Source organism: Stenotrophomonas sp. FBCC-B152 (genome assembly GCF_059134105.1).
Map to the genome: position 1 here is coordinate 3066588 of NZ_CP101442.1, position 55329 is coordinate 3121916.

The 55329-nt window shown below is 67.9% G+C and carries 55 protein-coding genes and 1 other RNA gene (2 of these 56 running past the window's edge); 27 read left to right on the forward strand and 29 right to left on the reverse strand.

The annotated features are described in order from the left end of the window. The 4 genes from NMB40_RS14115 to NMB40_RS14130 form a co-directional block, all read right to left on the reverse strand. Positions 1-1122 carry the 5' portion of a RelA/SpoT family protein gene (locus tag NMB40_RS14115; protein WP_494358818.1) on the reverse strand. 1038 nt of this gene lie to the left of the window's left edge, so only the first 1122 of its 2160 coding nucleotides appear in the window; its start codon is at positions 1120-1122; its stop codon lies off the left edge, out of view. Between the two features lie 112 nt (positions 1123-1234). Continuing rightward, the gene (rpoZ, locus tag NMB40_RS14120) at positions 1235-1534 is read right to left on the reverse strand and encodes a DNA-directed RNA polymerase subunit omega (RefSeq protein WP_068853884.1); all 300 of its coding nucleotides are present in this window, start codon (positions 1532-1534) and stop codon (positions 1235-1237) included. Between the two features lie 111 nt (positions 1535-1645). Beyond that, positions 1646-2311, reverse strand: coding sequence for a guanylate kinase (gene gmk, locus NMB40_RS14125; protein WP_282247466.1), 666 nt, complete (start codon positions 2309-2311; stop codon positions 1646-1648). Beyond that, positions 2308-3168 carry a YicC/YloC family endoribonuclease gene (locus NMB40_RS14130; protein ID WP_184127156.1) on the reverse strand — a complete coding sequence of 287 codons (861 nt, stop codon included), beginning with the start codon at positions 3166-3168 and terminating at the stop codon, positions 2308-2310. The genes gmk and NMB40_RS14130 overlap by 4 nt, the downstream gene beginning before the upstream one ends. A gap of 120 nt (positions 3169-3288) precedes the next feature. On the opposite strand from NMB40_RS14130, the gene rph reads away from it, so the two are divergent. From rph to pepQ, 7 genes are all read left to right on the forward strand, one after another. After that, positions 3289-4017, forward strand: a complete 729-nt coding sequence (gene rph, locus NMB40_RS14135) for a ribonuclease PH (protein ID WP_494358819.1) — start codon at positions 3289-3291, stop codon at positions 4015-4017. Next, the gene (locus NMB40_RS14140; protein ID WP_282247464.1) at positions 4014-4403 is read left to right on the forward strand and encodes a VOC family protein; all 390 of its coding nucleotides are present in this window, start codon (positions 4014-4016) and stop codon (positions 4401-4403) included. Before rph ends, NMB40_RS14140 begins: the two co-directional genes overlap by 4 nt. After that, positions 4400-4993, forward strand: a complete 594-nt coding sequence (gene rdgB, locus NMB40_RS14145; protein WP_494358820.1) for an RdgB/HAM1 family non-canonical purine NTP pyrophosphatase — start codon at positions 4400-4402, stop codon at positions 4991-4993. Before NMB40_RS14140 ends, rdgB begins: the two co-directional genes overlap by 4 nt. A 58-nt stretch (positions 4994-5051) precedes the next feature. After that, complete coding sequence (gene hemW / locus NMB40_RS14150) at positions 5052-6263, forward strand: radical SAM family heme chaperone HemW (protein WP_494361082.1); 1212 nt, start codon at positions 5052-5054, stop codon at positions 6261-6263. An 82-nt stretch (positions 6264-6345) separates the two neighbouring features. Continuing rightward, a complete protein-coding gene (locus tag NMB40_RS14155; RefSeq protein WP_494358821.1) occupies positions 6346-8835 on the forward strand; it encodes a DUF1631 domain-containing protein in 2490 nt (829 codons plus the stop codon). After that, a complete protein-coding gene (locus tag NMB40_RS14160) occupies positions 8832-9179 on the forward strand; it encodes a PilZ domain-containing protein (protein ID WP_282247461.1) in 348 nt (115 codons plus the stop codon). Before NMB40_RS14155 ends, NMB40_RS14160 begins: the two co-directional genes overlap by 4 nt. Positions 9180-9261: 82 nt before the next feature. Further along, entirely contained in the window at positions 9262-10587 is a 1326-nt protein-coding gene (gene pepQ, locus NMB40_RS14165; RefSeq protein ID WP_494358822.1) for a Xaa-Pro dipeptidase, read from the forward strand. A gap of 517 nt (positions 10588-11104) precedes the next feature. On the opposite strand, the gene NMB40_RS14170 is transcribed toward pepQ, so the two are convergent. Then, complete coding sequence (locus NMB40_RS14170; RefSeq protein ID WP_494361083.1) at positions 11105-12433, reverse strand: aminopeptidase P N-terminal domain-containing protein; 1329 nt, start codon at positions 12431-12433, stop codon at positions 11105-11107. 7 nt (positions 12434-12440) lie between these two features. Further along, positions 12441-12989: a UPF0149 family protein gene (locus tag NMB40_RS14175; protein WP_494358823.1), complete on the reverse strand. Its 549-nt coding sequence runs from the start codon at positions 12987-12989 to the stop codon at positions 12441-12443. A 129-nt stretch (positions 12990-13118) separates the two neighbouring features. On the opposite strand from NMB40_RS14175, the gene NMB40_RS14180 reads away from it, so the two are divergent. The 8 genes from NMB40_RS14180 (at position 13119) to NMB40_RS14215 (ending at position 17150) form a co-directional block, all read left to right on the forward strand. Further along, complete coding sequence (locus NMB40_RS14180) at positions 13119-13340, forward strand: TIGR02449 family protein (protein WP_282247322.1); 222 nt, start codon at positions 13119-13121, stop codon at positions 13338-13340. Beyond that, on the forward strand, positions 13337-13633 hold the full coding sequence (locus NMB40_RS14185) for a cell division protein ZapA (protein ID WP_068853895.1): 297 nt from the start codon (positions 13337-13339) through the stop codon (positions 13631-13633). The genes NMB40_RS14180 and NMB40_RS14185 overlap by 4 nt, the downstream gene beginning before the upstream one ends. 90 nt (positions 13634-13723) lie before the next feature. Next, positions 13724-13908, forward strand: a non-coding RNA gene (ssrS, locus tag NMB40_RS14190) — 6S RNA. A gap of 70 nt (positions 13909-13978) precedes the next feature. Then, positions 13979-14554: a 5-formyltetrahydrofolate cyclo-ligase gene (locus NMB40_RS14195; RefSeq protein ID WP_494358824.1), complete on the forward strand. Its 576-nt coding sequence runs from the start codon at positions 13979-13981 to the stop codon at positions 14552-14554. 8 nt (positions 14555-14562) lie between these two features. Beyond that, on the forward strand, positions 14563-15042 hold the full coding sequence (locus NMB40_RS14200; protein WP_494358825.1) for an EVE domain-containing protein: 480 nt from the start codon (positions 14563-14565) through the stop codon (positions 15040-15042). Positions 15043-15067: 25 nt separating this feature from the next. Further along, entirely contained in the window at positions 15068-15715 is a 648-nt protein-coding gene (gene rpiA / locus NMB40_RS14205; RefSeq protein WP_494358826.1) for a ribose-5-phosphate isomerase RpiA, read from the forward strand. Between the two features lie 56 nt (positions 15716-15771). Further along, positions 15772-16218 (forward strand): DUF192 domain-containing protein, encoded by a 447-nt coding sequence (locus tag NMB40_RS14210; protein ID WP_448144012.1) that lies wholly within the window; start codon positions 15772-15774, stop codon positions 16216-16218. Between the two features lie 86 nt (positions 16219-16304). Then, complete coding sequence (locus NMB40_RS14215) at positions 16305-17150, forward strand: SirB1 family protein (RefSeq protein WP_494358827.1); 846 nt, start codon at positions 16305-16307, stop codon at positions 17148-17150. A gap of 46 nt (positions 17151-17196) precedes the next feature. Here the strand turns inward: NMB40_RS14215 and NMB40_RS14220 are convergent, their stop codons facing one another. Beyond that, a complete protein-coding gene (locus NMB40_RS14220; protein ID WP_494358828.1) occupies positions 17197-17388 on the reverse strand; it encodes a rubredoxin in 192 nt (63 codons plus the stop codon). A gap of 72 nt (positions 17389-17460) precedes the next feature. On the opposite strand from NMB40_RS14220, the gene thiE reads away from it, so the two are divergent. Both thiE and hemL read left to right on the forward strand, forming a co-directional pair. After that, complete coding sequence (gene thiE / locus NMB40_RS14225; protein WP_494358829.1) at positions 17461-18108, forward strand: thiamine phosphate synthase; 648 nt, start codon at positions 17461-17463, stop codon at positions 18106-18108. After that, positions 18105-19394 (forward strand): glutamate-1-semialdehyde 2,1-aminomutase, encoded by a 1290-nt coding sequence (gene hemL / locus NMB40_RS14230; RefSeq protein ID WP_494358830.1) that lies wholly within the window; start codon positions 18105-18107, stop codon positions 19392-19394. Before thiE ends, hemL begins: the two co-directional genes overlap by 4 nt. A gap of 25 nt (positions 19395-19419) precedes the next feature. On the opposite strand, the gene azu is transcribed toward hemL, so the two are convergent. Further along, positions 19420-19866, reverse strand: a complete 447-nt coding sequence (azu, locus tag NMB40_RS14235; RefSeq protein ID WP_494358831.1) for an azurin — start codon at positions 19864-19866, stop codon at positions 19420-19422. Positions 19867-19991: 125 nt separating this feature from the next. Between azu and NMB40_RS14240 the strand changes: the two genes are divergently transcribed. Beyond that, the gene (locus NMB40_RS14240) at positions 19992-20606 is read left to right on the forward strand and encodes an HAD-IA family hydrolase (protein ID WP_494358832.1); all 615 of its coding nucleotides are present in this window, start codon (positions 19992-19994) and stop codon (positions 20604-20606) included. Between the two features lie 34 nt (positions 20607-20640). Here NMB40_RS14240 and NMB40_RS14245 read toward each other — a convergent pair whose 3' ends face one another. Next, positions 20641-21870 (reverse strand): acetylornithine transaminase, encoded by a 1230-nt coding sequence (locus NMB40_RS14245; RefSeq protein WP_494358833.1) that lies wholly within the window; start codon positions 21868-21870, stop codon positions 20641-20643. A gap of 64 nt (positions 21871-21934) precedes the next feature. On the opposite strand from NMB40_RS14245, the gene NMB40_RS14250 reads away from it, so the two are divergent. Continuing rightward, positions 21935-22807 (forward strand): ion transporter, encoded by an 873-nt coding sequence (locus NMB40_RS14250; protein WP_494358834.1) that lies wholly within the window; start codon positions 21935-21937, stop codon positions 22805-22807. Positions 22808-23065: 258 nt separating this feature from the next. On the opposite strand, the gene NMB40_RS14255 is transcribed toward NMB40_RS14250, so the two are convergent. Beyond that, a complete protein-coding gene (locus NMB40_RS14255) occupies positions 23066-23908 on the reverse strand; it encodes an SDR family oxidoreductase (RefSeq protein WP_494358835.1) in 843 nt (280 codons plus the stop codon). 86 nt (positions 23909-23994) lie between these two features. Between NMB40_RS14255 and NMB40_RS14260 the strand changes: the two genes are divergently transcribed. Then, positions 23995-24687: a hypothetical protein gene (locus tag NMB40_RS14260; protein ID WP_494358836.1), complete on the forward strand. Its 693-nt coding sequence runs from the start codon at positions 23995-23997 to the stop codon at positions 24685-24687. A gap of 13 nt (positions 24688-24700) precedes the next feature. Here NMB40_RS14260 and NMB40_RS14265 read toward each other — a convergent pair whose 3' ends face one another. Together NMB40_RS14265 and NMB40_RS14270 are read right to left on the reverse strand one after the other, a co-directional pair. Beyond that, a complete protein-coding gene (locus NMB40_RS14265; RefSeq protein ID WP_494358837.1) occupies positions 24701-24916 on the reverse strand; it encodes a hypothetical protein in 216 nt (71 codons plus the stop codon). A 61-nt stretch (positions 24917-24977) separates the two neighbouring features. Beyond that, the gene (locus NMB40_RS14270; RefSeq protein ID WP_494358838.1) at positions 24978-25640 is read right to left on the reverse strand and encodes a protein kinase family protein; all 663 of its coding nucleotides are present in this window, start codon (positions 25638-25640) and stop codon (positions 24978-24980) included. A 56-nt stretch (positions 25641-25696) separates the two neighbouring features. Here NMB40_RS14270 and NMB40_RS14275 point away from each other — a divergent pair, with 56 nt between their 5' ends. Continuing rightward, positions 25697-27685: a bifunctional DedA family/phosphatase PAP2 family protein gene (locus NMB40_RS14275; RefSeq protein WP_282247340.1), complete on the forward strand. Its 1989-nt coding sequence runs from the start codon at positions 25697-25699 to the stop codon at positions 27683-27685. Between the two features lie 98 nt (positions 27686-27783). Here the strand turns inward: NMB40_RS14275 and NMB40_RS14280 are convergent, their stop codons facing one another. From NMB40_RS14280 to NMB40_RS14290, 3 genes are all read right to left on the reverse strand, one after another. Continuing rightward, a complete protein-coding gene (locus NMB40_RS14280; RefSeq protein WP_494358839.1) occupies positions 27784-28395 on the reverse strand; it encodes an LON peptidase substrate-binding domain-containing protein in 612 nt (203 codons plus the stop codon). Positions 28396-28405: 10 nt separating this feature from the next. Further along, entirely contained in the window at positions 28406-29770 is a 1365-nt protein-coding gene (gene mpl / locus NMB40_RS14285; RefSeq protein ID WP_494358840.1) for a UDP-N-acetylmuramate:L-alanyl-gamma-D-glutamyl-meso-diaminopimelate ligase, read from the reverse strand. A gap of 285 nt (positions 29771-30055) precedes the next feature. Continuing rightward, positions 30056-30619 carry an adenylate kinase gene (locus tag NMB40_RS14290; RefSeq protein WP_068853913.1) on the reverse strand — a complete coding sequence of 188 codons (564 nt, stop codon included), beginning with the start codon at positions 30617-30619 and terminating at the stop codon, positions 30056-30058. Positions 30620-30758: 139 nt separating this feature from the next. Between NMB40_RS14290 and NMB40_RS14295 the strand changes: the two genes are divergently transcribed. Further along, a complete protein-coding gene (locus NMB40_RS14295; RefSeq protein WP_494358841.1) occupies positions 30759-32015 on the forward strand; it encodes a 6-phosphofructokinase in 1257 nt (418 codons plus the stop codon). Between the two features lie 171 nt (positions 32016-32186). Then, positions 32187-32987, forward strand: coding sequence for a hypothetical protein (locus tag NMB40_RS14300; RefSeq protein WP_282247491.1), 801 nt, complete (start codon positions 32187-32189; stop codon positions 32985-32987). Between the two features lie 72 nt (positions 32988-33059). Here the strand turns inward: NMB40_RS14300 and NMB40_RS14305 are convergent, their stop codons facing one another. Beyond that, positions 33060-33563, reverse strand: coding sequence for a hypothetical protein (locus NMB40_RS14305; RefSeq protein WP_494358842.1), 504 nt, complete (start codon positions 33561-33563; stop codon positions 33060-33062). A 337-nt stretch (positions 33564-33900) separates the two neighbouring features. Here NMB40_RS14305 and NMB40_RS14310 point away from each other — a divergent pair, with 337 nt between their 5' ends. Further along, positions 33901-35928, forward strand: a complete 2028-nt coding sequence (locus NMB40_RS14310) for a sodium-translocating pyrophosphatase (RefSeq protein ID WP_282247489.1) — start codon at positions 33901-33903, stop codon at positions 35926-35928. Between the two features lie 122 nt (positions 35929-36050). Here NMB40_RS14310 and NMB40_RS14315 read toward each other — a convergent pair whose 3' ends face one another. After that, the gene (locus NMB40_RS14315) at positions 36051-36413 is read right to left on the reverse strand and encodes a YbaN family protein (RefSeq protein ID WP_494358843.1); all 363 of its coding nucleotides are present in this window, start codon (positions 36411-36413) and stop codon (positions 36051-36053) included. Positions 36414-36441: 28 nt separating this feature from the next. Next, positions 36442-37029: a biliverdin-producing heme oxygenase gene (locus tag NMB40_RS14320; protein ID WP_494358844.1), complete on the reverse strand. Its 588-nt coding sequence runs from the start codon at positions 37027-37029 to the stop codon at positions 36442-36444. Between the two features lie 182 nt (positions 37030-37211). On the opposite strand from NMB40_RS14320, the gene NMB40_RS14325 reads away from it, so the two are divergent. Further along, positions 37212-37457, forward strand: coding sequence for a DUF2789 domain-containing protein (locus tag NMB40_RS14325; RefSeq protein WP_494358845.1), 246 nt, complete (start codon positions 37212-37214; stop codon positions 37455-37457). Between the two features lie 80 nt (positions 37458-37537). On the opposite strand, the gene NMB40_RS14330 is transcribed toward NMB40_RS14325, so the two are convergent. From NMB40_RS14330 to NMB40_RS14355, 6 genes are all read right to left on the reverse strand, one after another. Continuing rightward, positions 37538-40462: a TonB-dependent receptor domain-containing protein gene (locus NMB40_RS14330; protein WP_494358846.1), complete on the reverse strand. Its 2925-nt coding sequence runs from the start codon at positions 40460-40462 to the stop codon at positions 37538-37540. Positions 40463-40596: 134 nt separating this feature from the next. Beyond that, positions 40597-41559: a FecR family protein gene (locus tag NMB40_RS14335; protein WP_494358847.1), complete on the reverse strand. Its 963-nt coding sequence runs from the start codon at positions 41557-41559 to the stop codon at positions 40597-40599. A gap of 76 nt (positions 41560-41635) precedes the next feature. Further along, a complete protein-coding gene (locus tag NMB40_RS14340; protein ID WP_282247483.1) occupies positions 41636-42136 on the reverse strand; it encodes an RNA polymerase sigma factor in 501 nt (166 codons plus the stop codon). A gap of 54 nt (positions 42137-42190) precedes the next feature. After that, positions 42191-42859: an NHL repeat-containing protein gene (locus NMB40_RS14345; protein ID WP_494358848.1), complete on the reverse strand. Its 669-nt coding sequence runs from the start codon at positions 42857-42859 to the stop codon at positions 42191-42193. 44 nt (positions 42860-42903) lie between these two features. Further along, on the reverse strand, positions 42904-44127 hold the full coding sequence (locus NMB40_RS14350) for a helix-turn-helix domain-containing protein (protein WP_494358849.1): 1224 nt from the start codon (positions 44125-44127) through the stop codon (positions 42904-42906). A 9-nt stretch (positions 44128-44136) separates the two neighbouring features. After that, a complete protein-coding gene (locus NMB40_RS14355; RefSeq protein WP_494358850.1) occupies positions 44137-44652 on the reverse strand; it encodes a hypothetical protein in 516 nt (171 codons plus the stop codon). Positions 44653-44837: 185 nt separating this feature from the next. Here NMB40_RS14355 and ppa point away from each other — a divergent pair, with 185 nt between their 5' ends. Both ppa and NMB40_RS14365 read left to right on the forward strand, forming a co-directional pair. Then, positions 44838-45374, forward strand: coding sequence for an inorganic diphosphatase (ppa, locus tag NMB40_RS14360; protein WP_068853925.1), 537 nt, complete (start codon positions 44838-44840; stop codon positions 45372-45374). 152 nt (positions 45375-45526) lie between these two features. After that, the gene (locus NMB40_RS14365) at positions 45527-46648 is read left to right on the forward strand and encodes an HDOD domain-containing protein (protein ID WP_093533618.1); all 1122 of its coding nucleotides are present in this window, start codon (positions 45527-45529) and stop codon (positions 46646-46648) included. Positions 46649-46827: 179 nt separating this feature from the next. Here NMB40_RS14365 and NMB40_RS14370 read toward each other — a convergent pair whose 3' ends face one another. The 5 genes from NMB40_RS14370 to thiC all read right to left on the reverse strand — a co-directional run. Continuing rightward, on the reverse strand, positions 46828-49671 hold the full coding sequence (locus NMB40_RS14370) for a TonB-dependent receptor (RefSeq protein WP_282247894.1): 2844 nt from the start codon (positions 49669-49671) through the stop codon (positions 46828-46830). Between the two features lie 68 nt (positions 49672-49739). Continuing rightward, positions 49740-50621, reverse strand: coding sequence for a helix-turn-helix transcriptional regulator (locus NMB40_RS14375; protein WP_282247896.1), 882 nt, complete (start codon positions 50619-50621; stop codon positions 49740-49742). Between the two features lie 123 nt (positions 50622-50744). Further along, positions 50745-53057, reverse strand: coding sequence for a winged helix-turn-helix domain-containing protein (locus tag NMB40_RS14380; protein WP_494358851.1), 2313 nt, complete (start codon positions 53055-53057; stop codon positions 50745-50747). Positions 53058-53350: 293 nt separating this feature from the next. Continuing rightward, on the reverse strand, positions 53351-54028 hold the full coding sequence (locus tag NMB40_RS14385) for an ion channel (RefSeq protein WP_282247899.1): 678 nt from the start codon (positions 54026-54028) through the stop codon (positions 53351-53353). Between the two features lie 114 nt (positions 54029-54142). Beyond that, positions 54143-55329, reverse strand: partial view of a phosphomethylpyrimidine synthase ThiC gene (gene thiC / locus NMB40_RS14390; protein WP_494358852.1) — the 3' portion only. The gene runs 583 nt beyond the window's last position; only the last 1187 of its 1770 coding nucleotides appear in the window; its start codon lies beyond the right edge, outside the window; it ends in the stop codon at positions 54143-54145.

The window sequence follows — 55329 nt, forward strand, 5'->3', positions numbered from 1 at the left end:
CCAGGCATGTGCACGGCTCTGCGCGCTGTTGGGGGTGTCGCCACCGAACTTGTAGGTCCAGTGCGCGGCCACGCCGCGCTCGGCGATGAGGTCCATTTCCTCGGTGCGGATCTGCACTTCGATCGGCGAGCCGTACGGGCCGAACAGCACCGTGTGCAGCGACTGGTAACCGTTGGCCTTGGGAATGGCGATGAAATCGCGGAAGCGGCCATCCAGCGGCTTGAAGGTGGCATGCACCGAGCCCAGCGCGTGGTAACAGTTGGGCACGCTGCGCACCACCAGGCGGAACCCGAACACATCCATGACCTGGTCGAAGGATTTGTTCTCGTCGCGCATCTTGTTGTAGATGCTCCACGGGGTCTTGATCCGGCTGACCAGGCGGTGTTCCAGCCCTTCCTTGGCCAGCCGCTGCGACAGCTGCACTTCCACCTGTGCCATCGCCTCGCGGCGTACCACCGGCTGGCTGCGGATATGCTTTTCCAGGATCGCGTGGCGCCACGGGTACAGCGCCTTGAAGCCCAGGTTCTGCAGCTCGCTCTTGACCAGGCTCATGCCCAGCCGCTGCGCGATCGGGGCGTAGATCTCCAGGGTTTCGCGGGCGATGCGGCCACGCGCCTCGGTGCTCTGCGCGCCGAGCGTGCGCATGTTGTGCAGGCGGTCGGCCAGTTTGATCATGATCACGCGCAGGTCGCGCGACATCGCCAGCAGCATCTTGCGGAAGCTCTCGGCGGCCGCTTCCTGGCGGTCGCGGAACTTCAGCTTGTCCAGCTTGGTGACCCCATCGACCAGCTCAGCCACGGCTTCGCCGAATTCGGCGGCCAGCGCTTCGCGGGTCAGCGGGGTGTCTTCGATGGTGTCGTGCAGGATCGCGGCGATCAGCGCTTCCACGTCCAGGCCCAGCTCGGCCAGCACCTGCGCCACCGCCACCGGATGGGTGATGTACGGCTCGCCCGACTTGCGGGTCTGCCCGGCATGCGCGGAGGCCCCTACCTCCCAGGCACGGCGCAGCAGCGGCAACTGCTCGGGCGGCAGGTAATGGGCTGCGCGTTCAAGCTGGAGGACATAGTCGGGTACGGCCGCGCCGGGAGACGTGGCGACCTTGGCAGAGGGGCCTGGGTTCATGGCTGGAAGACTATTCCAGCGACGGGATAACGGCAAACTATTGCTGGCGCAAAAATGCAGACAGCCCGCACTTGGCGGGCTGTCTGTGGCAACAACGAATGATCGGGTGCGATCAGTCGTCGTTCTTGGACATGTCTTCGTCGGCGACGACTTCGGCAGCGGCCCATTCCAGTGCTTCACGCTCGGCACGCTCGCGCTCGGCCTTCTCGACTTCGTCGATCAGGGCGTTGTCGATCTTGCGGGCGGCAATTTCGCGCAGCGCCAGCACGGTCGGCTTGTCTTCGGTTTCGCTGTTGTCCAGGGTGGCCTGGACGCCATTGGCCAGCTGACGGGCGCGCTTGGACGCCATCATGACCAGCTCGAAACGGTTATCGACGACTTCCAGGCAATCTTCTACGGTGATGCGGGCCATGCGGGCTCCCGGCAGCCGGCAAGGGCTGCTCATCGAATGAGGGAAAGGGGACGGATTGTACCGGCCAGGGCTGGACAAAATCAAGCCGACCGGCTACCCGCCCCTTGTGAATCAGTCAGTTGCCGTTGCGTCCTGGGTCAGCAGGGCCTGGATCAGGCCCGCGTGGCGGACCTTCTGGGACTCCCGGCGCAGGCGGCTGGCCGTGAAGATGGCGCACAGCTCGTCCACGGCGGTCTCGAACACCTCGTTGACGATGACGTAGTCGAAGTCGTTGAAGTGCAGCATTTCCTCGCGGGCGGCGGCCAGGCGCTGGGCGATCACCGCCTCGCTGTCCTGCCCGCGCTTGCGCATGCGGTCCTGCAGGGCCTGCTTCGACGGCGGCAGGATGAACACCGTGACCGTGCCGGGGACCAGCTGGCGCACCTGCTGGGCGCCCTGCCAGTCGATCTCCAGCAGCACGTCCTGGCCGGCCGACAGCTGCGGCTCGACCGACTGGCGGGCGGTGCCCTTCCAGTCGCCGTGCACCCAGGCATGTTCGAAGAAGTCGCCGGCGGCGATCATCCGCTCGAACTCGGCGGCGCTGACGAAGTGGTAGTGCTCGCCGTTCACCTCGCCCGGGCGCATGGCGCGGGAGGTGAACGAGATCGACAGGGCAATCTGCGGGTCGCGCGCAAGGGTGGCGTTGACGATGCTGCTTTTGCCGGCCCCGGACGGGGCGGCCACGATGTACAGCGTGCCGCGGGCCGGTTCCGGGCTCTGGAGGGGCTGGCTGCTCATTCGATGTTCTGCACCTGTTCGCGGATCTGGTCGATCAGCACCTTCAGCTCGACGGCGGCATTGGAGGTGCGGCTGTCCACCGACTTGGAGCCCAGCGTGTTGGCCTCGCGGTTGAACTCCTGCAGCAGGAAGTCCAGGCGGCGGCCGACCGGCTCGCGCTGCTTGAGCACGCGGCGGATTTCCACGATATGGCTGCGCAGGCGGTCCAGTTCCTCGTCCACGTCCAGCTTCTGCAGCCACAGCACCAGCTCCTGCTCGGCACGGCCGGGATCGACCGGATGCGGCAGGTCGGCCAGCCGGGCCGACAGCTTGGCGCGCTGGCCATCGCGGATCAGCGGAATCAGGGTGGTGACCTCGGCGGCGATGCGCTCCACGCCATCCACCCTCTCCTGGATCGCCGTGGCCAGCTTGTCGCCCTCACGCTCGCGCGCGGCAACGAACCCATCCAGGCTCTCGTCCAGCAGGGCCAGCGCTTCGGCCTGCAGCGCGGCGGCGTCGACCGCCTCGCCCTGCATCACGCCCGGCACCTGCAGCAGTTCGGTGAAGCTCACCTGCAGGCTGGGGAAGCCCGGCGCCAGCCGGCTGGCGAGTTCGCCGAGCTGGGCCAGCAGCGCATCGTTGACCACCAATGCCCCGGTGACCTCCGGCGCGCGCAGGCGCATGACCAGGTCGATCTTGCCGCGGCTGCAGCGGTTCGCGACACGCTCCCGCAGTTGCGGCTCAAGCGCACGCAGCTCCTCGGGCAGGCGCACGCCCACCTCCAGGAACCGGTGGTTGACCGAGCGCAGCTCACAGGCCAGCGTGCCCCAGGGCGTGGCGCGCTCGCCGCCGGCATAGGCGGTCATGCTTCGAATCATGCGGGTTTCCGGTGCTCTCAAAGTGCAAATGGTACCCTAGCGGTTCCTTTGGAGCCTCCTCGCCTGCCGGTCCCCGGTCCGGGCGCGGTCCCGCATCCCTCGTCTTACCGGAAGCCATCCATGTCCGATCCCCGTCCCAGCGGCCGCCAGGCCGACCAGTTGCGCGAAGTGCGCATCGAACGCGCCTTCACCCGCCATGCCGAAGGCTCGGTGCTGGTCAGCTTCGGTGAAACCCGCGTGCTGTGCACCGCCAGCGTGGAGAACCGCGTGCCGGGCTTCCTGCGCGGCAAGGGCGAAGGCTGGGTCACGGCCGAATACGGCATGCTGCCGCGCTCCACCCACACCCGCAACGACCGCGAAGCGGCGCGCGGCAAGCAGGGCGGCCGCACCCTGGAAATCCAGCGCCTGCTCGGCCGCACCCTGCGCGCCTGCATTGATCGGGGCGCGCTGGGCGAGCGCACCATCACCCTGGACTGCGACGTACTGCAGGCCGATGGCGGCACCCGCACCGCCGCCATCACCGGTGCCTACGTGGCGCTGGTGGACGCGGTGAACTTCCTGATCAAGCGCGGCGACATCAAGCGCAACCCGATCTTCGGCGCCGTTGCCGCGGTGTCGGTCGGCATCTACCGCGGCACCCCGGTGCTGGACCTGGACTACGCCGAAGACAGCGACTGCGACACCGACATGAACGTGGTGATGAACGACGGCGGCGGCTTCATCGAGCTGCAGGGCACCGCCGAAGGCCACGCGTTCCGCCGCGATGAGCTGGACGCGCTGCTGGCCCTGGCCGAAAAGGGCATCACCGACCTGTTCGCGGCCCAGCAGGCCGCGCTGGCGCAGCCGTGAGCCGGCGCCTCGCCCTGGTCACCCTCGTGGTGGCCGATTACGACGAGGCGATCGCCTGGTACACGGGCAAGCTCGGCTTCCACCTGATCGACGATATCGACCAGGGCAGCAAGCGCTGGGTGGTGGTCGGCCCGACCGATGGCAGCGCCGCGGCGCTGCTGCTGGCCCGCGCCAGTAACGAAGAGCAGCAGAGCCGGGTCGGCAACCAGACCGGTGGCCGGGTCGGCTTCTTCCTCAACACCGACGATTTCCACCGCGACCATGCCGCGATGACCGCGCGCGGCGTGGAATTCCTTGAAGCCCCGCGCGAAGAGCCCTATGCGACCGTCGCGGTGTTCCGCGACCTGTACGGCAACACGTGGGACCTGCTGGAGCCCAAGCAATGAAACTGGTACTGGCCAGCGGCAACGCCGGCAAGCTGAAGGAACTGCAGGCCATGCTGGCCGGCCTGCCACTGGAGATCGTGGCGCAGGGCGCGCTGGGCGTGAGCGATGTGCCGGAAACCGGCCTGACCTTCGTCGAGAACGCACTGATCAAGGCGCGGCATGCCTGCGCCAGCACCGGCCTGCCGGCGCTGGCCGACGACTCGGGCCTGATCGTGGATGCGCTGGACGGCGCACCGGGCCTGTACAGCGCGCGCTATGCCGGCAGCCCGACCGATGACGCGGCCAACAACGCCAAGCTGCTCCATGACATGCGCGACGTGCCGGCCGAGCGCCGCACCGCGCGCTTCTACGCGGTGATCGTGCTGCTGCGCCACGCCAACGACCCGCAGCCGCTGATCTGCGAAGGCAGCTGGGAAGGCGAGATCCTGGACGAACTGCGCGGCAGCCATGGCTTCGGCTACAACCCGCTGTTCCTGGACACGGTGCTGGGCCAGACCGCCGCGGAAATGGCGCCGGACGTGAAGAATGCGATGAGCCATCGCGGCAAGGCATTGCAGGTGTTGAAGCAGAAGCTGTCGGCGTTGATCTGAATCGACTGTTGATGATTTCCCGAGGGCCGGCCAACGGCCGGCGCTACCGATGAGCACGATGTCCGACCACGATTGCCACCACCTTCCCGGCGAACGCTGCGACCACGACCACGCGGTGTCGCTGGTGCCGCCGCCGCTGTCGCTCTACGTGCACCTGCCGTGGTGCGTGCGCAAGTGCCCGTACTGCGATTTCAACTCGCACCAGGCCAAGGGCGAGCTGCCGTTCGAGGCCTATATCGATGCGCTGGTCCGCGACCTCGACCAGGACCTGCCGCTGGTCTGGGGCCGGGTGGTGAACAGCGTGTTCTTCGGTGGCGGCACGCCCAGCCTGTTCCCGCCGGAGGCGATCGACCGCTTCCTGCAGGCCGCCTCGGCACGGCTGCGCTTCGCCCCGAACCTGGAGGTGACCCTGGAAACCAACCCGGGCACGGCCGAGCACGGCCGCTTCGACCGCTACCGCGCGGCCGGGGTGAACCGGATCAGCTTCGGCATCCAGACCTTCAACGATGAGGCGCTGCAGCGGCTGGGCCGCATCCACGACAGCGGCGAAGCCGAGCGCGCGGTGAAGCTGGCCCAGGATGCCGGCTACGACAACTTCAACATCGACCTGATGTACGCGCTGCCGCAGCAGACCCTGGCCCAGGCCGAGCACGACCTGGATCGCGCGTTCGCGCTGCAGCCCACCCACCTGTCGCACTACCAGCTCACCCTGGAGCCGAACACCGTGTTCTTCGCGCGGCCGCCGCAGGGCATTCCCGACGATGATTCGGCCTGGGACATGCAGGAACACTGCCAGCGCCTGCTGGCCGAGGCCGGCTATGCCCAGTACGAGGTGAGCGCCTACGCGCGGCCCGGGCGGCAGAGCCAGCACAACCTGAACTACTGGCGCTTCGGCGATTACCTGGGCATCGGTGCCGGCGCCCACGGCAAGATCAGCTCCGGCGCCGAACAGCACGTGCTGCGCCGCTGGAAGCACAAGCACCCGCAGACGTTCATGGACACCGCCGGCACGGCCGCGTCGATCGGCGGCGACGAGGTGATCGGCGCCGACCGCCTGCCCTTCGAATACATGCTCAACCTGCTGCGCCTGCACGAGGGCTTCCGGTTCAAGGACTTCGAGTCGCGCACCGGGCTGGACCGGGCGACGATCGCCGCGCCGCTGCAGACCGCCCTCGCCAACGGCTGGATGACCGTGCAGGGCGACCACGTGCAGCCGACCGAGCTGGGCCGGCGCTTCACCAACGACGTGGTGGAGCTGTTCCTGGGCTGAGGGTGTCGGGAGATCCCTTCTGGCGGGGACCCCGGGAAAACGTTAGATTCTGTGCTCTCAGGGGAGCCGGAACCTACAACGGATGTCTGCGTCCGCACCTTCATCGCCACCCGATCTGACCCGGTTCGCCAGCGTCAATGCGCCGCCGCGCGTGCGCCGCCTGCTGGCGGTGCTGCATGCACTGGCCGTGCAGACCCTGAGCACCCCGCTCAAGCTGACCATCGTGGAGCTGGAGCGCGAGCTGTTCCGCGATGCCGAGCGCGCGCGCAACAGCCAGATCCAGGCCGACATCTACGCCCAGGCCCGGCGCCTGCACGACATCAATGCGCAGTTCGCGCCGCGCTTCCTGGACGCGCTGGCCACGGCCCTGGCCAACCTGCGCGAACCGCGGGTGCGGCACGTACCGGCCCCCAGCGCGCCGGTGACGGCCACCACGCTGACCCTGGTGACCGACACCGATATCGACCGCGACATCGTGCTGGCCGACATCACCCGCCGCGAGGCGCAGCGCTCGGCCAGTGCGCTGCAACTGCTGGGGCAGCGCTTCGGCGTGCTTGCCGCCGGCCCGGCGTTCGACGCCGAGGACCTGCCGTTCGGGCCCTACGTGCTGTGCCGGATCACCCGTGAGCTGGGCGAGGAATTCGCGCTGGGCCTGGAAACCCAGCTGGCGCTGTTCCGCGTGTTCGACCGCCAGCTGCTGGAACGCCTGGGCGAGCTGCTGGAACGCGCCAACGTACTGCTGACCCATGAGGGCGTGCTGCCCGGCCTGGTCTACACCCCGTACCTGGCGCGTTCGGCCACCACCCGGCGGATCGTCACCGGGTCCGAGCGCGGCACCGGCACGGCGCCCGCGCGCGAACCCGGCGGTACGGCCGGGCGCCCGCTCACCGGCTGGAGCGGTTCTGCCAGCAGCGGCAACTGGGCGGCGATGACCAGCGAAGCGATCGGCCAGATGGCGCCGCCGGCGCCGGCCGCTGGCCAGCCGGCCGCCGCCGCTGCAGCAGCAGCGCCCGCCGATGCCGCTCCGGTCGACATGAACGCCCCGGCGTTGTCGGCCCTGCACCACCTGCTGGACGCCGCCCGCCATACCCAGGGCCCGGCAGGCCTCGGCCACGGCATTCCAGTGGCGCCGGGCCAGCCGGGCACCACTGCCGGCGCTGGCGCTGCGGCTCCTGCTGCGGGTGCTGATGGTGGACAGGGTGCTGCCGGGGCGTCGCCCCAGGCAGAGGCTGCGGGAGCAGGCGAGCGGCCGGAACCGGTCGCGATCTCCAGCGGCAACCTGCACGCCACGCTGGCCAAGCTGCAGGCGCAGTCGGCCGGCGTGCGCCGCACCATGGCCGACCTGCACAACGCCCTGCTCGCCCAGATGCGCGCCGACCACGGCCCGCAGGCCGCGCTGACGGTCAAGGACACCGACACCTTCGACCTGCTGGACATGCTGTACGGGCAGATCCACCGCGAGGTCCGCCCCGACGCGGCCGCCGTGGACCTGCTCACCCGCCTGCAGGTGCCGGTGGCGCGCGCGGCGCTGTCCGACCCGGCGTTCTTCGTGCGCGACCAGCACCCGGCCCGCGAGCTGCTCAACGCGGTGGCCGAAGCCGGCGCCAACTGGCTGGGCGAGGAGGATGTCGACCCGCAGCTGGTGCAGAAGCTGGACCGTGCCGTCGACAAGGTGGTCACCGACTACGAGGGCGATGCGGCGGTCTTCGAAGCGGCCAACGACGAGATCCAGCAGCATTTCCGCGCGCTGGCGCACAAGGCCGAGCTGGCCGAGCGCCGCCACGTGGAAGCGGCGCGCGGCAAGGAACGCCTGGAATCAGCCAAGCAGCAGGCCGGCGCCAGCATCGAACAGCTGTGCGCGCAGGCCGCGCCGCCACGGTTCGTGCAGGCCCTGCTCAAGCAGGCCTGGTCGGACGTACTGACCCTGACCCTGCTGCGCAGCGGCGAAGGCTCCGAACAATGGCAGGCGCGCGAGCAGGAAACCGCACGCATCGCCGAGGTCACCTGCCAGCCGCCCGGCAGCGCCGAGAGTGATACCCAGCTCGGCGAGCAGGTCGAAGCGGCGCTGCTGCAGGTGGGCTACCACCAGGACGAAGCGGCGGCGATCGCGCGCCGGCTGTCCACCCCGGGCGGCGAAGACGACAGCAGCTCGCGCACCGAACTGACCGCGCGCATCCGTGCGCGCACCCGGCTGGGCGAGCAGGCCGAAGGCAGCGAAGCACGGCGCGAGGCGCCCTTGGCGCGCAGCCCGGCCGAGGAAGACTGGTACCGCCAGCTGCGCACCCTGCCGTTCGGCACGTGGTTCGAATTCACCACCAACCAGCAGGGCGACATGCGCCGCCAGCGGCTGTCCTGGTACAGCCTGATCACCGACAACGCGCTGTTCGTCAATCCGCGCGGGCAGAAGGTGGCCGAGCATTCGCTGGACAGCCTGGCGCGGCTGATGGCGCACGGCCAGGCGCGCCTGGTCAGCGAAGGCAAGAGCCGCCTGATCGATCGTGCCTGGCAGGCCACCCTGCGCACCCTGCGTTCGCTGGCCGGCACCCCGGCCGCTGCGGAGACCGAGCAATGAACGACGACACCCGCCGTGCACCCCGCCGCGAGGTGGCCGACCAGGTGCCGGTGACCGACATGATGGCCGAGGCGGTGATCGGCCGGCTGGGCAATGTGTCTGAAACCGGCATGCTGATGATCTGTTCGGTGCCGATGACGCCGGAGGCGCTGTATCAGTTCCGCTTCGCCATCCAGGGTCCCCAGGGCCAACCGGTGCAGGTGGACGTGGGCGCGCACCTGTTGTGGAACGAGCACAGCAATGCGCCGGGCCAGTCGTGGGCGGGCTTCCGCTTCCTGACCCTGAGCCGCGAGCACCGCGAACAGCTGCGCGCCTGGATCGCCGAGGAATCTTCGGCGGTGTGAGTGCCGGTTCCGGCACAGCGCGCACGGGCTGATTGCGGCAGAATCAGGGGCTGCATTCCGCACTGCCCTGTGAGCCTCCGCGATGAACCAGCCCGACCTCGCCGCCCTGTATTCCCATCATGTCCGCGTGCTGTGCCAACGCGCCGACGAGGCGCTGGCGCGCGGCGGCTTCGACCACCTGGTGATTCCCAGCGGCACGCTGCACTACCAGGCGTTCGACGACCGCGATTACCCGTATGCGGTGAACCCGAACTTCAAGGCCTGGCTGCCGCTGACCAAGGTGCCCAACAGCTGGGTGGTGTACACGCCGGGCCAGCGCCCGAAGGTGATCTTCCACCAGCCGTTCGATTACTGGCACGTGGTGCCGGATGCGCCGAACGGCTGGTGGGTGGACCATTTCGACATCGAGATCATCCGCACGCCGGACGAGGCGCTGGCGCTGCTGCCGCGCGATGCGGCGCGCTGCGCGATCCTGGGCGAGCCGCAGAGCGCGCTGGGCGCATTCGCGCCGAACAATCCCGAGCCGGTCATCCACTACCTGGACTGGCACCGGGCGTACAAGACGGCGTATGAAATCGCGCTGATGCGCCAGGCCCAGCAGCTGGGCGTGCGCGGCCACCGCGCGGCGGAGGCTGCGTTCCGCGCCGGTGCGAGCGAGTTCGAGATCCACATGGCCTACTGCCGCGCGGTCGGCCAGGATGCCAATGAACTGCCCTACGGCAACATCATCGGGCTGAACGAACACGCTGCGGTGCTGCATTACACCGACCTGGGCCGCAGCGCGCCGCAGCCGCTGCGCAGCTTCCTGATCGACGCCGGCGCGAGCGCGTACGGCTATGCCAGCGATATCACGCGCACGTATGCGGCCGCGGGCCACGACGAGTTCCAGGCGATGATCGATGCAGTAGACGCGGCCCAGCAGATGATGGGTGCCGGCGTGCGCGCGGGCGTGGACTACAAGCAGCTGCACATCGATGCGCATCTATCGCTGATGAGCATCCTGAACGACTTCGGCGTGCTGAAGGTCTCGCCGGAAGCGGCGCTGGCCACCGGCGTCAGCGCGGCCTTCTTCCCGCACGGGCTGGGCCACCTGATCGGCCTGCAGGTCCACGACGTGGCCGGCTTCGCTGCCAGCGACCGCGGCGGCCGCGTGGAGCGCCCGCAGGGCCACCCGTACCTGCGCCTGACCCGCGCACTGGAACCGGGCATGGTGGTCACCATCGAACCGGGCGTGTACTTCATCGACATGCTGCTGGACGAAGTGAAGCAGCGCGGCCAGGGCGACAGCATCGACTGGGCCCGCGTGGACTTCTTCCGGCCTTATGGTGGCATCCGCATTGAAGATGAAGTGCTGTGCACCGACGGCGATGCGGACAACCTGACCCGGCCGGAGTTTGCGAAGGCGTAACGTTGATCGACGCCTTCCCATGCATCCGGGCAGTTGCCCGGCTGCTTCATGTATTTATGCGAACAGCCGGTGGTTCCTGCATGGTCTGAGCTGGGCCGGCGGGTGCGGGGGTACGGGGGGCGCCGTGAACCCATCCTTGGGGGCTCTTGCGAAACATCCATGTTTCGCAAAGCCCCCGTACCCCCGCCCCCGCCGACCCTCGACGGTGTGTTGGTGGCCATGGAAGATCAACGGCGGTGCCGATCATTTTCATGCGTTGCCGGACGCGGTGGCGTTCCGTGCCGTCGTTCGGGAACCGACGCTACCGTGCCAGGTTCGTTCGACGTACCGGCCGCGTAACCGGCCCCCAGCCCAATCGCGTAACCGCCGCGTAACCGGCCTAAACCCCATTCGCGCACCCGCCGCGTAGAGCCACGCCCTGCGTGGCTGCGCTTCGTTTCCGCACGCTGCCACCTGTCGGGGCTGCCCGTCGGCTTCCCCAGCTCGGAAAAACTGAAACGCTGCTCTTCGCTTTGACTCAGCGAACAGCGTTCATTTCCTGCTCGATCTCATCAGCACTTCGCGCCAGACCAGCCGTCAGCACGTGATGCCCGCTGTCGGTGATCACCACGTCATCTTCGGTACGAATGCCGATGCCGCGCCAGCGCGCTTCCACGCTGCGGTCGTCGGCGCTGATGTACAGGCCCGGTTCGATGGTGAACACCATGCCCGGTTCCAGCAGCCGCGAATCGCCCGCCAGGCGGTAGTCGCCCACGTCGTGCACGTCCAGGCCCAGCCAATGGCCGGTCTTGTGCCGGTAGAAACGCTGGTAGTGGCCGTCGGCGATGTTCTCTTCCAGCGTGCCGGTGAGCAGGCCCAGCCGCAGCAACCCTTCGGTGAGCGTCTGCACCGCCGCCAGGTGGCCGGCCTCGTAGGGCACGCCCGGCCTGGCCTGCGCCAGTGCCGCCGCCTGCGCCGCACCGACCAGGTCGTGCAGCGCGCGCTGTTCGGCCGTGAAGCGACCATTTACGGGGAACGTGCGCGTGATGTCACTGGCGTAGCCGCGGTACTCGGCACCGGCATCGATGAGCACCAGCTCGCCATCGCGGCTGCGCGCGTTGTTGGCGCGGTAATGCAGGATGCAGCCGTTGGCGCCGGTACCCACGATGCTGCCGTAGGCCGCCCACGCATCGTTGGCGCGGAACTCGCGCTCCAGGTCCGCCTGCAGCTCGTATTCGTGGATGCCCGGCCGCGCCACGCGCATCGCCACCCGGTGCGCCTGCACCGTGATGTCGGCCGCGCGTTGCATCAAGGCGATTTCCGCGCTCGACTTGAACAGGCGCTGCTCGTGCAGCAGGTGGCCCAGTTCCAGGAATTCATGCGGCGGCTGCGCGCCATGGCGCACCTGCGAACGCACCCGGTTGACCCAGCCGATCAGCTTCAGGTCGAACTCGGCGTCGCGCCCGAAGTGGTAGTACACCCGCGACCGCCCTTCCAGCAGGCCCGGCAGGATGTCGTCCAGATCGTCGATCGGGTACGCATCGTCCATGCCGTACTGCGCCACTGCGCCCTCCTGGCCGGCACGCGCGCCGTCCCAGGCTTCGCGGTCGGCGTCGCGCTCGCGGCAGAACAGGATCACCTCGCCGTGGCGGCGGCCGGGAATCAGCACCAGCACCGCATCCGGCTCCGGGAAGCCGCTCAGGTACCAGAAGTCCGAATCCTGCCGGAACGGATAGTGCGTATCCAGGCTGCGCACCCGCTCGGATGCGGCCGGCAGCACCAGGATGGCGTCATCGCCGGCCATTTCCATCAGCGCCTGGCGGCGCCCCGCGTATTCGGCCGCGGTGATGCCGGTCAACTCGCGGATATCCATCTCAGTTCAGGCGCTGCCGGTGGCGCGCGGCCATCACGCAGTCGCCGTGCAGGATCAGCACCGCCACGCGGATGAACTCTTCGATTTCGGCGAGCGCGTCCTCGTCGTCATCGTTGCCGCTTTCAAAATCCTCGCTCGAGGCCTGGGCCAGCTTGGCCAGGTCATTGAGCGCCTCTTCGCCTTCCTCGGACAGCGCGGGACGCTGCTGGCCCGCGCCCAGGCCGAAACCGCCCAGGAACGAACGCGCCCAGGTGAACAGCGCATCGGCCTGCGCGGCGGTGTCATCGCTGTCGCTGAGCAGCAGCTCGAAGGCGAAATCGCGGTCTTCCAGCTGCGCCACGCTGGCGCCCAGCAGCCGGTCCAGCGCATCGCCTTCGGCCGGGACCGGCAGGTTGTCGTCGGCCAGCACCCGCGCCGGCCATTCGCGCACCGGCGCGCCGCCGGCAGACAGCCAGCCGCACAGGCCCCCGTGGAGCTCCGCGGCAGTAGCGCCCAGGCCCGCCGCCTGGCTGGCCTGGTTTACGTCGTTGACACTCGGAAGTTCGGTCATCTTGGGGCTCGATCTGGTGGGTCGGCGGCGCTGCCGGCAACCCTGGGTTGGCAGCGCCACAGTGTATCAATCCGCCCCCCGTCATTATTAGCTTGACCGCCTCCACCCCCCTTGCCTATCGTGCCGGACATGGAACCCGCCGAAGCCATCGCCCAATTGCAGGCCTTTGCCGCCCGGGTGGAGGCGTTGCTGGACCGCAACCAGCGGTTGGCCGAGGAGAACCGCAGCCTGCGCCACCAGCAGGAACAGCTGGTCAACGAGCGCTCGCAGCTGCTGGCCAAGAACGAGCAGGCCCGCTCACGGGTGGAAGCGATGATCACCCGGCTCAAATCGCTGGAGCAGCACACATGAGCCAGACCGAACCGGTCAGTGTCCGCATCCTGGACCGCGAATACACCGTGGGCGTGGGCGCCGAAGAGCGTGAAAGCCTCACCGCCGCCGCGCGCCTGCTCGATGCCAAGATGCGCGAGATCCGCGGCAGCAACCGCATGGCGGCCGTGGACCGGGTGGCGGTGCTGGCCGCGCTGAACCTGGCGCACGAGCTACAGCAGCTGCGCGACGACCACGCCCGCCAGGGCGTCGCCCTGCAACAGACGCTGGCCGATCTGAACAGGCGCCTGGACAGGGCCCTGGACGCGGGCTGAGTGCACGCGTTTTTCATTGTTCTGAATTGGCACGTAATCGAACCGACGAACGGGGTATCCGATCCGGTGCGGTTGGCTATAATGGCGACGCGTTCTCTGCTGTGAACGACGGCGTGTGCAAACATTCGCCTTGTCCCTTAATTACGACCACGGGTGCGCGACGTCGCCGGGAGTGCAGGTCCGCCTTGTAGCGGGAAGCCCAATGGAGGCCCAGCGTACCCACTTGAACCCCGGGTTCAAGGTCGTTTCGCACGCATCGTCACCGCGGAGAATGCAGTATTCCTGCAAGAGCGACGTTCCACTGGAACGTCGCTCTTGTTTTATCCGGCCCCAACGGACCCAGGCATGACCGACCCGCGCTCCGCACTGCGCCAGCAGCTGCGCCAACGCCGCCGAGACATTCCCGCCGCGCAGCGCCTGTCCGCCGCCGAACTGCTTGCCGATGCCCTGCTTGCATTGCCCTTCGCGCCCACCCACGGCTTCGTGGCCGGGTACTGGGCACTGGATGGCGAAATCGCGCTGCACCGCTGGCAGATGCGCCTGCCCGACACCGCTACCTACTGCCTGCCCGTGCTGGCCGGCGACACGCTGCGCTTCGCGCCGTGGCGCCCGGGCCAGCCGCTGACCAGCAACCGCTTCGGCATTCCCGAACCCGACATCGCCGTGGACGACACCCTGGCGCCCGAACAGATGGCCCTGGTGGTGGCCCCACTGGTGGGCTTCGACGCGCAGTGCCGGCGGCTGGGCATGGGGGGCGGCTGGTATGATCGCAGCTTCGCATTCCGCAGCCAGCGCCCGGCCCCGCCGTGGCTGGCCGGCGTCGGTTTTTCGGTGCAGCAGGTCGATGACCTGCCCGTGCAGCCGTGGGACGTCGGCGTGGATGCGATCTGCACCGACACCACCACGTACCTTCCCCGATAGAACGACGCATGACCGCACGCAAGCGCTACTGGCTGATGAAGTCCGAACCGGACGCCTTTTCCATCGATGACCTCAAGCGCGTGGGCCAGGAACCCTGGAACGGCGTGCGCAACTACCAGGCGCGCAACTTCATGCGCGATGGCATGAAGGTCGGCGACGGCATCCTGTTCTACCACTCCAACAGCAAGGTGCCGGGCATCGTGGGGACCGCCACGGTCGCCACCGAGGCGTACCCGGACGACACCCAGTTCGATCCGAAATCGGACTATTACGATCCCAAGGCCACCCGCGAAACGCCACGCTGGCTGCTGGTGGACGTGGCCTTCGAGCGCAAGCTGCGCGACACCATTTCGCTGGACGAGATCAAGCTGCATGCCGATGCGCTGGGCGAAGGGTTCCCCCTGATCGCGCGCGGCAACCGGTTGTCGATCCTGCCGGTGACCGCCGCGCAGTGGAAGCTGCTGCTGTCGCTCGAAAAAAAACACTGACCTTTTCCTTCACGAGTTTCCCGCCATGTCCGAAGCCAAACGCCTCGCCGCAGAAAAAGCCCTGGAATACGTCGAAGACGGCATGATCGTCGGGGTCGGCACCGGCTCCACCGTTGCCTACTTCATCGACGGCCTGGCCCGCATCCAGCACCGCATCAAGGGCACCGTGTCCAGCTCCGAGCAGAGCACCGCGCGCCTGAAGCAGCACGGCATCGACGTGCTGGAACTCAACCACACCGGCGGGCTGTCGCTGTACGTGGACGGCGCCGACGAATGCGACGGCAACAAGTGCCTGATCAAGGGCGGCGGCGCCGCGCTGACCCGCGAGAAGATCATCGCCGAGGCCAGCGAGCGCTTCGTGTGCATCATCGACCCGAGCAAGCAGGTGCCGGTGCTGGGCAAGTTCCCGCTGCCGGTGGAAGTGATCCCGATGGCACGCAGCCTGATCGCGCGCCGCATCATGGACATGACCGGCGGCCAGCCGGCCTGGCGAGAAGGCGTGGTGACCGACAACGGCAACCAGATCCTGGACATCCACCACCTGCAGATCACCGACCCGGTGGCGCTGGAGCGCGAGCTCAACCAGCTGCCCGGCGTGGTCGCGGTGGGCCTGTTCGCACGCCGCCCGGCCGATGTGGTGATTGTTGGCGGTGAACCGCCGATGGTGTTCTGATATCCCCCGCCGGCACGCCCGTGCCGGCTCTCCTGCGAGGACCGCCCATGCCCTTCATGCGCCTGCTGCTGACGCTGCTGTTGCTGCTCACCTTGTCCGGCTGTGCCAGCGCCGGTGCCAGCCATTGGGTGGAACTGGGCGGGGCCCGCTACCAGGTGGAACTGGCCACCAACGATGAAAGCCGCGCGCGCGGGCTGATGTTCCGCGACGAGATGGCGGCCGACCACGGCATGCTGTTCCTGCACGACCGCCAGGAGCTGCAGGCGTACTGGATGAAGAACACCAAGATCGCCCTGGACATCCTGTATTTCGATGACCAGCGGCGCCTGGTCAGCCAGCAGCGCGATGTGCCGCCGTGCTCGGCCGGCGACCGCTGCCCGCCCTACCCCAGCAGCGGCCCGGCCCGCTACGTGCTGGAGCTCAACGCCGGCCAGGCCGAGAAGCTGGGCCTGCAGGATGGCGCGGTGCTGACCTTCGGCCCGGGCATCGCCGACAGGCCCTGAACGGCGCGGACGGGCCGCCCCGCCGGCCCGGAAGTTTTCACGCGATCCCGCTTGAATCGGGCCGCGTTTGTCGCCAGTCTGTGTGCATGCAGGCGCCAATGACATTGCCGCCGTGGGACTCCCTGGCCGAACTGGACGACGAGGCGCTGCCGCTGTTGCCCACGGCCCTGCTGATCGCCCGCGACGAATACCCCGACCTGGACCCGCAGGTCTATGACGCGCTGGTGCAGAGCCACGCCGACCACCTGCGTACCGAGGTGGAGACGATCGAGCACTGGCCGCTCAAGATTGCCGCCGTCAATCGCCACCTGTTCGATGAACTGGGCTATGGCGGCGACCACGGCGAGTATTACGACCCGCGCAACAGCTACCTCAACCAGGTGTTCGAACGCCGCCTCGGCAACCCGATCTCCCTGGCCATGGTGCAGATGGAAGTGGCGAGGCGGCTGGGCATTCCGCTGGACGGCGTGTCCTTCCCCGGCCACTTCCTGGTGCGGCTGCCGGTGGACGACGGCATGCTGGTGATGGACCCGTTCAACGGCGGGCGGCCGCTGGACGTGGAGGAGCTGCGCGAACGCGCGCGCTCGCACCTGGGCGGCGAAGTGCCCGATGACAACGTGCTGGCGCAGATCCTGGACGCGGCCCCGGCGCGGGCGATCCTGATGCGGATGCTGCGCAACCTGCACGGCGTGTACGTGGAGCGCAGTGAGTGGGACCGCGCCGCGCGCAGTGCCGACCGCCTGCTGAAGCTGGCCCCGGAACAGGACGATGCCCTGCGTGACCGCGGGCTGGCCTACCTGCAGCTGGATTACCAGGCCGGCGCACGCCAGGACCTGGCGCTGTACCTGCAGCGCAACGGCCAGGCCAATGATGCGCAGTGGGTGCGCGAGAAGCTGGTGGAAATGGGTGGGCGTCTGCCGCGCCTGCATTGAAGGTTGCGTGTATCGACCAACGGTCGATACCTACCGATGCCCAGGGTCAGTCGATTTCGACCATTTCGAAATCGTCCTTGGTCACGCCACAGTCCGGGCAGGTCCAGGTTTCGGGCACGTCTTCCCACGCGGTGCCCGGGGCGATGCCTTCTTCGGGCAGGCCGTCGACTTCCTTGTAGATGAAGCCGCAGACAACGCACATCCAGGTGCGGAAGGTGGTGGCGGTGGCGTCGGTCATCGGATAATCAGGCGTTGGGCAGTACGGTCATAGGCCATTGTCCCACTCCCGCCGCCCTACCGGTAGCCATCGATGACGCTCCCTGCTTCCCCGGCCGCGCCCGCGCGCGGCGTGTACCTGATCACCCCCGACGAGGCCGATACCGGCCGCCTGCTGGACCGCGTGGCACCGCTGCTGGCCGCCGGCCCGACCTGGCTGCAGTTCCGCAATAAGACCGCCAGCCACGCGCTGCGCCGTGAACAGGCGCAGGCCCTGCAGGACCTGTGCGCCGCGCACGGCGTGCCGCTGATCATCAACGATGACCCGGCGCTGGCCCACGAGGTCGGCGCGGCCGGCGTGCACCTGGGCGGCACCGACGGCGACATCGGCGCCGCGCGTGCCCTGCTCGGCCCGGCCGCCATCATCGGCGCGTCCTGCTACGACCAGCTGGCCAACGCCGAACGGGCGGTGGCCGCCGGGGCCAGCTACGTGGCCTTCGGCGCCTTCTTCCCGACCACCACCAAGGTCACCAGCAGCCGCGCCCACCCGGACCTGCTGCGGCAAAGCGCCGCACTCGGGGTACCGCGGGTGGCGATCGGCGGGCTGACGCCGGACAATGTGGGCCCGATCATCGCCGCCGGCGCCGATCTGGTGGCCGTGGTCAGCAGCGTCTTCGCCGCCAACGACCCGGTGGCCACCCTGCACGCCTACCTTGCTTGTTTCCAGGACCCTTCCGCATGAAGCACGACCAGTCCCACGCCCTGTTCACCCGCGCCCAGGAACTGCTTCCGGGCGGCGTCAATTCGCCGGTGCGCGCGTTCAAGTCGGTGGGCGGCGAGCCGTTCTTCGTCGAGCGCGCCGACGGCCCGTACCTGTACGACGTCGACGGCAACCGTTACATCGACTACGTGGGCTCGTGGGGCCCGATGATCGTCGGCCACAACCACAGCGCGGTGCGCCAGGCGGTCAAGCACGCGATCAACAACGGCCTCTCGTTCGGCGCGCCGTGCGCGGCTGAAGTGACCATGGCCGAAACGCTGACCCGGCTGGTGCCGTCGTGCGAGATGGTGCGCATGGTCAATTCGGGCACCGAAGCCACGCTGTCGGCGATCCGGCTGGCGCGCGGCGCCACCGGCCGCAACCGCATCGTGAAGTTCGAAGGCTGCTACCACGGCCACGGCGATTCGTTCCTGGTCAAGGCCGGCAGCGGCATGCTGACCCTGGGCGTGCCGACGTCGCCGGGCGTGCCGGCCGGCCTGAGCGAACTCACCCTGACCCTGCCCTACAACGATTTCGACGCGGCCACCGCGCTGTTCGCCGAACAGGGCGCGGACATCGCCGGCCTGATCATCGAGCCGGTGGTCGGCAACGCCAACTGCATTCCGCCGCGCGACGGCTACCTGCAGCACCTGCGCGCGCTGTGCACGCAGTACGGCGCGGTGCTGATCTTCGATGAAGTGATGACCGGCTTCCGCGTGGCCCTGGGCGGCGCGCAGGCGCACTACGGCATCACCCCGGACCTGACCACCTTCGGCAAGATCATCGGCGGCGGCATGCCGGTGGGTGCCTACGGCGGCCGCCGCGAGCTGATGTCGCAGATCGCCCCGGCCGGCCCGATCTACCAGGCCGGCACGCTGAGCGGCAATCCGGTGGCCATGGCCGCTGGGCTGGCAATGCTGGAGCTGGTACAGGAACCGGGCTTCCACGAGCGCCTGTCGGCGGCCAGCGCGCGCCTGTGCGCCGGGCTGGAAGCGGCTGCGGCCGACGCGGGCGTGGCGGTCACCACCAACCAGGTGGGCGCTATGTTCGGCCTGTTCTTCACCGACCAGAAGGTGGAAACCTACGCCCAGGCCACTGCCTGCGACACCGCCGCGTTCAACCGCTTCTTCCACGCGATGCTGGAGCGCGGGGTGTTCCTGGCACCGTCGGCCTACGAGGCCGGGTTCCTGTCCAGCGCGCACGATGACAGCATCATCGACGCAACGATTGACGCCGCGCGCGAGGCGTTCAGGGTCGCCAAGGGGTAAGCGGCAGCACGGTTTGTGTTCGGCATCAGCCGAACACAAACCTGCCTTTCATCATCGCGAAGTGCCCGGGGAACGAGCAGAAGAACGTGTAGTCGCCGCCCTTGCGCAATGCGGCGGTAGGGAACGTCACGCTGGTGCTCTGCCCGCCGCCGATCACCGTCGTATGCGCCAACACCCGCGGATCCTTCTTCGGCAGGTAGCTGTCGGCCAGCGTCATCCGCATGCCGGCCATCGCCACCGCTTGATAGTCCGCCGCCCTGGTCAGCACCCAGTTGTGCCCCATCGCCGTGGCCGCCAGCTTGCCGGTGTGGCGCAGGGTCAGCTTCACCTGGCTGCAGTCGCCGGCCACCTTGATCTCCTTGCTGCTGAAGCTCATCTGGTCGGTGCTGTCGATGCTGACCGCGCACACGCGCGCCTGCGCGGCGGGCGCCAATGCCAACCCGGCCAGGATCATGGGGACAAACAGTTTCACGGCGTTCTCCATCCTTCAGTCACTGCAATTCTAGGCAGCCCGATGCAGGGCGTGGTGCGACGGGATGTCGCAGCGAACCCCGACAGTGCGGTAACGTCGGCTGTCGCTTCGCACGTGAGTGGAACATGCCGGTTGCCCTGGACTGCCTGCTGCTGGATTTCGATGGCGTGCTGGTCAACTACGCGCGGCACCTGCGTGTGCGCCACCTGGCCGAGGCCTGCGGATGCACGCCCGCGCAGGTGCACACCGCGCTGTTCGACAGCGGACTGGAGCAGCAGTTCGATCTGGGGCTGGACAGCACGCGCTACCTGCAGCAACTGGGCGATGCACTCGGCGTGGCGATCAGCCTCGCCCAGTGGCAGGACGCGCGCATTGCCGCCTCGCCGCCGCAGACCGGCGTGGTCGAACGCGTGCAGCGCATCGCGCAGGTAATGCCGATCGCCATCCTCACCAACAACGGCGCACTGATGGCGCAGACCATTCCGCGCATCCTGCCTGCGCTGGCGCCGATGCTGGACGGGCGCATCCTGTGCAGTGGCGAACTGGGCGGCCGCAAGCCAGACCCGGCGGTGTTCCTGAAAGCGGTGGAACGGCTCGACGCACGTCCCACCCGCACCCTGTTCGTCGACGATCTGTTCGTCAATGTGCGCGGCGCCCGCCTGGCGGGCCTGCATGCCGATACCGCGAGCGACAGCCGCAGTTTCGGCAAGCTGATGCAGCGGTTCGGCATCAACGCCTGACGCCGGGCAGTGCCCGGCGTCAGGCGGCGTTACCTCAGCGCGACGCGATGAACGACTGGACGGCTGCCCGCAGCCGCTTCAGGCCTTCGGCAATCTCTTCATCGGTGATGTTCAACGACGGCACGAACCGCAGCACATCCGGCCCGGCCTGCAGCGTCAGCAGCCCGTGCTCGGCGGCATGGTCGAGGATGGCCCCGGCCTGACCGGCGAAATCCTTGTCCAGCACCGCGCCCAGCATCAGGCCGCGGCCGCGCACCTGGCTGAACACCTTGAACTCGTCATTGATCTTGCCCAGCCCATCGCGCAGCGCCTGCGACTGGCGGCTCACGTTGCGCGCGATCTCCGCCGAGGACAGCTTGCGCAGCGCCACGCGCGCCACCGCCGCCGCCAGCGGGTTGCCGCCGAACGTGGTGCCGTGCGCGCCGAACTGCATGCTCTCGGCCACCTTGGGGCCGGCCAGCATCGCGCCGATCGGGAAGCCGCCGCCCAGTGCCTTGGCCAGGGTCACGATGTCCGGCTTGATCTCGTCCTGCCAGTGCGCGAACAGGGTGCCGGTGCGGCCCATGCCGACCTGGATTTCGTCCAGCACCATCAGCGAGTTGTGCTGGTCGCACAGCTCGCGGATGCGCTTCATGAAGCCCGGCTTGGCCGGCATCACCCCGCCTTCGCCCTGGATCGGTTCCAGCATCACCGCCGCGACGTCGCCGGCAGCCATCGCCGTTTCCAGCTGCACCTCATCGTTGAAGTCCACGTAGCGGAAGCCACCGGGCAGCGGCTCATAGCCTTCCTGGTACTTCGGCTGGGCGGTGGCGGTCACTGCGGCCAGCGTGCGGCCATGGAAGCTGCCGCGGAAGGTCACGATGACGCGCTGGTAGGCCGGGCGGCCCTGCGAGGAGGCCCACTTGCGCACCAGCTTGATCGCCACTTCGTTGGCTTCGGCGCCGGAATTGCACAGGAACACCCGCTCGGCGAAGCGCGAGGCGGTGACCAGCTCTTCGGCCAGGCGCAGCGGCGGTTCGCTGTAGAACACGTTGCTGGTGTGCCACAGCTTGCCGGCCTGTTCGATCAGCGCGGCCTTCAGGTCCGGATCGTTGTGGCCCAGGCCGCACACGGCAATGCCGGCGGCCAGGTCGATGAACTCACGGCCCTGGTTGTCCCAGACCCGGGCGCCCTGGCCACGTTCAAGCACCACCTGGCGCGGCTTGTACACCGGCAGGTAGTAATGCGACAGGGACAGGAGCGGATCGGGGGCAGCGGCGGTCATGGCGGTCAGGGGTCCGGGAAAGGCTCCATTCTCCCCCTCCACCGGCTGGGGCACAATGCGGCCCATGCACCCCTTCCGCGCCCCCCAGCTCAACCCCGCCACCGAATCCGGCTGGCGCCGGACCTGGTTCGACATCATCTACCGCCACGACACCCGGCCCTCGCGCAATTTCGACCTGCTGCTGGTGTACGCCATCATCGCCAGCGTGCTGGTGGTGATGTTCGACAGCGTGCAGCGCTTCCACATCGAGCACGCCAGCTGGCTGTACGTGGTCGAGTGGGGATTCACCATCCTGTTCACCGCCGAGTACCTGCTGCGGCTGGTGGTGGTGAAGCGGCCGCTGCGCTATGCCTTCAGCATCTGGGGCATCATCGACCTGGCCTCGATCCTGCCCACCTACCTGTCGCTGTTCATTCCCGGTGCGCAGAGCCTGCTGGTGGTGCGTGCGCTGCGCATCCTGCGCGTGTTCCGCATCCTCAAGCTGACCCGCTACATCGAAGAAAGCGGCGTGCTGATGGAATCGCTGTGGCGCAGCCGGCGCAAGATCCTGCTGTTCCTGTTAACGGTGGTCACCATCACCATCATTGCCGGTACGTTGATGTACGTGATCGAAGGGCCCAACCATGGGTTCACCAGCATTCCCAGCGCGATGTACTGGGCGGTGGTGACGATGGCGACGGTGGGCTTTGGCGACATCGTGCCGCAGACGGTGCTGGGGCGGTTCGTGACCTCGGTGTTGATCCTGATTGGTTACAGCATCATCGCGGTGCCCACGGGCATCTATACCGCCGAGCTGGCCAACACCATGCGTGATGCCGAACGTGCCGCCAAGCGCGATGCACGTGGCTGCCCGCAGTGCGGGCTGGAAGGGCATGAGGCGGAGGCGAAGCATTGCCGCGCGTGTGGGGCGGCGTTGCCGGAGACGTTCAATCAATGACCGGCCCTGCGCAACGAAGAACCGCATGGTGGCCGCGTAGGGACACGCCATGCGTGTCCGCTTTTCGTTCCGGGGTCATGAACGCCTGAAGGGCGGCTTCGGATGATCTAAACGTCGGCCGCAGACAGCGCGCCGACGGTGGGCGGCTTCGGATGCTTGTGCCGCGCTTTGCGCGGTTGACACGCATGGCGTGTCACTACGAATTTTTACGTGCGCAGGACGATTCCGTTATCAAAAGCGGCGTACGCGTGTTTCGGATCAATCCAGGAACAGATCCGGTAACAGCGGGCGCGTCGGGTCCACTGCGTATCCGCTCAGGTCGGTGATACCCGCCTCGGCCAGCACCTCGTCGTCGAGCAGGAACTGGCCGCTGAAGCCCACGGCGTCGCGTGTCAGTACCGCGTGCGCGGCGTCGGCGAGGATGTCGGGGGTGCGGCAGCCGCCGATGTCCACGCCGGGAATCATGTTGATTGCGTCAGTGGCGATCACCGTGCGCGGCCACAGCGCGTTGACTGCCACACCCTGCGGTCCGAACTCTGCCGCCAGGCCCAGCGTGACGAAGCTCATGCCCATCTTGGCCAGCGTGTAGCCGGTGTGCGGGGCCCACCACTTCGGGTCCAGGCTCGGCGGCGGCGCCAGGGTGAGGATGTGCGGATTGGGCGCCTGCAGCAGGTGCGGCAGGCAGGCCTGCGCGCACAGGAAACTGCCGCGCGAATTGACCTGCTGCATCAGGTCGAACCGCTTCATCGGTGTATCCAGCGTGCCGCGCAGCCAGATCGCGCTGGCGTTGTTGACCAGGATGTCGATGCCGCCAAAGGTATCCACGGTGGCGGCCACCGCCGCGCGCACCTGGTCTTCTTCGCGGATATCGCACTTGAGCGCCAGGCCCTGCCCGCCCGCAGCGGTGACCGCTTCGGCAGCACTGTGAATGGTGCCGGGCAGTTTCGGGTTGGGCACGGCGGACTTCGCCGCAATGGCCACGTTGGCGCCGTCGCGCGCGGCGCGCAGGGCGATGGCCAGGCCGATGCCGCGCGAGGCGCCGGTGATGAATAGGGTTTTCCCTTGCAGACTGGCCACGTCGATCAACTCCTGCGAATTCATGATCGGCCAAGTATGCCGCGCCCACACGCAATTAACCGCCCCTTGACGATAGTTACTGCCCCGGTTACTGCTGCGAGGTATTCACCATGCGCCGTTCCCGCTGTCTGTTCACTGCCCTCGGCGTGGTCCTGATCGCCACCGCCTGCCAACGCGAGCCCACCAACGCCGCGCCGGATGCAGCACCCGCTGGCACTGCCACCACCCCCACCGCGCAATCACCCGCCAACGGCACCCTGCGCTGGAGCAACGCGGTGGTCTGGAGTGGCGACCTCAATGCCTGCCGCCAGGGCGAAGCCGCGGCCACCCGCGAGTGCTTGATGAAGGCGATGCTGGCCGGTGGTGCGAGTGACGATGCCGTCACCGCCGCCGAGCAGCTGAGCAGCGCCGGCGAGCTGGCCCATGTGGTGGCCTGGCATGACCAGGATGGCGTCGGCGTAGCAACTGTGAACTACCCGTTCCGCGCCAACACCAACGAAGGCACCCGGCTGATCGATGCCAGCGGCAAGCGCATTGACGTGGACAACGTGCAATTGGACGACACGCTGCGTGCCGACCCGGCCGTACAGGCGCTGCTGGCCACCGATCCGCAGGCGACGCCGTTCGCCCCGGCGCAGGCGGCGGGCACCGCCCCGCTGGACGGCGGCGGCGTTCGGCTGCTGTACCGCACGCCGCTGCGCGAATGCCATGCCTGCCCCGACCTGGGAAGCGTGCAGATGGGCTATGACTTCGACGCCAAGCGTAATTTCATCACGCAGCAGCTGGTGCCCGTGACACCGTAAGCATGTTGGTGCATCAGAGTCCGTAGAGGGAATCAAAGAATTCCCTCCAGAGCCGCGCGACCAGTTGCCGTGCCCCGCGACCCAGCGCGGCAATGACGGTTGCGACCACCGCGCACAACAGCAGAACGCCACACACAAGCAGCCCCGCCCAGCCGGGCAGCGCGTAATACGCCCAGATGCCGAGCGCGAGCGCTGCCAGTGCGAGGGCTATGTGGACCGTCTTGTGCATGGTCTATTCCCCTATCCCAGGATTCCTGTGCCGCAGCATGTCCGGCATCTGCCGCGCCAGGTCATGGCTTCGGTCCCTGCCCCTCATTGTCTTCCCAGTGCAGGATCCTGCGGGTCACGAACCGGTACACCGGCTTGCCGGTGCGGAACCACAGGTCGCGTACCCACGAGTGGCGCTTGAGTACGCGCTTTTCCACCGGGGTGAGTGACTCGCGGCAGTACATGCGCTTGTGCTTGAGCAGATGGCGCAGGTCTTCACGGGCCAGCAGGCGCATCCAGCGCGAGCGCGGGTTGCCGATCACGGCCAGCTGGAAGTCGATCAGCGCCGGGCTGCCGTCTTCGCGCACCAGCCAGTTCGCTTCCTTGGCCAGGTCGTTGTGGGCGATGCCATGGCGGTGCACCCGCTGCAGCAGCCGGCGTGCGGCGCGGAAGTAGGCGAGATCGCCACGCGGCGGGCGCTGGTACATCGCGTCACCGGCCATGAAGCTGCGGTCCAGCCAGCGGCCGTTCCAGGCCAGCAGCGCCGGGGTGTCGGGCATTCCATCCAGATGCGCCAGCGCGCGGGCTTCACGCCGGGCCAGCCACCAGGCCGGCAGCCGCAGCCACCACGGGGTGGCGAGCAGGTCGCGGCGGACGAAGCGCGTGCCGCCCTCTTCCATCAACAGGATGCGGCCGAAGCTGTCGGCCTTCAGGGCATGTGCGGCAGGCGGGAGCGGGCGGTTCATGGTGCCCATTCTAGCTGGCGGGCAGTCAGTCACTTTGACCCCTCTATAATCCCCCGATGGACTCGTCATGGATCGATGCCACGCTTGCGTGGATCTCAGCTCACCCCGTGCTTGCCGGTGCGGTCATCTTCCTCATCGCCTTCTGCGATGCCGTCATCGTGCTTGGCGCCATCGTGCCCGCGCTGCCGCTGCTGTTCGCGGTGGGCGTGTTCATCGGCCTGGGGCAGATCTCCGGACCGTACGCCGTGGCGTGCGCGGCGCTGGGTGCGTTCGCCGGCGATGGCATCAGCTACTGGATCGGCCGGCGCTGGGGTGACCGCCTGCGCGGCTTCTGGCCGTTCAGCCGCTACCCGCAGCTGCTCGACCGGGGCGAGACGATGTTCCGCCGCAATGCGTTCAAGAGCATCCTGGTGGCGCGCTATGTAGGCGCGATCCGCCCGTTCGTGCCGGCCATCGCCGGCATGATGAACATGCCGGCCATGCGCTACGTGCAGGCCAGCGGCATCGCCAGCCTGTCCTGGGCAGTGCTGTTCCTGGCCCCGGGCTGGGTGCTGGGCGAGGCCTATGACGCGGTGGCGGCGGTGGCCGGGCGGCTGGTGATGGTGCTGGCGCTGGTCGGCGTGGTGATGGGCGTGGTCTGGGCGATCGTGCTGTACGGCTACCGCTGGTCGGCCGCGCGCATGGACAGCTGGCTGGCCGGCCTGCTGCGCTGGTCGCAGCGCCACCCCACGCTGGGCCGCTATTCGGTGTCCGTCTTCGACCCGCAGCGCCGTGAATCGGTGCCGCTGGCGATGCTGGCGTTGATGCTGCTGTTGCTGGGCTGGTGCTGGTTCGCGCTGCTGATGGCGGTGGTGGCCCATGGCGAGCCGCTCAGCCTGGACCTGGCCGTGCACCAGGCGATGCTGGCGCTGCGCAATCCGCTGGCCGACTACCCGATGGCGGCGCTGGCCTCGCTGGGCGCCTGGCCGGTATTGCTGCCGGCCACTGCGGTGACGATGGGCTACCTGATCTGGCGCCGGCGCTGGATGGCCGCCGCGCACTGGCTGGCCGCACTGGCCTTCGGGCTTGCGCTGACCAAGCTGCTGGGCGCCACGGTGACGGTGGTACGCCCGCCAGGGGCGAGCAGCGGCTTCGGCTTCCCGTCGGTGTCGGTGACCATGGCCACCATCACGTTCGGCTTCTTCGCGGTGCTGATCGCGCGCGAGCTGCCCGGGCGCACCCGCGTGTGGCCCTACCTGCTGTCGGGCATCATCGTCAGCCTGATCGGCTTCTCGCGGCTGTACCTGGGCGCGCACTGGCTGAGCGACGTGGTGGGCGGGATGCTGTTCGGCATCTTCTGGCTGCTGGTGCTGGGCATCGCCTACCGCCGCCGCTTCAACCGCTCGTTCTGGGTCAAGCCGGTGTCGTGGCTGTTCTACGGCACCTTCGCGGTGGCCGCGTTGTGGTACGCGCCGCGCAACATCGCGGTGAAACTGGAACGCTTCGAACCCGCACAGCCCGCACCGGCCAACGTGGCTGCGCAGGACTGGTGGGGCAGCCAGTGGCGCACCCTGCCTTCGCGCCGCAATGAGTTCGATGACGACCAGCGCTGGCCGCTGGACGTGCAGGTGGCCGGGCCACTGGCGCCGCTGCGCGAGCGCCTGGAAAGCCAGGGCTGGCGCGTGCAGCCGCAGGCCGGGTGGGAACAGGCCCTGCTGATGCTGGACAAGTCGGCCACCCCGGACGAAGTGCCGGTGCTGCCGGCCACGCTGGATACGCAGGTGGAATCGCTGCTGCTGCTGCGCCCGGGCAATGCGCCCAACGAGATCTTCGCGCTGCGCCTATGGCCGGCCGCCACCCAGCTGCAGCCGGGCGACCAGCCATTGTGGCTGGGCAGCGCGCAGACGCTGCACTACCAGCACTTCCACCTGATCGGGATGTGGCGGCCGATGCGCGGCATCGATCCGTCGCTGAAGGCGGTGCGCGAGGCGCTGGAAGGGTTGCCGCAGCAGGTCGACACGCATCCCGAGACCGGCATGCCCGTGTTGAGGGTCCGAACGTACTGAGCGATCACGACCAACGGTCGTGATCTACCCGTTTCAGCAACGGCGGTTGTGGTTGGCCCCATTGCCGTCACCCCGGCCTTGAGTGACCGGGTTTCGGGTTACCAGTTTTCGTCGATCGGCGTCGAGTTGGCCGGCATCCAGCGCAGCAGCGCGTCCAGGCGCTGGTGTGGGTCGTCGTGCTGCAGCAGCTGCAAGCGCTGCGATTCTTCCAGCGGCAGCAGTTCGGCCAGCCGCCAGCCCACCCATGCCGCCTGGTCGAGCAGTGCCGGGTGCGCGGGCGCGAACGCGGTGCCGGCCTGTTCGATGATGTGGCCCAGCACGGTGGACAGCAGCGCGTGTTCCGGGCGCAGTTCGTCGTCGTGGTCGGGCGTGCTCCATTCCACTTCGGCCATGATCAGGCCGTTGTCGCGTACCCGCACCTGGCGTACATGGAACCGGCGATGGCCGCGCAGGCGCAGCACCAGCACGCCGTCATCGCCCATGTCGAAATCGTCGATGCGCGCTTCAACGCCGTGCGCGGCCGGGGTGGCCGGGGCGCCGACCTCGTTGCCGTCCAGGATCAGGCAGACCCCGAAGTGGGTGTTGGCGCGGCTGCACTCGCGCAGCATGTCCAGGTAGCGTCGCTCGAACACGCGCAGGCCCAGCGCGGCGCCGGGCAACAGCACCGCGTGCAGCGGGAACAGGGGCAGCGTGGCGATGGAATCGGTCATGGCCAACCGATTATCGCGCCTGCAGCTGGGCAAGGAAACGGCGCGGCGCGCCGTCGAAGCCGCCGTTGGACATGAACACGACATGGTCGCCGGGCTGCACGGTGGCCCCCAGTCGTGCCAGCAGTGCGTCGGTATCGGGCACGGCGTGCGCCTCGCCACGCACGGCGGCAATCACGCTGGCCGCATCCCAGGCCAGTTCGGGCCGGTGCAGGAACACCACCGCGTCGGCCAGCGCCAGCGAGGGAGCCAGCGCATCGGCGTGTGCGCCCAGCCGCATCGAGTTGCTGCGCGGCTCCATCGCGACCACGATGCGGCGCGCGCCGACCTTGGCGCGCAGGCCTTCCAGGGTGGTGTGGATGGCGGTGGGGTGGTGGGCGAAATCGTCGTAGAGGGTGATGTCGTCGGCCACGCCGATCACTTCCATGCGGCGTTTGACGCTGCGGAAGGTGGCGAGCGCGGGAATCACGGCGGCCGGTTCAACGCCCACCGCATGCGCAGCGGCGAGTGCCGCCAGGCCATTGAGCACGTTGTGGCGGCCCAGCAGCGACCAGCGCACTTCGCCCAGCGCCACGCCACGGTGGTGCACGATGAAGGCGCTGCCATCGGCATTGACCAGCTCGGCATGCCATTCCAGCCCGGGATCGAAACCAAACCGCTCCACCGGGGTCCAGCAGCCCATCGCCAGCACTTCGGCCAGAAGGGGGTCTTCGCCGTTGACGATCAGCCGGCCGCGCGCGGGCACGGTGCGCACCAGGTGGTGGAACTGGCGCTGGATCGCGGCCACGTCCGGGAAGATGTCGGCGTGGTCGTATTCCAGATTGTTGAGGATGGCCACCAGCGGGCGGTAATGTACGAACTTGCTGCGCTTGTCGAAGAACGCGGTGTCGTACTCGTCGGCCTCGACCACGAACTCACGGCCCTGCCCCACGCGGGCGGACACGCCGAAATCCTCGGCCACCCCGCCGATCAGGAAGCCCGGCTCGCGGCCGGCGGCCTGCAGCAGCCAGGTCAGGATGGTGGTGGTGGTGGTCTTGCCATGGGTACCGGCCACGGCCAGCGTGTCGCGGCCCGGCAGCACCTGTTCGGAGAGCCACTGCGCGCCGGAGATGTAGCGCTGCCCGGCATCCAGCACCGCTTCCACGGCCGGGTTGCCGCGCGACAGCGCGTTGCCGACCACGACCTCGTCGCAATCGCGGGCCACGCTGTCGGCGCGATAGCCGGGGTCCAAGGCGATGCCAAGCTGTTCCAGCTGGGTGGACATCGGCGGATAGATCGCCTGGTCGCTGCCACGGACCGTATGGCCCAGTTCCCGCGCCAGGGCGGCCACGCCGCCCATGAAGGTGCCGGCAATTCCAAGAATGTGGATCGTGCTCATACCCGATTGTCGCCCAAAGCCCACAGAAGGGGGTAGAGCCAGGCCTTGCCTGGCTGCGGACAACGATCGAAAAGGAAGTCAAGGTGTCAGGGAAATCCCGATAGCGGTGTACTGTGAAGACGGACACAATTCACCGCGCCAGCCGCAGTACCCCCGACGGTCCTACTCCCCAAGAGGCCATCCCCAGGGGGGCTCATATTGTGGGGCTCTGAGCAAGCCCGATCGCTGGCGCCTTACACCGCACGCCCGGTTTCCGAAAGGACCGGGCGTGCGCGTGTAGGTTGATCAGCGCTTGAGCGCTGCCTGGATGCGCGCTTCCACGTCGGCAAGCTCGCCCACGCCATCAACGCGCGCCAGGGTGCCGCGGCCCGCATAGAAATCCACCACCGGCGCGGTCTGGTCGGTGTAGACCTGCAGGCGCTTGCGCACCGATTCGGGATTGTCATCGGCGCGGCCCTGTTCCTGGGCGCGGCCGGCAATGCGCTCGACCAGCAGTTCGCTCGGCACATCCAGCTGCACCACCGCATCCAGCGGCTGGCCGATCTTGGCCAGCACGGCGTCCAGCGCGTTGGCCTGGGCCACGTTGCGCGGGTAACCGTCCAGGATGAAGCCATTGGCCACATCCGCCTGGCCCAGGCGCGATTCCAGCATGCCCAGCAGGATGTCATCGGACACCAGGTTGCCGGCGTCCATCACGGCCTTGGCCTGCTTGCCCAGCTCGGTGCCGGCAGCCACTTCGGCGCGCAGCAGGTCACCGGTGGAAATGTGCGCAATGTTCAGGTGTTCCTTCAGGCGCGTCGCCTGCGTCCCCTTGCCCGAACCGGGCGGTCCCAACAGAACCAATCGCATCAACCTGACTCCAACTTGGTAAAAAACGGAAGGGCGCGCGCCCGGGATTGTCCACAATCACGCTGCACCGCAATACGCGCACTTTACCTCATACCGGTAATGTCCCTGCAATGTCCTTCCCCCCGACAAAGGTCCCACCATGTCCAAAGGTACCCTGCTGTACGCCCAGTCAGGCGGCGTCACCGCCGTCATCAATGCCACCGCCTCGGCGGTGATCAGCACCGCCAGGGCCAAGGGAATCAAGGTCTTGGCCGCGCGCAACGGCATCCTGGGCGCGCTGCGCGAGGAGCTGATCGACACCTCGAAGGAGTCGGCGGCGGCCATCGCCGCGCTGGCCCATACCCCCGGCGGCGCCTTCGGCTCCTGCCGCTACAAGCTCAAGTCGCTGGAGGCCGACCGGGCCCGCTACGAGCGCCTGCTGGCGGTGCTGCGCGCCCACGACGTGCGCTGGTTCCTCTACAACGGCGGCAACGACTCGGCCGATACCGCCTGGAAGGTGTCCCAGCTGGCCAAGGCCTTCGATTACGACCTCACCTGCATCGGCGTGCCCAAGACCATCGACAACGACCTGGCGGTGACCGACACCTGCCCGGGCTTCGGTTCGGCGGCCAAGTACACCGCCGTGTCGGTGCGTGAGGCGGCGCTGGACGTGGCGGCCATGGCCGAAACCTCCACCAAGGTGTTCGTGTACGAGGCCATGGGCCGGCATGCGGGCTGGCTGGCGGCCGCCGCCGGGCTGGCCGGAAACGGCCCGGACGAGGCCCCGCACATCATCCTTCTGCCCGAACGCGCCTATGACGAGGCCGCGTTCCTGGCCAAGGTGAAGCAGGTCGTCGAACGCGTGGGCCACTGCGTGGTGGTGGCCTCCGAAGGCATCCAGACCGCCGATGGCCGCTTCGTGGCCGATGCCGGCGGCGGCAAGGACTCGTTCGGGCACACCCAGCTGGGCGGGGTCGCCTCGCAGCTGGCCGCGCGCGTGAAGGACACGCTGGGCTACAAGGTGCACTGGACCCTGCCCGACTACCTGCAGCGCTCGGCCCGCCACATCGCCTCGAAGACGGATTGGGAACAGGCGCAGGCGGTGGGCAAGGCGGCGGTGCAGTACGCGCTCAAGGGCCAGAACGCGGTGATGCCGGTGATCGTGCGCAGCAGCGATGCGCCGTACCGCTGGAAGATCGAACCGGCGCCGCTGCACAAGGTGGCCAACCACGAGAAGAAGATGCCGGCCGGCTTCATCCGCCGCGATGGCTTCGGCATCACCGACAAGGCCCGCGCCTACCTGTCGCCGTTGATCAAGGGCGAGGCACCGCTGCCGTATGGTGCCGATGGGCTGCCGAAGTACGTGACCCTGAAGAACGTGGCGGTAAGAAAGAAATTGCCCGCGTTTGAGGCATAAAGGACGGCCTGGCACCGCGCAGCCACGCAGGGCGTGGCTCTACGGGTGGAACGTCCGCGATTGCGACGGGCGGCAGGCGCCCCCTACAATCCCACGGGCCGGCAGGACACGCCGGCCCTCGCAACCGCGACCCACCCTCCGCGCCTGCGGACGATGACAAGGACAGTACCGATGAAGTGCACCCCCCTGTTTGCCGCGCTGCTGCTCGCCGCAGCCGCCCCGGCGTTTGCCGATACCTGCGAGAGCTCCTTCCAGAAGAAGGGCAACCCGCTGTCGGGCACCACCTATACCGCTGCGGTCAGCCACCCCGGCCTGAGCGTGAAGAGCGCCATCGGCCAGATGCGCGTGATCGCCAAGAACGCCAACATGGACGTGCTCGACGAAGATGCCGAGAACGGCTCGATGCTGATCGAAGAGCCGCAGACCGGCATGCACAAGAACCTGCCACTGATCGTTGGCGCCAGCAACGAGGGCGGTACCGGCACGGTGAGCCTGATGTTGAAGCTCAACGCCGGCGCCTTCGCCAAGGCCGACAGCATCCGCGCGGAAATGTGCAAACTGCTCACCCAGGTGCAGCCGGGCAAGGCTGGCGAGCATCTGGCCGCGGCCACCCCGAAGGCTTCCACGGTGACCACCACCGCCACCGCGTTGGGTGCACAGCTGCGTTCGCAGCACAAGGACAATCCGGCGGCGATGGAAGCACGCTACCAGGACAAGGTGTATTCCATCACCGGCCGCGTCAACGGCGTACTCAAGAGCGGCGGTGGCTACAACACCGGCTTCGACGTGGGCGGCAACCCGTCTGGCGGCATCGATTTCGAGAGCGTGGCCATCAGCTGCAGGTTCGCGCCGAGCCAGGCCGCCTACGCGATGGCGCTGCGCCCGAAGGAGAAGGTCACGCTGATCGGCGTGGTCGAATCGTATGACCAGATCGGCCGGGTGCTGTGGCTGAAGGACTGCAAGGGCAACTGAGCCGGCACTGCCGGCAACGGTGACACCCAGGGCCCGGACGACGTTGTCGTCCGGGCCTTTTCATTGCGCGCGTTACGGGCAGGCCTTGCCTTCCACGGTCATCTGCGCGGCGAACATCGGAATCTTCGCGATCTGGCCGGCGGCGGCCTGCTTCTTGGCCTCTTCCAGGTAGATGCGCGACTGGCCCTGGCCGTCGAGCTGCGGCTTCTGTTCCACCGGCAGGCGCCAGACCCTCACCACCGCCTGCTGTGCGGGACAGGCCGCGCTGGGCACACGGATCACGTCGTTGAGCTTCCAGCCCTTGGCTTCGCTGGGCTGCGCCTTGTCGAACTCGACGAACTTCGCGCGCGGCTGGCACTGCTCGCTGGTGCGGGCGACCACGAACCGGTAGGGCTGCGCGGCGTCGCCGGTGAAGGTGCCTTCCAGGCGCGCGCAGGCTTCGGGGATCTGGCGCAGGGTGTGGGTGACGTTTACTGCCTGTGCTGCGCCTACCGGGCGCTGGCGTTCGGGGGTTTCGGCGGCGTTGGCCGCCAGGGCGGGAAGCAGGGCCAGCAGGATGAGGTGGCGGGGGGACATGGGCGGGGCCTCCTTGGGGATGGGGGGAGGTTGGCTGGAGGCGGATGAATGGTATGGCAAGGCGTGGGCTGCGGTTGGGTTTGCCTGGTTGCCAGGCAGGGCCTGGCACTACCCTCGTGCGTCTGACATGTGGGCTTCGCCGCGCCACCTGGCGCATGCGATGGGCAGGATGGGGCATTTCACTGCATACTCGGGGGCACCAGGGATTGCTGAACAAAGCCACACGCTTGATGACCGGGTACGGTCTGAACGGGTTGGTCCATCGTTGCAGCCCGTTGTGCCCCGCGTGGTGAGGTTCGTCCGTCAACTGGATGCCATCCATCACCCGGGAGGGGACATGCTGGAACGTTATGGGCTTTCTCTGGCGCTGTTCTGCGCCATTCTCGCGATTCTCTACGGCATCGTGTCGGCACGCTGGATCCTCCGGCAACCGGCTGGCAATGCCCGCATGCAGGAAATCGCCGCCGCCATCCAGGAAGGCGCGCGCGCCTACCTCAACCGCCAATACCTCACCATCGGCATCGCCGGTGCGGTGCTGTTCGTGCTCGTCGGCATCTTCCTCAGCTGGTACACCGCGATCGGCTTCGCGATCGGTGCGGTGCTCTCCGGTGCGGCCGGCTACATCGGCATGAACGTGTCGGTGCGGGCCAACGTGCGCACCGCAGAGGCAGCACGCAACGGGCTGAGCGCCGCCATGGACGTGGCCTTCCGCGGTGGCGCGATCACCGGCATGCTGGTGGTCGGGCTGGGCCTGCTCGGCGTGGCCGGCTATTACGCGCTGCTGCTGAAGATGGGGCTGGATACCGCGGCGGCGCTGCATGCGCTGGTGGGGCTGGCGTTCGGCTCCTCGCTGATCTCGATCTTCGCGCGGCTGGGCGGCGGCATCTTCACCAAGGGCGCCGACGTGGGCGCCGACCTGGTCGGCAAGGTGGAAGCCGGCATTCCCGAGGATGACCCGCGCAACCCGGCCGTGATCGCCGACAACGTCGGCGACAACGTGGGCGACTGCGCCGGCATGGCCGCCGACCTGTTCGAAACCTACGCGGTGACGGTGATCGCCACCATGCTGCTGGGCAGCCTGATGATCGCCGAGGCCGGCCGCAACGCGATCCTGTATCCGCTGGTGCTGGGCGGGGTGTCGATCATCGCTTCGATCATCGGCGCGCTGTTCGTCAAGGTGAAGCCGGGCGGTTCGATCATGGGCGCGCTGTACAAGGGCGTGATCGTGTCGGGCGTGCTGGCCGCCATCGCCTTCTACCCGATCACCCTGCAGCTGATGCCGGACAACGCCCACGGCGCGACGAACCTGTACATCTGCGCGCTGATCGGGCTGGTGCTGACCGGGCTGATCGTGTGGATCACCGAGTACTACACCGGCACCCAGTACAAGCCGGTGCAGCACGTGGCGCAGGCTTCCACCACTGGGCACGGCACCAACATCATCGCTGGCCTGGGCGTGTCGATGAAGTCCACCGCGCTGCCGGTGATCGCGGTCTGCCTGGCAATCTGGCTGGCGCACCTGCACGGCGGCCTGTACGGCATCGCCATCGCGGCGACCGCGATGCTGTCGATGGCCGGCATGATCGTGGCGCTGGATGCGTACGGGCCGATCACCGACAACGCCGGCGGCATCGCCGAAATGGCCGAGCTGCCGCCGGAGATCCGCAACATCACCGACCCGCTCGATGCAGTGGGCAACACCACCAAGGCGGTGACCAAGGGCTATGCGATCGGTTCGGCCGCGCTGGCCGCGCTGGTGCTGTTCGCCGATTACACCCACAACCTGCAGGCGGCGCACCCGGGTGAAGTGTTCGCCTTCGACCTGTCCGACCACACGGTGATCATCGGCCTGCTGATCGGCGGTTTGATCCCCTACCTGTTCGGCGCGATGGCGATGGAAGCAGTGGGCCGCGCCGCCGGTGCGGTGGTGGAAGAAGTGCGGCGGCAGTTCCGCGAGATTCCCGGGATCATGGAAGGCACTGGCAAGCCGCAGTACGACCGTGCGGTGGACATGCTGACCCGCTCGGCGATCCGCGAAATGATCGTGCCGTCGCTGTTGCCGGTGGCGGTACCGGTGGTGGTGGGCCTGCTGCTCGGGCCGCGTGCGCTGGGCGGGCTGCTGATCGGCACCATCGTGACCGGCCTGTTCGTGGCGATCTCGATGACCACCGGCGGCGGTGCCTGGGACAACGCCAAGAAGTACATCGAAGATGGCCACTTCGGCGGCAAGGGCAGCGAGGCGCACAAGGCGGCGGTGACCGGCGATACGGTGGGGGATCCCTACAAGGACACCGCTGGGCCGGCGATCAATCCGCTGATCAAGATCATCAACATCGTGGCGCTGCTGCTGGTGCCGTTGTTGTAGAAGGTTCCGGGTCCCCCGACCAACGGTCGGGGGCTACCCTGCGTGGTGCGGAAACCCGGTAGAGCCACGCCCTGCGTGGCTGCGCGGTGCCGGAGCGAAGAGCAGCCACGCAGGGCGTGGCTCTACGGCAGCGGGGTCGGGCGCGACAGCACGTAGGCTGCGCTTGCAGCAAAGAACAGCCCGACGCCGAGCAGCAACGGCCACGATGGCCTCGCACCCCAGCAAAACATCGCAAAGCCGAAGGCCATGCCCCCGGCGGCGAAGGCCTTGCCCTTGCGGCTGATCGCCCCCTGCTCGCGCCATGCGCGCAGCGATGGACCATAGCGCGGGTGTTCCAGCAACTTGCGCTCGAACTTCGGCGAGCTGCGCGCGAAACAGCCTACCGCCAGGATCAGGAAGATGGTGGTGGGCATCACCGGCAACAGTGCGCCGATCACCCCCAGCGCCACCATCACCCAGCCCAGGCAGAACCAGAGCCAGCGCATCAGCGTGACCCGGCGCGCACGTCAGCGTTCATGCGAATTCCAGTTCCACATGATCGTGCACGCTGCGGAACGCGGCATCGGCCGCATCGATCATCTGCTGCTCTTCGGCCTCGGTGAGCACCACGCTGTCCAGCGCGGCGGTGAACTCGCGCCAGTGGCGTGCGGCGCCATCGGGATGCGCGGCCAGGTGGCGGGCGCCGAAGTCCGCATCCAGGCCCAGCTGCGCGGCCATCTTGTACAGGATGGTGCCGCCCAGGTTGGAGCCTTCGGCCACGTACAACCAGCCCAATGCGGCGGACAGCGGCAGGTCCGGGTCCAGCCGCAGTGGGACCGGGGCCGGCAGGGTCTGTTCCAGATCGCGCAGGTCGCGCGTGACCTGCGGCAGCCGCCGGCGTTCGGCCAGGTCCGGCAGCAGTGCATCCAGCGCGGCGTTGGCGTACAGGCCATCGATGTCACGGTGGAAGCGGTACTGGACCCGCAGGAAACGCGCGAACCGCCCGCGGTCGGCGAAGATCTCGCCGGCCATGATGCGCTTGTCCAGCGCGCCGTGGCTGTCTCGGGTGGCCGCCTTCAGGCGTTGGCTGCGGGTGGCTTCAAGGGTATCGGTGGCGTTCATGGCGTTCTGGCAGAAAGAAGGTGGCAGCGCCGGGCAAGGCCCGGCACAGGGATAAGACGCCTGTCGTGCAGACTACCCCAACCCGGATTGCCGGTGCTGCCCTCCCCCCCATTCCGGCGATGTGATCCTCACCCGGGCTTGGCGATAATGCGCCATCGACCCGCCTTACAAGGATTGCCATGATGGATACCACTGAAACGCGCATGACCACCCTGTTCGAACAGCTGGGGCTGGAGTCGAGCAACGAGGCGATTGCGCAGTTCATTCTTCAGCACCAGCTGCCGGCTGATGTCAAAGTAACCGAAGCGCCGTATTGGAGCCCGAGCCAGAAGCAGTTCCTGGGCGAGCAGCTGAAGTCGGATGCGGAATGGGCCATCGTGGTGGATGAGCTCAATGAAGCGCTGCACGCGGATTCTGTTGCGCGTTGAGGTTTGGGTTACGTGGGACACGCATGGCGTGTCACTACGCGGCAGGCGCGGCGGTTTATCCACCGCGCCTGCCCTCTTGATCAATACCGCCAGGTGACGGCCAGGCGCATGATCCGGCCCGGGGCCGGCATTACGCCCAGTGCGAGCGGATCGAGATAGTAGCGGTCGGTCAGGTTGTCCACGTTGAAGTCGACCGCCAGCTGCGTGCTGGCCTGCCAGCTGGCGAACACGTCCACGATGGTGGCCGGCTGGTACAGCTGCTGGATCGCCGACAGGCCCACGTTCCACTCCTTGTCCAGCTTGCTGATCGGGCCGCTGTTGTGGATCACGCGGGTACCGAAGCTCAGCCGCTGGTCCAGCAGCCGTGACCCCAGCGTCAGGTTGACCGTGTAGCGCGGCGGGTTCTGGGTGTTGCTGTAGGACCCTTCGAAACCACCATCCACGCAGTCCGGCGTGTTGGCCAGTTCTTCTATCTTGCGCTGCACGCCGTAGGCACGGCGCTCGGCGGCGATGTCCGGGGCGCAGGTCTTGGCTTCGAAGTAGTAATGCGCGGACAGATCGGCGAACACCTTGCCGGCGTCATAGCTGGACTGGAACTCCAGGCCCGAGACCTTGAAACGATCGATGTTGCGGATGTAGCCGGCCGACAACGTGCGGTAGTCGCGCGTGATCAGGTCATCGATGCGGGTGTTGAAGTAGGCCAGCTTGAACGCGGCCTGGTCGCCTTCGGCAAACAGGTCGTGGCGCACCGTGCTGGCGCCCACTTCCCAGGTGCCGGCACGCTCGGGCTTGAGTTCGCCATCCACCGGCTTGGCCGCGGTGAACAGGCCCAGGGTGCTTTCAAACAGGCTGGGCAGCTTCACCCCTTCGGCGTACTTGATGTACACCAGGGTGTCTTCATCGGCGTGCCAGGTGACGCTGGCGGTGGGCATGAAGGCGTTGTCGGTGCGCCGGATCGGCTGCGACCAGGTCCAGCTGGTCGGCACGACCAGGTCCTCGGCCGCGGTGACATCGTGGAAATTCCAGCCGGTGATGTCGGCCACCGTCCCCTTCTTGTACGGCGATGCCAGCAGCGAGGCTTCGGTGAACTGGCCGTTCGCATCCGGGTACCAGTTGAGCATGGCGATGCGCTGCGCGCGCCATGCCGGCAGCGTCGGGTCGCCGTTGAGCAGCTGGGTGTAGCGGTACTGGCCGATGACTTCTTCGGTGTCCGGCGTGGCCAGGCGGTTGCGGTCGTGGATGCTGACGCGGTTGAAGCGGCCACCCACCAGGATGTCCCAGCGCTCGCCCGGCTGCCATTTCATCGAGGCCACCGCGCTGTATTCCTTGCGCGTGGCATTGCGCAGGAAGCGGTTGTTGACCAGGTCATCGTGCATGATCGGCGCGCTGTCGCCCGGGCCCACGTCTTCGTCGCTGAAGGACAGCCCGTAGTCGAAGGTGAACAGCCCGGCGCTGTTGGTGGTCATCACCGTGGTGTTGGATACGTCCAGGCCGAACCGGGTCTGGGTCATGTCGTTGCGGTAGGCGTCCTTGTAACCGGGGTCGGTGTTGAAGGTCGGGCCGTCATACCACTCGGTGCGGCGGTCGAAGTACCACGGGGTGATGCCGGTCAGGCCGTTGTACATCAGGCTGTCGGCGTCGGTGTACCAGAGGTTGGCCTTCAGGTCGACGATGTCGTTGCCCGGGTTGAAGCGGTAGCGCAGGTTGTAGGCATCCAGGTCCACGCTGCCCGGCTCCCACTGCGGCACGCGGTCGCGGTCCACGCGGATGATCTGCGAGGCCATGATCTCACCCTGCCTGCCGCTGTAGTGGCGGTAGCCGGCTTCCAGCGTCTGCACGTCGTCGATCCGCCAGGTGCCCTTGAGCAGCACCGAGTTGGACTTGGACGAGGTGTTGAACACTTCGGTGTTGGGCGGGTTCAACGGTGCCAGGGTGCGCCGGGTCTGCGGGAAATCGTCGTAGCCGTGCTTGCCCGAGTAGTAGTTGCCGGTATCGCGCCAGGCATAGGCCGCCACCAGGTCGAAGCGGTCCCAGTGCTTGCCGCCGGCGATGTTGAAGAACTGCCCGCCGAGGCTGTTGCGGTCGGTACCGGGGGTGCCGTTGTACGCGGGGAGGTCGCGCGCACTGCCGTTGGAGATGCCGCTGCGCACGCGCAGGCCGGCGTCCTGGCCGTCGCGCAGCACGTCGCCGATGTTCAGGGTTTCCATCTCCACCACGCCGCCGATGCCGCCGGACGCATTGGCGCCCAGGCTGGGGCCCTTGGTCACGGTGAGGCTGGAGATCAGGTCCGGGTCGAGGTAGGTGCGCTGCGACTGGCCGGCATAGCCGCGGTAGGTGTCCATGGTGGACTGCCCGCCGTCGATGATCACCGGGATGCGGCTCTGGCCCTGGATGCCGCGGATGTTGAGGTCCAGCGCGTTGGCCGTGCGCGGATCACCGGCGGTCACGCCGACCACGCCCTTGACGATATCGGCGGTGGAGGTGCCACGGAAACGCTCGATGGTGGCGCGTGGCACGTACACGCTCGACCCGCTGCTGCGGTACTGCTCCAGCGCACGCTCGGCGGTGCCCTCCGCGTTGGCCTGGTCCCCGGCCACGCGCAGCGGGCCGGTGTGGATCACGCCATCTTCGTCCTGGCCGCGCGGCGCGCGCTCCAGGGTCACCGCGCCCGGTCCCAGCGCGCGCGGTGCCAGGCCGCTGCCCTGCAGCAGCTGCGCCAGTGCGGCCTGCGCATCCAGCGCGCCGCGCACGGCGGTGGAGCTTGCACCGTTGGCCAGTGCGGCCGGGTAGGCCACCTGCACGCCGGATTGGCGCATGTAGCTGCGCAGCGCATCGGCCAGCGGTTGGGCGGGGATATCGAACTGGCGGGTGGCGGCCTGCGTGGCGGTGTCGCCGGACTGGGCCAGTGCGGGCAACGCGGTTGCCGAGGCCAGGCCTGTGGCCAACAGCGCGATGCACAGGCGGGACGGGCGCAGCATCGGCGCCGGTCGGGAAATGGAAAGCATGTTGAAACCTGTTGAGAGGCGATGCCGCGAAAGCACGGCTTCCCCGCACAGTGTGCGGGCGCTGCGAAGTACGTGGCGGCGGCGGGTACGTTCGGGGGTAAGACGTGCGGGGCGGTCCCTTCCCCAAGGCGCATTCAGCGCGCGGGCGTAGCGCTCACGATCGCCACGCCCATCGGCAGGCGGGTGATGCGCAGGCCGGCCGACATCGCCAGCGCGTCCAGCGCCTGCTCGGGCTGGTCCACGCGCAGCGCGGCGTTGACGGCGGGCAGCGCCGACAGGTCGCCGCGCACGAAGGTGGGTCCTTCGCGATAGCGGGCAATCTGCGCGACCGCGTCGGCCACTTCGGTGGCATCGAGCAGCAGCTCGCCGTCGCGCCATGCGGCAATACGGTCGGGGGCCAGGTCGTCATGGCGTACCACCCGACCCCCCGGGGCGAAGCCGGCACGCTGGCCCGCCAGCAGGTAGGTCCAGCCGCCATTGGGCGAGGCGGCGACGCGGACCTGGCCCTGCGAGACTTCCGCATCCACGCCCTGTGGGGTGCTGGCCACCGCAAACGCCGTGGCGATGTCCTCCACCACGCCGCCCTGTGCGGTGACCTGGAACGGCTGCGCGTGCCCGGCTGCCACTTCGAACCAGGCGCGCCCGCGCAGCAGGCGGATGCTGCGGCGCTGGTCGTCGTAGTCCACGGCAATCGCCGAATCGGCATCGAGCACTGCGCGGCTGCCATCGGGCAGGGCCAGCGTGACCACGTCGTGGCTGCTGCGGTGATCGGCGCGCAGGCGCAGCCAGGCGTCGGGCGACACCCACAGCAGCGCCAGTGCGGCGGCCGCGGCGAGGGCCAGGCGGGGCATGCGACGACGGCGGCCAGGTGGACGCTTCGCCGCCGCCGGGGGCTGCGCCACGGCCTGCCACAGCTGGCGCTCGTACTCGAACGCGCGGCGGTGCCCGGGCAGGCTGAGCCAGTGTTCGAAGGCCTGCATGCGCGGCGCGTCCACGGCGCCGGAGGCCAGCCATGTGATCCATGCCTGCGCCTGTTCGGCAAGCAGGTCGGGCGAGGTGGACGCGGTCGGGTCGGTAGGCAGGTCGTGCGGGCTCATGGCTGGCAAGGGTGCGAAGGGCAGCGCCGATACCATCAAGACGTGTGGGAACGGCACTTCCCCAAGCCCGCGCGCCTCACCGCCCGCTGCGCGCCCATGCCAGCCGCTGCAACGCAGCGCGTACATGGTTTTCCACGGTCGTGACCGACACGCCACGGCGTCGGGCAATTTCCGCCTGGGTCAGCCCCTGCAACCGGTTGAGGCGGAAGATCGTGCGCGTCGGTTCGGGAAGGTGGTCGGCGGCGGCGAGCACGCGCTGCAGCTCGTCCTGGGCCATGGCCTGTTCTTCCGTGGACAGCACTTCATCCGGCCCCCACAGGTAGTGGTCGGCCAACAGCCGCGTCTGGCGGCTGCGTTCCCGGCCCTGGTCGGTGGCCAGGTTGGTGGCCAGACGGTACAGATAGGCCCGCGGGTTGTCGATGGTCACGCTGGCATCCACCCCGCGCGCCTTGAACCAGATGGCCTGGATCACGTCTTCGGCACTGCCGTCGCTGCCCAGTATCCGCTGCACCCGACGCAGCAGCGCCGGGCGTTCGCGGATCAACAGGTCGGTCAGGGTGGATGCGTTGGAGGACATGCAGAGGGGGCCCGGGGCGGCGGCATCTTACCCCTCAAATGAGAATGAGTCACGTTAAGCGCGCGGCCGGCGCACCGCCCGTACCTTGCCGCTGCGCCCACCGCCGGCGTAGAACAGGCCCGCGCCATCGGCCTCCAGCCCGCTGACATGCATGCCCTCGGGCATGCGCAGCTGCTCCAGCACCTGCCCACTGCGGGCATCCACGCGGCGGATGTCGCTGCGCTCGCCATCGTCGGTGCCATGCCAGAGCTGGCCATCGACCCAGGTCACGCCGGTGACGAAGCGGTCCGATTCAATCGTGCGCAGCACCTCGCCCGTGGTCGGGTCCACCTGGTGGATGCGGCGTTCGCGGTACTGCCCCACCCACAGGCTGCCTTCGGCCCAGGCCATGCCCGAATCGGTGCCGCCGCCGGGCGCGGGAATCGAGGCCAGTACCTTGCCGGTCTGCGGGTCGATCTTGTCGATGCGCGTTTCGGCGATCTGGTACAGGTGCGTACCGTCGAACGCGGTGCCCGCATCGCAGGGCACGGCCAGCGTGCGTACCGGGGTGCCGCTGTCCGGGTCGAAGGCCAGCAGCGCCGGGCCGGTGGCGGCCCAGACATGGCGGCCATCGAAGCTGACGCCGTGGATGCAGTCGGCACCCTCGAAGGGACCGTATTCGCGGGCCACGTCGGCGTCATGTACGCGCGGGGCGGCGGCGGGGTTCAGCGTTCCAGTGTTCATTGCAGCATCTCCTGGCACATCGGAAGGGGTGCCTGGCAACCACCCTAGTCGCCCGGCAGCGCGGCCGGGAGTAACAAGATCGTCGTGAATCCGGACAGCGGCATGGCCCACCAGCGCTGGGTGCGCCCGCGCCCGGTAGTGCGTGCCTGGCCGGTGCTTTCCAGTGACGCCAGCGCGCGCTGCACCGTGCGCTGGCTGGCCCCTAGCGCCAAGGCCAGCGCCGAGCTGGACCAGGCCGCCCCATCGGCCAGCAATGCGGCAACGGCGCCCTGCTCACCTTCGATCGGGGGGGCCAGCACCACGACGGCGATGCCGGGCCCGGCTACCAGGCGGTAGCCGTCGGCGGTCGCTTCCACCGACAGCAGGCCCTTTACCGCAGCGCGTACGCGCCCCATTTCCACGCGCAGCCGCGCGCGGTGGCTGGCGTCGCCATCGCGGGTGCGGAACACCTCGGCAATCAATACGTCGCGGTCGACATCCCCGGGCCACGCCTGGCCGACGGCGCGCAGCAGCGTAAACAGCAGCGGCCTTCGTGCCAGTGAGCGCCAGTGCCCGCCCGTCCACACACCGCGCCGGCAGCCATCCACCACACAGGCCGGTGAGGCCAGCAGATCCTGCACGGCCTGCAGATCCAGCAGGCGGTCAGCCGCCTCGCGGGCCACCCGGCGAGCCGCCGGCCGGGTGAGGTGGGTGCGGGCCTGTACCACCTCGGCCTGCAGCGCCGCGATGCCCGACGCCTGCGCGGCGCCGGTGGCCACATCCAGTGCTGCTGTCGCCCGGGAGACCCGCAACGCCCGCGCGGCCAGTGCCGCTTCGGTCAGCCCGGCCATGGCGGCCAGGGCGGGCGTCAGCGCCCTGCCCCGTACCTGCGCCAAGGCCGATTCCGCGTCCTGTCGACGCCCGAGCAACAGCCAACGGCGCGCCAGGATCAACCACGCCTGCAGCGCATTGTGGGGATCGGCGCGCGCCTCCAAGGCGTGGGCGGCGGCCTGCAGCGGTGCAGCGGAACCTGCCAGGTCCCGCAGCGCCAGCCCCACTTCCGCCTCCGCCACGACACAGCGCGCCCGGGCCAGCACTTCATCGGCGCCGAAGCCACGCCAAGCCAACCTCAGCAGTTCCCGGGCCCGCTGCAGCTCTCCCAGCTGGGCCATGGCCACGCCGCGCAGCGCCAGTGCCGGCGGGTCGCTGCGTAGGGCCACGTGGCCCAGTGCGGTCAGCACGTCGCCTGCGGCAAGGGCACGTGCGGCGGCGGCAAGCAGGGAGTCCATGCGCGCAGGCTAGCGCAGGCAGTCTCCCAGCGCCTCGAACACGGTTTTTCCCGTACCGGGCAGCCGTTGGAATAGCGGCTGCGGGCCGTCCAGTGCCGCCAGCAACGCCGCCACGCTGGTGCCGGCGCCGGTCGGGAAGTGGCACAGCCAGGTGGGCTGCTGCCGCTGCAAGGCCCCGGTCGCCGGGTCCACCTGAAGCTCGCTTGCAGCGAATGCCCAGCCGCAGACATTGACCCTGCCCGTGGCCCGTTCGACCGAGCAGCGCAGTTTCAGCGGCTGGTAATCGGTGTACTCGCCTTCGCAGAAGGTATCGGGGCAGACATCGTCGAACCCGGCTTCGAGACGATGGCGCAGGTCGCGGAAGGGTGACCAGTTCGCCTGCGGCGTGGGGTAATCGACCAGGTCGACGTGCAGGGGCGCGGGCGGCGGCGGGCCGGCGGCGGCCGGGCCGGCAACGGCCAGCGCCCACAGAATCAAGGTGGCCAGGGCGTTGGAGGGGTGGCGGGAAGGCAGCGAAAGGGTCATGGGCGTGCTCCGTGAAGGGACCTCCACCGTGCGCCTGCCCCCGCCCGGGCGCGATCAGCCGGGTGCGCGGGTGGCGGTCGGCGATCGCCACTGCGGCGGGTCGGATAGCCCCCACCCTGCACGTTGGCCGGCAAAGGCATAAAATGGGAGGTCTTATCGCGCCATCCCCCCTCTCGGAGCACACCATGGGTCTGGAACTCGTCTCGCCCGGCAAGAACCCGCCGGAAGAAATCAACGTCATCATCGAGATCCCGAAGGACTCGGAGCCGGTCAAGTACGAAGTGGACAAGGAAACCGGCGCGATCTTCGTCGACCGCATCCTCTCCACCCCGATGCGCTACCCCTGCAACTACGGCTACGTGCCGAGCACCCTGTGCGGCGACGGCGATCCGGCCGACGTGCTGGTCGTGCTGCCGCTGCCGCTGGTCCCGGGTTCGGTGGTGCGCTGCCGTCCGGTGGGCGTGCTGAAGATGAGCGACGAAGCCGGCGGCGACGAAAAGATCCTGGCCGTGCCGATCTCCAAGGTGTTCAGCGGCTATGCGCACGTGGAAGACATCGAGCAGGTGTCCAAGCACTGGCTGGAGCGCATCGGCCACTTCTTCGAGCACTACAAGGACCTGGAGAAGGGCAAGTGGGTCAAGCTGGATGGCTGGGGCGGCGCCGCCGAAGCCAAGCAGATCCTGGTTGAAGCGCACCAGCGCTACCTGTCCAGCAACAGCTGAGGCTGAATGACCCTGCTCCGGCGCCGGTCGCCGGAGCGATGGGCATCACGTTTTTACAATGCGGCACATCACTGTTTGCGCCGGATTGGGTACATTGCGACTTCTACACCGTCCACGGTGGGTTTCACCGTGGTCACCCAGGGGATTGTGTCGTGCGTATTCTGCTAGTTGGGGACGAAGCCAGCCTGTCGGCTGAGCTGATGGATTTCATTGCCGATCTTGGGGAAGAGTGGCAGCCGTTGCGGGCACCCGATGGCCAGACGGCCATGAACATGGTGGCGTCCACGCCGGTGGATGCAGTGATTGCCTGCCCTGCCCTGCCCGATCTCAACGCGACCACGCTGCTGGGCCAGATCCGGACGCTGCGTCCGGAGACGATCCGCATCGCGCTGGTCGACGCGGCCCAGGGCAACCGCCCGCCGCCGGCACGCCTGATCGGCGTTGCCCACCGTTTCCTGCCGTTGCCGCTGGCACCGGAAGTGCTGCTTGAAGCGCTGACCAGCCTGGAAGAGCTGCGCGAGCTGCTCGACAGCGCGCGCCTGCGCAGCGCCATCGGCCGCATCGAGAAGCTGCCTTCCCCGCCGCACCTGTACCTGAGCCTGACCCAGGCGCTGGAGCACGACGACGACACCGACACGGCCGATGTCTCCAAGCTGGTGTCGGCCGATCCGGCGATCGCGGCCAAGGTGCTGCAGCTGTCCAACTCGGCGTTCTTCAACAGCGGCCGCACCATTTCCGACCTGCGTACCGCCGTGACCCGGCTGGGCCTGTCGACCCTGCGCGACCTGGTGCTGGCCAGCGAGGTGTTCTCGGCTTCGCCGCTGTCCAGCGGTGAACGCAACGCGCTGCAGCAGCGCGCGCTGCTCGCTTCGCGACTGGCCGCCAAGCTGCTGCCCGATTCCAGCGCCGAACTGGGCGCGACCGCCGCACTGCTGGCCGACATCGGCCTGCTGCTGCCGGGCGTGCGCAACGAGCGCAGCGAACCGGCCGACGACGCCGACCCGCGCCCGGGCCACAGCGAAGCCGGTGCCTACCTGCTGGGGCTGTGGGGCCTGCCGATGCCGATCATCGAGGCGGTGGCCTTCCACCTGCAGCCGCAGCGCTCCAACACGCGCAGCTTCTGGGTAACCGGTGCGGTGCACGTGGCACTGGCGCTGGTCAACGGCGACCCGGTGGACGAGGACTACCTGCAGCGTGCGGGCGTGCTGGCCAAGCTGCCGCAGTGGCGGGACCATGCCAATGGGTTGATGGGGTTGGCTACGGCTGACGCGTAGGCGCAACGACCAACGGTCGTTGCCTACCGGCGGCGATTTGAGGAACGATGATGGCGTGCCGTGGCACGCCATTTTTTTTGCGCCAGGCAACCGGTAGATCACGACCGTGGGTCGTGATCAAAGAAAGAGGGCGGCCCTTGCGGGCCGCCCTCTCTTTATTGCACCAGTGGTTCGATGGATCAGAACTTCTGGGTGTACTTCATGTACAGGAAGCGGCCGATATCGAAACCGCCGTAGTAGGCGAAGCTCGAGTTCTGCTGCGAGTACATCAGCGGACCCTTGTGGTCGAACACGTTGTTCGCGCCCAGGGCGATGGTGGCATCCCACGGCGCCTTCCAGCTGACCTGCAGGTCGTGGAAGGTGTTGGAACCGGTCTTGCGCAGCGGAGCGGTCTCGCCGTAAGCGATGCGGTCCGGATCGGTGCAGCCGATCGCGATGCACGGCTCGTTGAGGCCCGAGTAGTAGCGCGCGGTGTAGTTCACACCGAAGCTGCCCAGCGACCAGTTGACACCCAGGTTCGAGCGCACGCGGAACAGGGCATCCTGACCGACGCGGCCGATCATGATGTCGTCGCCAGCGGCGTTCTGTGCGGCTTCGTCGTACTTGGACAGGTAGCTGGTCTGCCAGTCAATGGCGAACTGACCGATGGCCAGCTCCGGCAGGCGGTACTTGATGCCCAGGTCGTAACCTTCGGTGTCCATCTTGCCGAGGTTGGCGGTGCCGTAGGTGATCGCGCTGATGTGGCCATCGGCCGCACGGGTCACGCTGCCGCAACGGCTGGAATCACCCAGCACGTAGCAATCACGCAGGATGCGATCGACGGAGTCGTCGATGATCATGTTGCTGATTTCGTAGCGGTACCAATCCAGCGAGACGTCCAGGCCCTGCACCCAACGCGGGCTCCAGACCAGACCCACGGTCTTGCTCTTGGAGGTTTCCGGCGACAGGTTCGGGTTGGCACCCGAGATGAACTGGTCACCCGACTGGCACGGCGTGGTCGAGCACGGGACGTTGCCCTGGCCCAGCTGCACGTAGTCGGCCGGAGCGCCACCGGCAAGGCAGGCGGCATTGCCGGCCACGCTGCCCGACACGCCAACGGCGCACGGATCGGTGTAACGCTCGAAGCTCGAGCTCAGGCCGCCGTACAGGTCGGCGATGGTCGGAGCGCGGAAGCCCTCGGCGTAGGTGCCGCGGACCAGCAGCTCGTCGATCGGACGCCAGGTCAGGCCGAACTTGCTGTTGGTGGTGCCACCGAAGTTGCTGTAGTCCGAATAACGGCTGGCAACGTTCAGGGTCAGTTCCTTGGCGAACGCCATGTCGGCCAGGATCGGCACGTTCAGTTCGAGGTAGACCTCGTTCAGATCGTACTCACCCTGGGTCGGCTTCTGGCCCAGGCCGGTGGACATGCCCGACTGTGCGAAGGCGTCCGGCACGTAGCTGCCTTCTTCCTTGCGGTGCTCCACGCCCACGGCGAAGCCGAGGTCGCCGGCCGGCAGGGTCACGATGGAACCCGACAGGTTGGCGGTGAAGCTGGTGGTCTTGGTCACGCCACGGGTGGTGTAGGTCGGGAACAGGAAGTCCTGCAGCTCCGGATCCGCCAGCGAACCCTGGCCTGCAACGCCGTACGGCAGCAGCGGGTTCCACGGACGGCAGTCGCCCAGTGCGATCGGGTTGGCAGCGGTACCGCACTGTGCCACGCCCTGCGCATTGATGAAGGACGCACCCAGGGCCTGCTCGGAAGCGATCAGGCTCATGTCGCCGCGCTGGGTCTTGATCGACTCATTGCGGTTCCACAGCGCGCCGACGTCCCAATCGAAGGACTTGCCGGCCAGCTCGAAGTAGCCGCTGACGGTCGGGGCGAAGCGCAGGGTCTTCAGCTGGCTGTCGGTGGTGCGCGGCACTTCCCACAGGCGGCGACGGAAGTTGACGTCCTGGCCGACCGGGTTGAAGGCGCTTTCAGCGGTCAGCGGGGTGCCGAACGAGGACGACTGGTACGGGTAGCCGGCGATCTGCTGGAACGTGTTGCGCTCGTTGTAGAGCACATCGGTGTTCAGGCTGATGGTGTCGGTGAAGTCGTAGGTGCCGTTGACGTACAGCGACTTGCGCTCGATACCGGTCAGCAGGCTCATCTGCTCGTTGGAGTTGGCGTACTCCTCGGCGGTCAGCGTGTGGTAGTCGTTCGGGTTGTTCGGGTTGCCACCCTGGTTCAGGGTCTGCCACACGGCGGTCTTGGAATCGGCGCAGTTGACCTGCAGCGGGTTGCACCAGCTGCCGTACTGGCTGATCGGGCTGCCATCGGCGGCCACCGAGTTCGGACCACGGCCGCCATCACGGCTGTACCAACGGTCCTTGGCCCACACCGGATCCTGCTTGGAGTATTCGGCCGACAGGGTCAGGCTGCCGCGTTCGCCGGTAGCACCCAGGGTCATCGAGTACTGCTGGTTCTCGCCGTCGCCCTGGTCGTACTGACCGAAGTAGACGTTGACTTCACCGCCGTCGAAGTTCTTGCGGGTGATCACGTTGACCACGCCGGCAATGGCGTCGGAACCGTAGATCGAGGAGGCGCCGTCCTTCAGGACTTCAATGCGCTCAACGGCCGACATCGGGATCTGGCTCAGATCCTGGTAGCCGCCGGTGGTGGCGCCGAGGCGCTTGCCGTTCATCAGCACCAGGGTGCGCTGGGCGCCCAGGTTACGGATGTCGACGTAGTAACCGCCCACGTTCTCGCCCGAGGACAGGGAGTCCGAACGCGAGATGGCCGGCGAGCCGGCCGAGGTCAGGTTGTTCAGCACGTCTGCGACGTTCGAGAAGCCCTGCTTTTCCAGGGTTTCGCGGGTCATCGTCAGGATCGGCTGCTGGGTCTCCATGTTGGCGCCGCGAATACGCGAGCCGGTGACCGAGATGCGATCCAGGTCAGTGGTGCCGGAGGCTGCTTCCTGTGCCGAAGCGAAGCTCGGCACGAGCGCCAGCGCAATGCCGGCCGGCAGAAGACCCAGCCGCACTGCGGGAGTACGAAAATTCATCAATCTCTCCAAGGTACGTTAGTAGCGTGTTAAACCGCCTCGGAAAGTTACGATTGCGTTACCGTTAATTATTTGCGCGATGCCACCGGACTCTTTGCCGACTTTGGCGAAAGCGATCCGCCGGTCTGCCGATAGCCCGACGCGGACTGGCCATAACGGGCGCGGAACGCACGCGCGAAGCTGCAGCAGTTGTCGAAACCGCTGGCGGCAGCCACTTCGCCGATCATCATGTCGGTGTCGCGCAGCAGGTCCGCGGCGCGCTCCAGGCGCAGGCGCGCCGACAGCGACTGCGGGCTTTCTTCGTACAGGCTCTGGAACGTCTTGGACAGGTACCAGCTGGAGAAGTTGGTCAGCTCGGCCAGTTCGCCGATGCGCACCACCCGGTGGCTGTTGCCTTCCAGGTACAGGCGCGCACGCTGCATGCGGCCGAACACCTGGCGCTTGCGGATGCGCGAACGGCCCGGGCAGCGCTGCACGCCGGTGGCCATGCCACGCTGCATCGAGGCCAGGTGCAGCAGCACCGGGCGCAGGGCCTGCGCGGGCTGGCCGCTGGCCAGCGCATCGCGCCACAGGCGCAGCGCCACGCGCACTTCGCCGCGGCTCATGCTGCCGCGGCCGGCGTACAGGCTGCAGTCGGCCAGTTCGCCCAGCGCGCGCAACGCTTCAGGCGCCAGGCTCAGGCCGATGCACAGGCCATCGCGGCCGGCCTGGATCATCGGCTTGGATTCCTTCTCGAACGCGATCCACTCGCGCTGGCGCAGGCGGAAGCGGCCTTCCTTCGATTCGACCCACGCGCTGCCACGCAGCTGCATCCACACGGTGAAGGTGGTGCCAGCCGTCTGCAGGCTGCCCAGCCGGGCCACGCCCAGGCAGGTCGGCAGCGGACCGTCGTCGACGATCTTGTCCAGGGAGAGCGATTGGCCGCGATCGGCGAGGGAAAGCTGACGCATGACGTACACCGGGGTTTGCCGTTACGGGGCACCCGTTTTGCCAAATGAGGCGGTCTGCGTCAGGACGATTCAACGAGATTGATGCGAATTCGTCACGATGCCGTTACGAAAGAAGTACGACGACTATTTTCCTTTCCAGAACAACAGGTTGGGCACCGAGGAAAACACCGGACGAGGCGGTTCGGGCAGCGTCATCACCCCGATGTCGGCACCATCGGCGACCGCCAGGGCCAGGTACAGGGCGCTGCCATCGGGCTGCGCGCTGAAGCCGTTGCCGGCACTGAGCCGATCGGCGTCCAGGCAGTACTCCGCCCCCTGCGACGGGCTGTTGATCCGCGCGAATACGGTGGAGCAGTCGGCCCGGCTGGACAGGTAATCCAGGCTCCCATCGCGGGCCACCGCCCAGGTGCGGTAGCGCCAACGCGACGGCCGGTCCTCGCTGACCTGCTGGATGCTGGCCGGATCCAGCCGCAGATCGGCCGACCACAGCCCGCCTGCCGCCAACCGGGTGAACAGCACGCGCTGGTGGGCCGCATCCAGCCGCGCCTGCGACACCCCATCGACGTGGCCCAGCAGTTTCCACGGCGTGGTGCGCCGATCGAACAGCGACAGGCGCATGCGCTCGTCATGATCGCGTTCCACTACCAGCACGTGGTCGTTGTCACCGGCATACAAAGCCTGCAACGGCTGCGCCACCGGGACGGGCAGCGCCACGATCTGCTCATCGCGCGGCGACACCTCGTAGATCACCGGCCGCGCCTGTGCATCACGGCCCGATACCAGCAGATGGGTGCTGTCGGGCGACCAGTCGGCGGACTGCCGGGTTTCAGGACGCAGGCCTTCCACCGGCCGCAGCGATTCGGGGCGCGACAGGTCGGCCCACCACAGCCCGTAGTTGCCGGAACGATCGGAGGTGAACACCAGCTGCCGGCCATCGGGCGCCAGCATCGGCTGGCCATCGCGGCCGTTGGAGGGGAACAGGCGTTCGGGCGTACCGGGGCGGCCGTCCTTCACCGGCACGCGGAACAGGCCGAACTGCGCCTTGCGGTGCACGAAGGCCAGCATGTTGTTGCTTCGCGACAGCGCCGGCGACTGCGCGTCGTCCAGGCCCACATCGCGCAGCGTGCGCGTTTCAGTATCCAGTTCGTACAGACGTGCTTCGCTGTCCACGCGGCGCCCGAACACGATGTGCCGGCTGTCGCCCCGCCAGGCCCAGCCACGGATCTCGGCCGAATCGTTGGTCAGCTGTTCGGGCACGCCGCCGCCGGCCGGGAGGCGCCAGAGGTCGCCGATCTGCGGGTTGCGCACGAACACGATCCAGCGGCCGTCCGGCGAGAAACGCGGGGCGTAGTCGAAGCTGTCGTCGGCAACCTGGTAGTCCACCGGGGTCCAGGCACCGCTGGCGATGTCCAGCACGCGGATGCCGCGATGGGCGTGCCGGCCGGACAGCGAGCCGAACACCAGGCCGCGCCCGTTGGGCGTCCAGTCGAAGCTGAGCAGCTCGGTGCCGTCGCAGCGCGTGACGTGGCGGATCGCACCGCCGGTCGCGCTGGCGATCAGCACCTCGCAGCTGCCCTCCGGGCCGAACCGCGCAAACGCGATATCGCGGCCGTTCGGCGACCAGTTCGGGAAGCGGTCCGAATGGCCCGCAGGCGTATCGGTCAGCAGCCGCGCCGGTGCGTTGCCGGAGGTCTGCACCTTGATCGCGCTGCCGCCGCCGGTCGCATCGTCGGCCTCATAGGCCACCTGCGAGCCATCCGGCGATACGGTCGGGTAGGTTTCGAAGCCGGCGGTGGCGGTGATCAAACGATAGGGGCGCTGCGGGCTGCCGACCACGCGGCTGCCGTCTTCCAGCACGCCACTGCCTTCGGGCCCGTGCGGCGGTGGCGGGCGCTGCAGCAGCAGCGCGGCCATCACCAGCAGGGCGACGAACATGCCCAGGCCGATGGCCAGGAACACATAGCGCCGGTTGCGCCGCCAGCGGCTGCGTGGGCGCGGCGCGGGGGTTGCCGCGGCGAACACGGCGGCCAGCGCATCGCGTTCGTCATCATTGGGCGCGGCATCGACGTCCGGGCCGGGCTCCACCAGCACCGATACCGGCTGCATCAGCCGGTAACCGGTCTTGGCGATGGTTTCGATATAGGCGGTGCCGGCGTCATCGTCGCGCGAGAACGCCTTGCGCAGCTGGGTGATGGCCTGGGTCAGCACATCGTTGGTGGGCAGCGTGTCCGGCCAGACCTCGGCGAACAGTTCGTCGCGGGTCACCACCGCACCGGGCACGCGCATGAGCACCTTGAGCACACCCAGCGCCTTGGGCGTGAGCCGGCGCGGACGACGCGCGCCCTCCACCACCACCTCACGCGACGACAGCGTGATGGTGCAATCGCCGATCCTCAGGCGGTCGGCAGCGGGTGTCTCACTATCCAGGCTGATCATTCCGGCGCTACGTAATACAACTGAACAACAGGAACGCAGCATTCATCGAATCAACCACAGATCGAACGAACCGCCAGATTCCGCACACGTCATCAGTGCAAAGGGCAAAGACACTGAAGCGCGCGAATACTAGCCTATGCCGGTTAACTGCGCCTGTGCGCGCAGAGGACATCAGGCCTCTCTCGCCGACGAATCCACATAAATTGCTTCAACATTCGCGCCTCTTGGCGCGAATTTTTTATCTGCGATTCAGAAACTTTTTAGCGTTGATTCAGTAATTTTTTATCGCCGATTCAGTTTCGCGCATTGCGGATCATGGTCAATCCGACCAGTCGCGACACCACCAACGCTACGTACATCACGCCTGCGAACTGTTCCAGCATCACCAGTGCGCGTGCTTGTGGATGCACCGGCACCACGTCGCTCAGGCCCACCCCGGACAACAAACTGAAGCTGAGATAAAGCAGCTCCATCCAGGTGCGCAGTTCGCTCTCGCTGGTGGCCACGAAACTGCCCGGGTACCACTGCTGGCAGACCGCGAAGGCGAAGGCGAATGCCCAAGCCAGCAGCGTGAAGGTGGCGCCCGCGGCGAACAGCTCGTCGCGGGTCACCTTGTGGTCCTGCAGCATGTAGGCGATCAGGCTGCCGGCCGTGTAGAAGTACAGCAGGCATTCCAGCAGCTGGGCGGTGGTGACCAGCGCCGGCCGCCCCAGCAGCGCCCCCGAGAGGGAGAACACCACCGAGGGAATGGCCAGCAGCAGGGCCACCCACATGCCCAGCGGGCTGCGCCGCACCACCCACAGCGCCAGGCCGAGCACCGCGATGCCGAAGGCGCCGAACAGCGCGCGGCCGGCCCCGGATTCGTCCATGGCCGGGTACAGCAGCACGCCCAGCAACTGCACCCCCAGCAACCAGGCCGAGGGGTGCCGGCGGGCGATGGCCAGCCATCGGGTGGTGCGCGCTATGGCCATCGTGGTGTCCCTGCCCCTGTGTCGGTGGCCGAAGCTTAACGGCTGCCGCGCTGAGGCGGCATGACGGTCCGCCTTGGCCGCCCGTCCTGGCGGGCCACGACCAACGGTCGTGACCTACCCCGCTTGGCCCGCTGCGTAGTCGCGCACGTCCTGGGTGATCTTCATCGAACAGAAGTGGGGGCCGCACATCGAGCAGAAATGGGCCTCCTTGTGCGCGTCCTTGGGCAGGGTTTCGTCGTGGAACTCGCGCGCCTTTTCCGGATCCAGGCCGAGGTGGAACTGGTCTTCCCAGCGGAACTCGAAGCGCGCCTTGCTCAGTGCGTTGTCGCGCACCTGCGCGCCCGGGTGGCCCTTGGCCAGGTCGGCGGCGTGGGCCGCGATGCGGTAGGCCATGATGCCGTCGCGCACGTCCTGCCGGTTGGGCAGGCCCAGGTGCTCCTTGGGGGTGACGTAGCAGAGCATGGCGGTGCCGTACCAGCCGATCATCGCCGCGCCGATCGCGCTGGTGATGTGGTCGTAGCCCGGCGCGATATCGGTGGTGAGCGGCCCCAGCGTGTAGAACGGCGCCTCGCCACATTCGCGCAGCTGCTTGTCCATGTTTTCCTTGATCAGCTGCATCGGCACATGGCCGGGGCCTTCGATCATGGTCTGCACATCGTGCTTCCAGGCGATCCTGGTGAGCTCGCCCAACGCTTCCAGCTCGCCGAACTGCGCGGCATCGTTGGCATCGGCGATGCAGCCCGGGCGCAGGCCATCGCCCAGCGAGAAGGTCACGTCGTAGGCCTTCATGATCTCGCAGATGTCCTCGAAGTGCGTGTAGAGGAAGTTCTCGCGCTGGTGGGCCAGGCACCACTTGGCCATGATCGAGCCGCCGCGCGAGACGATGCCGGTCACCCGATTCGCGGTGAGCGGAACGTGGCGCAGCAGCACACCGGCATGGATGGTGAAGTAATCCACGCCCTGCTCGGCCTGCTCGATGAGCGTGTCGCGGAAGATCTCCCAGCTCAGGTCTTCGGCGCGGCCATCGACCTTTTCCAGCGCCTGGTAGATCGGCACGGTGCCGATCGCCACCGGCGAGTTGCGCACGATCCATTCGCGGGTTTCATGGATGTGCTTGCCGGTGGAGAGGTCCATCACGGTGTCACCGCCCCAGCGGATCGCCCACACCAGCTTCTCCACTTCCTCGGCGATGCCGGACGACACCGCGCTGTTGCCGATGTTGGCGTTGATCTTGGTCAGGAAGTTGCGGCCGATGATCATCGGCTCGCTTTCAGGGTGGTTGATGTTGTTGGGCAGCACCG

Bases quoted from the DNA above. Each gene is read 5' to 3' on its own strand.
- NMB40_RS14325 (WP_494358845.1), top strand. From the start codon at position 37,212: ATGGATACCACTGAAACGCGCATGACCACCCTGTTCGAACAGCTGGGG.
- rpiA (WP_494358826.1), top strand. From the start codon at position 15,068: ATGTCCGAAGCCAAACGCCTCGCCGCAGAAAAAGCCCTGGAATACGTC.
- NMB40_RS14290 (WP_068853913.1), bottom strand. From the start codon at position 30,619: ATGCGATTGGTTCTGTTGGGACCGCCCGGTTCGGGCAAGGGGACGCAG.
- NMB40_RS14210 (WP_448144012.1), top strand. From the start codon at position 15,772: ATGCGCCTGCTGCTGACGCTGCTGTTGCTGCTCACCTTGTCCGGCTGT.
- NMB40_RS14175 (WP_494358823.1), bottom strand. From the start codon at position 12,989: ATGACCGAACTTCCGAGTGTCAACGACGTAAACCAGGCCAGCCAGGCG.
- NMB40_RS14345 (WP_494358848.1), bottom strand. From the start codon at position 42,859: ATGAACACTGGAACGCTGAACCCCGCCGCCGCCCCGCGCGTACATGAC.
- pepQ (WP_494358822.1), top strand. From the start codon at position 9,262: ATGAACCAGCCCGACCTCGCCGCCCTGTATTCCCATCATGTCCGCGTG.
- NMB40_RS14305 (WP_494358842.1), bottom strand. From the start codon at position 33,563: ATGTCCCCCCGCCACCTCATCCTGCTGGCCCTGCTTCCCGCCCTGGCG.
- NMB40_RS14160 (WP_282247461.1), top strand. From the start codon at position 8,832: ATGAACGACGACACCCGCCGTGCACCCCGCCGCGAGGTGGCCGACCAG.
- thiE (WP_494358829.1), top strand. From the start codon at position 17,461: ATGACGCTCCCTGCTTCCCCGGCCGCGCCCGCGCGCGGCGTGTACCTG.
- NMB40_RS14240 (WP_494358832.1), top strand. From the start codon at position 19,992: ATGCCGGTTGCCCTGGACTGCCTGCTGCTGGATTTCGATGGCGTGCTG.
- NMB40_RS14300 (WP_282247491.1), top strand. From the start codon at position 32,187: ATGAAGTGCACCCCCCTGTTTGCCGCGCTGCTGCTCGCCGCAGCCGCC.
- mpl (WP_494358840.1), bottom strand. From the start codon at position 29,770: ATGAGCACGATCCACATTCTTGGAATTGCCGGCACCTTCATGGGCGGC.
- NMB40_RS14340 (WP_282247483.1), bottom strand. From the start codon at position 42,136: ATGTCCTCCAACGCATCCACCCTGACCGACCTGTTGATCCGCGAACGC.
- NMB40_RS14350 (WP_494358849.1), bottom strand. From the start codon at position 44,127: ATGGACTCCCTGCTTGCCGCCGCCGCACGTGCCCTTGCCGCAGGCGAC.
- rpoZ (WP_068853884.1), bottom strand. From the start codon at position 1,534: ATGGCCCGCATCACCGTAGAAGATTGCCTGGAAGTCGTCGATAACCGT.
- NMB40_RS14265 (WP_494358837.1), bottom strand. From the start codon at position 24,916: ATGCACAAGACGGTCCACATAGCCCTCGCACTGGCAGCGCTCGCGCTC.
- NMB40_RS14130 (WP_184127156.1), bottom strand. From the start codon at position 3,168: ATGATTCGAAGCATGACCGCCTATGCCGGCGGCGAGCGCGCCACGCCC.
- NMB40_RS14315 (WP_494358843.1), bottom strand. From the start codon at position 36,413: ATGCGCTGGCTCTGGTTCTGCCTGGGCTGGGTGATGGTGGCGCTGGGG.
- NMB40_RS14370 (WP_282247894.1), bottom strand. From the start codon at position 49,671: ATGAATTTTCGTACTCCCGCAGTGCGGCTGGGTCTTCTGCCGGCCGGC.
- NMB40_RS14310 (WP_282247489.1), top strand. From the start codon at position 33,901: ATGCTGGAACGTTATGGGCTTTCTCTGGCGCTGTTCTGCGCCATTCTC.
- gmk (WP_282247466.1), bottom strand. From the start codon at position 2,311: ATGAGCAGCCAGCCCCTCCAGAGCCCGGAACCGGCCCGCGGCACGCTG.
- NMB40_RS14295 (WP_494358841.1), top strand. From the start codon at position 30,759: ATGTCCAAAGGTACCCTGCTGTACGCCCAGTCAGGCGGCGTCACCGCC.
- hemL (WP_494358830.1), top strand. From the start codon at position 18,105: ATGAAGCACGACCAGTCCCACGCCCTGTTCACCCGCGCCCAGGAACTG.
- NMB40_RS14200 (WP_494358825.1), top strand. From the start codon at position 14,563: ATGACCGCACGCAAGCGCTACTGGCTGATGAAGTCCGAACCGGACGCC.
- hemW (WP_494361082.1), top strand. From the start codon at position 5,052: ATGTCCGACCACGATTGCCACCACCTTCCCGGCGAACGCTGCGACCAC.
- rdgB (WP_494358820.1), top strand. From the start codon at position 4,400: ATGAAACTGGTACTGGCCAGCGGCAACGCCGGCAAGCTGAAGGAACTG.
- NMB40_RS14380 (WP_494358851.1), bottom strand. From the start codon at position 53,057: ATGATCAGCCTGGATAGTGAGACACCCGCTGCCGACCGCCTGAGGATC.
- NMB40_RS14280 (WP_494358839.1), bottom strand. From the start codon at position 28,395: ATGACCGATTCCATCGCCACGCTGCCCCTGTTCCCGCTGCACGCGGTG.
- NMB40_RS14270 (WP_494358838.1), bottom strand. From the start codon at position 25,640: ATGAACCGCCCGCTCCCGCCTGCCGCACATGCCCTGAAGGCCGACAGC.
- NMB40_RS14375 (WP_282247896.1), bottom strand. From the start codon at position 50,621: ATGCGTCAGCTTTCCCTCGCCGATCGCGGCCAATCGCTCTCCCTGGAC.
- NMB40_RS14180 (WP_282247322.1), top strand. From the start codon at position 13,119: ATGGAACCCGCCGAAGCCATCGCCCAATTGCAGGCCTTTGCCGCCCGG.
- NMB40_RS14195 (WP_494358824.1), top strand. From the start codon at position 13,979: ATGACCGACCCGCGCTCCGCACTGCGCCAGCAGCTGCGCCAACGCCGC.
- NMB40_RS14215 (WP_494358827.1), top strand. From the start codon at position 16,305: ATGCAGGCGCCAATGACATTGCCGCCGTGGGACTCCCTGGCCGAACTG.
- NMB40_RS14155 (WP_494358821.1), top strand. From the start codon at position 6,346: ATGTCTGCGTCCGCACCTTCATCGCCACCCGATCTGACCCGGTTCGCC.
- NMB40_RS14245 (WP_494358833.1), bottom strand. From the start codon at position 21,870: ATGACCGCCGCTGCCCCCGATCCGCTCCTGTCCCTGTCGCATTACTAC.
- NMB40_RS14320 (WP_494358844.1), bottom strand. From the start codon at position 37,029: ATGAACGCCACCGATACCCTTGAAGCCACCCGCAGCCAACGCCTGAAG.
- NMB40_RS14260 (WP_494358836.1), top strand. From the start codon at position 23,995: ATGCGCCGTTCCCGCTGTCTGTTCACTGCCCTCGGCGTGGTCCTGATC.
- rph (WP_494358819.1), top strand. From the start codon at position 3,289: ATGTCCGATCCCCGTCCCAGCGGCCGCCAGGCCGACCAGTTGCGCGAA.
- NMB40_RS14220 (WP_494358828.1), bottom strand. From the start codon at position 17,388: ATGACCGACGCCACCGCCACCACCTTCCGCACCTGGATGTGCGTTGTC.
- NMB40_RS14355 (WP_494358850.1), bottom strand. From the start codon at position 44,652: ATGACCCTTTCGCTGCCTTCCCGCCACCCCTCCAACGCCCTGGCCACC.
- NMB40_RS14385 (WP_282247899.1), bottom strand. From the start codon at position 54,028: ATGGCCATAGCGCGCACCACCCGATGGCTGGCCATCGCCCGCCGGCAC.
- NMB40_RS14250 (WP_494358834.1), top strand. From the start codon at position 21,935: ATGCACCCCTTCCGCGCCCCCCAGCTCAACCCCGCCACCGAATCCGGC.
- NMB40_RS14330 (WP_494358846.1), bottom strand. From the start codon at position 40,462: ATGCTTTCCATTTCCCGACCGGCGCCGATGCTGCGCCCGTCCCGCCTG.
- NMB40_RS14335 (WP_494358847.1), bottom strand. From the start codon at position 41,559: ATGAGCCCGCACGACCTGCCTACCGACCCGACCGCGTCCACCTCGCCC.
- NMB40_RS14255 (WP_494358835.1), bottom strand. From the start codon at position 23,908: ATGAATTCGCAGGAGTTGATCGACGTGGCCAGTCTGCAAGGGAAAACC.
- NMB40_RS14185 (WP_068853895.1), top strand. From the start codon at position 13,337: ATGAGCCAGACCGAACCGGTCAGTGTCCGCATCCTGGACCGCGAATAC.
- ppa (WP_068853925.1), top strand. From the start codon at position 44,838: ATGGGTCTGGAACTCGTCTCGCCCGGCAAGAACCCGCCGGAAGAAATC.
- NMB40_RS14275 (WP_282247340.1), top strand. From the start codon at position 25,697: ATGGACTCGTCATGGATCGATGCCACGCTTGCGTGGATCTCAGCTCAC.